General features: G+C 62.2%; 49 protein-coding genes and 1 pseudogene (2 of these 50 cut by a window edge). 27 read left to right on the top strand and 23 right to left on the bottom strand.

Going from position 1 to position 57,671, the window contains the following annotated elements:
• From fetB to EJ576_RS24950, 7 genes are all read left to right on the top strand, one after another.
• On the top strand, positions 1-543 hold the 3' portion of the coding sequence (fetB, locus tag EJ576_RS24980) for an iron export ABC transporter permease subunit FetB (protein ID WP_122726359.1). The gene continues 249 nt to the left of window position 1, outside the view; 543 of the gene's 792 nt are visible here — the last part of the coding sequence; the start codon falls outside the window, past its left edge; it ends in the stop codon at positions 541-543.
• Positions 544-963: 420 nt separating this feature from the next.
• A complete protein-coding gene (locus EJ576_RS24975; protein ID WP_126571381.1) occupies positions 964-1,584 on the top strand; it encodes a glutathione S-transferase family protein in 621 nt (206 codons plus the stop codon).
• A gap of 18 nt (positions 1,585-1,602) precedes the next feature.
• Positions 1,603-2,523, top strand: a complete 921-nt coding sequence (locus tag EJ576_RS24970) for a LysR family transcriptional regulator (RefSeq protein WP_126571380.1) — start codon at positions 1,603-1,605, stop codon at positions 2,521-2,523.
• Positions 2,523-3,407 carry a LysR family transcriptional regulator gene (locus tag EJ576_RS24965; RefSeq protein WP_126571379.1) on the top strand — a complete coding sequence of 295 codons (885 nt, stop codon included), beginning with the start codon at positions 2,523-2,525 and terminating at the stop codon, positions 3,405-3,407. Before EJ576_RS24970 ends, EJ576_RS24965 begins: the two co-directional genes overlap by 1 nt.
• Before the next feature lie 79 nt (positions 3,408-3,486).
• Positions 3,487-4,419 carry a pyridoxamine 5'-phosphate oxidase family protein gene (locus EJ576_RS24960; RefSeq protein WP_126571378.1) on the top strand — a complete coding sequence of 311 codons (933 nt, stop codon included), beginning with the start codon at positions 3,487-3,489 and terminating at the stop codon, positions 4,417-4,419.
• Between the two features lie 348 nt (positions 4,420-4,767).
• Positions 4,768-6,108, top strand: a complete 1,341-nt coding sequence (locus tag EJ576_RS24955; protein ID WP_126571377.1) for a sorbosone dehydrogenase family protein — start codon at positions 4,768-4,770, stop codon at positions 6,106-6,108.
• An 87-nt stretch (positions 6,109-6,195) separates the two neighbouring features.
• Entirely contained in the window at positions 6,196-6,618 is a 423-nt protein-coding gene (locus EJ576_RS24950; RefSeq protein ID WP_126571376.1) for a RidA family protein, read from the top strand.
• Here EJ576_RS24950 and EJ576_RS24945 read toward each other — a convergent pair.
• Positions 6,593-8,080, bottom strand: coding sequence for an aldehyde dehydrogenase family protein (locus EJ576_RS24945; RefSeq protein ID WP_126571375.1), 1,488 nt, complete (start codon positions 8,078-8,080; stop codon positions 6,593-6,595). The genes EJ576_RS24950 and EJ576_RS24945 overlap by 26 nt on opposite strands.
• Positions 8,081-8,316: 236 nt before the next feature.
• On the opposite strand from EJ576_RS24945, the gene EJ576_RS24940 reads away from it, so the two are divergent.
• Positions 8,317-9,486, top strand: a complete 1,170-nt coding sequence (locus EJ576_RS24940; RefSeq protein ID WP_123476108.1) for a p-hydroxyphenylacetate 3-hydroxylase oxygenase component — start codon at positions 8,317-8,319, stop codon at positions 9,484-9,486.
• Between the two features lie 58 nt (positions 9,487-9,544).
• Positions 9,545-10,024: pseudogene (locus tag EJ576_RS24935) on the top strand (flavin reductase family protein); the annotation flags it as partial.
• A gap of 32 nt (positions 10,025-10,056) precedes the next feature.
• On the opposite strand, the gene EJ576_RS24930 reads toward EJ576_RS24935, so the two are convergent.
• Positions 10,057-11,379 (bottom strand): hypothetical protein, encoded by a 1,323-nt coding sequence (locus EJ576_RS24930; protein WP_126571374.1) that lies wholly within the window; start codon positions 11,377-11,379, stop codon positions 10,057-10,059.
• A 216-nt stretch (positions 11,380-11,595) separates the two neighbouring features.
• On the opposite strand from EJ576_RS24930, the gene EJ576_RS24925 reads away from it, so the two are divergent.
• The 3 genes from EJ576_RS24925 (at position 11,596) to feaR (ending at position 14,679) form a co-directional block, all read left to right on the top strand.
• Positions 11,596-13,095, top strand: a complete 1,500-nt coding sequence (locus tag EJ576_RS24925) for an APC family permease (protein ID WP_123476104.1) — start codon at positions 11,596-11,598, stop codon at positions 13,093-13,095.
• Positions 13,058-13,624, top strand: a complete 567-nt coding sequence (locus EJ576_RS24920; RefSeq protein WP_123476102.1) for a DUF3156 family protein — start codon at positions 13,058-13,060, stop codon at positions 13,622-13,624. Before EJ576_RS24925 ends, EJ576_RS24920 begins: the two co-directional genes overlap by 38 nt.
• A 113-nt stretch (positions 13,625-13,737) precedes the next feature.
• Positions 13,738-14,679, top strand: a complete 942-nt coding sequence (gene feaR / locus EJ576_RS24915; RefSeq protein ID WP_028617040.1) for a transcriptional regulator FeaR — start codon at positions 13,738-13,740, stop codon at positions 14,677-14,679.
• Positions 14,680-14,752: 73 nt separating this feature from the next.
• On the opposite strand, the gene EJ576_RS24910 is transcribed toward feaR, so the two are convergent.
• Genes EJ576_RS24910 through EJ576_RS24890 form a run of 5 tightly spaced genes read right to left on the bottom strand, consistent with a single transcriptional unit; the run spans position 14,753 to position 18,821 of the window.
• Positions 14,753-15,505 (bottom strand): SDR family oxidoreductase, encoded by a 753-nt coding sequence (locus EJ576_RS24910; RefSeq protein ID WP_371923956.1) that lies wholly within the window; start codon positions 15,503-15,505, stop codon positions 14,753-14,755.
• On the bottom strand, positions 15,498-16,298 hold the full coding sequence (locus EJ576_RS24905) for an SDR family NAD(P)-dependent oxidoreductase (protein WP_126571372.1): 801 nt from the start codon (positions 16,296-16,298) through the stop codon (positions 15,498-15,500). Before EJ576_RS24905 ends, EJ576_RS24910 begins: the two co-directional genes overlap by 8 nt.
• Positions 16,291-17,112 carry a molybdenum cofactor biosynthesis F family protein gene (locus tag EJ576_RS24900; RefSeq protein ID WP_028617037.1) on the bottom strand — a complete coding sequence of 274 codons (822 nt, stop codon included), beginning with the start codon at positions 17,110-17,112 and terminating at the stop codon, positions 16,291-16,293. Before EJ576_RS24900 ends, EJ576_RS24905 begins: the two co-directional genes overlap by 8 nt.
• 13 nt (positions 17,113-17,125) lie before the next feature.
• Entirely contained in the window at positions 17,126-17,491 is a 366-nt protein-coding gene (locus EJ576_RS24895) for a cupin domain-containing protein (protein WP_028617036.1), read from the bottom strand.
• Positions 17,492-17,522: 31 nt separating this feature from the next.
• Complete coding sequence (locus EJ576_RS24890) at positions 17,523-18,821, bottom strand: FAD-binding oxidoreductase (protein ID WP_126571371.1); 1,299 nt, start codon at positions 18,819-18,821, stop codon at positions 17,523-17,525.
• Positions 18,822-19,027: 206 nt separating this feature from the next.
• Between EJ576_RS24890 and hpaR the strand changes: the two genes are divergently transcribed.
• The gene (hpaR, locus tag EJ576_RS24885; RefSeq protein ID WP_123476094.1) at positions 19,028-19,456 is read left to right on the top strand and encodes a homoprotocatechuate degradation operon regulator HpaR; all 429 of its coding nucleotides are present in this window, start codon (positions 19,028-19,030) and stop codon (positions 19,454-19,456) included.
• Positions 19,457-19,580: 124 nt separating this feature from the next.
• On the opposite strand, the gene hpaI is transcribed toward hpaR, so the two are convergent.
• The 8 genes from hpaI to EJ576_RS24845 form a co-directional block, all read right to left on the bottom strand.
• Complete coding sequence (gene hpaI, locus EJ576_RS24880) at positions 19,581-20,381, bottom strand: 4-hydroxy-2-oxoheptanedioate aldolase (protein WP_126571370.1); 801 nt, start codon at positions 20,379-20,381, stop codon at positions 19,581-19,583.
• A gap of 16 nt (positions 20,382-20,397) precedes the next feature.
• Positions 20,398-21,201 (bottom strand): 2-oxo-hept-4-ene-1,7-dioate hydratase, encoded by an 804-nt coding sequence (gene hpaH, locus EJ576_RS24875; protein ID WP_126571369.1) that lies wholly within the window; start codon positions 21,199-21,201, stop codon positions 20,398-20,400.
• Between the two features lie 11 nt (positions 21,202-21,212).
• Complete coding sequence (locus EJ576_RS24870; RefSeq protein ID WP_126571368.1) at positions 21,213-22,517, bottom strand: MFS transporter; 1,305 nt, start codon at positions 22,515-22,517, stop codon at positions 21,213-21,215.
• 46 nt (positions 22,518-22,563) lie between these two features.
• Complete coding sequence (locus EJ576_RS24865; protein ID WP_028617030.1) at positions 22,564-22,956, bottom strand: 5-carboxymethyl-2-hydroxymuconate Delta-isomerase; 393 nt, start codon at positions 22,954-22,956, stop codon at positions 22,564-22,566.
• A 15-nt stretch (positions 22,957-22,971) separates the two neighbouring features.
• Complete coding sequence (gene hpaD, locus EJ576_RS24860; RefSeq protein ID WP_122727753.1) at positions 22,972-23,829, bottom strand: 3,4-dihydroxyphenylacetate 2,3-dioxygenase; 858 nt, start codon at positions 23,827-23,829, stop codon at positions 22,972-22,974.
• A 154-nt stretch (positions 23,830-23,983) separates the two neighbouring features.
• Positions 23,984-25,444, bottom strand: a complete 1,461-nt coding sequence (hpaE, locus tag EJ576_RS24855) for a 5-carboxymethyl-2-hydroxymuconate semialdehyde dehydrogenase (RefSeq protein ID WP_028617028.1) — start codon at positions 25,442-25,444, stop codon at positions 23,984-23,986.
• A gap of 5 nt (positions 25,445-25,449) precedes the next feature.
• Complete coding sequence (locus EJ576_RS24850) at positions 25,450-26,220, bottom strand: fumarylacetoacetate hydrolase family protein (protein WP_126571367.1); 771 nt, start codon at positions 26,218-26,220, stop codon at positions 25,450-25,452.
• Positions 26,217-26,882, bottom strand: a complete 666-nt coding sequence (locus EJ576_RS24845; RefSeq protein WP_122727758.1) for a fumarylacetoacetate hydrolase family protein — start codon at positions 26,880-26,882, stop codon at positions 26,217-26,219. The genes EJ576_RS24850 and EJ576_RS24845 overlap by 4 nt, the downstream gene beginning before the upstream one ends.
• 127 nt (positions 26,883-27,009) lie before the next feature.
• Between EJ576_RS24845 and hpaA the strand changes: the two genes are divergently transcribed.
• On the top strand, positions 27,010-27,870 hold the full coding sequence (hpaA, locus tag EJ576_RS24840; RefSeq protein ID WP_123476086.1) for a 4-hydroxyphenylacetate catabolism regulatory protein HpaA: 861 nt from the start codon (positions 27,010-27,012) through the stop codon (positions 27,868-27,870).
• Here hpaA and adeC read toward each other — a convergent pair.
• Together adeC and EJ576_RS24830 are read right to left on the bottom strand one after the other, a co-directional pair.
• Positions 27,797-29,248: an AdeC/AdeK/OprM family multidrug efflux complex outer membrane factor gene (gene adeC, locus EJ576_RS24835; protein WP_122727766.1), complete on the bottom strand. Its 1,452-nt coding sequence runs from the start codon at positions 29,246-29,248 to the stop codon at positions 27,797-27,799. The two genes, hpaA and adeC, sit on opposite strands and share 74 nt — an antisense overlap.
• Entirely contained in the window at positions 29,248-30,039 is a 792-nt protein-coding gene (locus EJ576_RS24830) for a helix-turn-helix transcriptional regulator (RefSeq protein WP_123476084.1), read from the bottom strand. The genes adeC and EJ576_RS24830 overlap by 1 nt, the downstream gene beginning before the upstream one ends.
• Positions 30,040-30,529: 490 nt before the next feature.
• On the opposite strand from EJ576_RS24830, the gene EJ576_RS24825 reads away from it, so the two are divergent.
• Positions 30,530-36,739 carry a non-ribosomal peptide synthetase gene (locus tag EJ576_RS24825; protein WP_126571366.1) on the top strand — a complete coding sequence of 2,070 codons (6,210 nt, stop codon included), beginning with the start codon at positions 30,530-30,532 and terminating at the stop codon, positions 36,737-36,739.
• Positions 36,740-37,247: 508 nt separating this feature from the next.
• Here EJ576_RS24825 and EJ576_RS24820 read toward each other — a convergent pair.
• A complete protein-coding gene (locus EJ576_RS24820; RefSeq protein WP_028617021.1) occupies positions 37,248-37,556 on the bottom strand; it encodes a DUF6124 family protein in 309 nt (102 codons plus the stop codon).
• A 560-nt stretch (positions 37,557-38,116) separates the two neighbouring features.
• Between EJ576_RS24820 and EJ576_RS24815 the strand changes: the two genes are divergently transcribed.
• Positions 38,117-39,043 (top strand): ATP-binding cassette domain-containing protein, encoded by a 927-nt coding sequence (locus EJ576_RS24815; RefSeq protein WP_122729333.1) that lies wholly within the window; start codon positions 38,117-38,119, stop codon positions 39,041-39,043.
• Between the two features lie 3 nt (positions 39,044-39,046).
• On the opposite strand, the gene EJ576_RS24810 is transcribed toward EJ576_RS24815, so the two are convergent.
• From EJ576_RS24810 to EJ576_RS24800, 3 genes are all read right to left on the bottom strand, one after another.
• On the bottom strand, positions 39,047-40,567 hold the full coding sequence (locus tag EJ576_RS24810; protein WP_126571365.1) for a glycosyltransferase family 39 protein: 1,521 nt from the start codon (positions 40,565-40,567) through the stop codon (positions 39,047-39,049).
• The gene (gene arnT / locus EJ576_RS24805; protein WP_126571364.1) at positions 40,567-42,222 is read right to left on the bottom strand and encodes a lipid IV(A) 4-amino-4-deoxy-L-arabinosyltransferase; all 1,656 of its coding nucleotides are present in this window, start codon (positions 42,220-42,222) and stop codon (positions 40,567-40,569) included. Before arnT ends, EJ576_RS24810 begins: the two co-directional genes overlap by 1 nt.
• Positions 42,223-42,399: 177 nt before the next feature.
• Complete coding sequence (locus tag EJ576_RS24800; RefSeq protein WP_122729328.1) at positions 42,400-43,074, bottom strand: histidine phosphatase family protein; 675 nt, start codon at positions 43,072-43,074, stop codon at positions 42,400-42,402.
• Positions 43,075-43,348: 274 nt separating this feature from the next.
• Here EJ576_RS24800 and EJ576_RS24795 point away from each other — a divergent pair, with 274 nt between their 5' ends.
• From EJ576_RS24795 to EJ576_RS24770, 6 genes are all read left to right on the top strand, one after another.
• Positions 43,349-44,017 carry an ABC transporter ATP-binding protein gene (locus EJ576_RS24795; protein WP_123476074.1) on the top strand — a complete coding sequence of 223 codons (669 nt, stop codon included), beginning with the start codon at positions 43,349-43,351 and terminating at the stop codon, positions 44,015-44,017.
• A gap of 1 nt (position 44,018) precedes the next feature.
• Positions 44,019-46,481 (top strand): FtsX-like permease family protein, encoded by a 2,463-nt coding sequence (locus tag EJ576_RS24790; protein WP_126571363.1) that lies wholly within the window; start codon positions 44,019-44,021, stop codon positions 46,479-46,481.
• Positions 46,471-47,532 carry a lipocalin-like domain-containing protein gene (locus EJ576_RS24785; RefSeq protein WP_126571362.1) on the top strand — a complete coding sequence of 354 codons (1,062 nt, stop codon included), beginning with the start codon at positions 46,471-46,473 and terminating at the stop codon, positions 47,530-47,532. The genes EJ576_RS24790 and EJ576_RS24785 overlap by 11 nt, the downstream gene beginning before the upstream one ends.
• A gap of 137 nt (positions 47,533-47,669) precedes the next feature.
• Entirely contained in the window at positions 47,670-48,665 is a 996-nt protein-coding gene (locus EJ576_RS24780) for a hypothetical protein (protein WP_126571361.1), read from the top strand.
• Between the two features lie 2 nt (positions 48,666-48,667).
• Positions 48,668-49,048, top strand: a complete 381-nt coding sequence (locus EJ576_RS24775) for a hypothetical protein (protein WP_122729318.1) — start codon at positions 48,668-48,670, stop codon at positions 49,046-49,048.
• Between the two features lie 112 nt (positions 49,049-49,160).
• Positions 49,161-50,603 carry a PPC domain-containing protein gene (locus EJ576_RS24770; protein ID WP_126571360.1) on the top strand — a complete coding sequence of 481 codons (1,443 nt, stop codon included), beginning with the start codon at positions 49,161-49,163 and terminating at the stop codon, positions 50,601-50,603.
• Positions 50,604-50,651: 48 nt separating this feature from the next.
• Here EJ576_RS24770 and EJ576_RS24765 read toward each other — a convergent pair whose 3' ends face one another.
• Positions 50,652-51,752: an SMP-30/gluconolactonase/LRE family protein gene (locus EJ576_RS24765; RefSeq protein WP_122729315.1), complete on the bottom strand. Its 1,101-nt coding sequence runs from the start codon at positions 51,750-51,752 to the stop codon at positions 50,652-50,654.
• Positions 51,749-52,426, bottom strand: a complete 678-nt coding sequence (locus tag EJ576_RS24760; RefSeq protein WP_126571359.1) for a sterol desaturase family protein — start codon at positions 52,424-52,426, stop codon at positions 51,749-51,751. The genes EJ576_RS24765 and EJ576_RS24760 overlap by 4 nt, the downstream gene beginning before the upstream one ends.
• A 317-nt stretch (positions 52,427-52,743) precedes the next feature.
• On the opposite strand from EJ576_RS24760, the gene EJ576_RS24750 reads away from it, so the two are divergent.
• From EJ576_RS24750 to EJ576_RS24730, 5 genes are all read left to right on the top strand, one after another.
• On the top strand, positions 52,744-53,667 hold the full coding sequence (locus tag EJ576_RS24750; RefSeq protein WP_123476060.1) for a substrate-binding domain-containing protein: 924 nt from the start codon (positions 52,744-52,746) through the stop codon (positions 53,665-53,667).
• Positions 53,668-53,730: 63 nt separating this feature from the next.
• Positions 53,731-55,239 (top strand): sugar ABC transporter ATP-binding protein, encoded by a 1,509-nt coding sequence (locus EJ576_RS24745; protein WP_028617009.1) that lies wholly within the window; start codon positions 53,731-53,733, stop codon positions 55,237-55,239.
• Positions 55,205-56,197, top strand: coding sequence for an ABC transporter permease (locus EJ576_RS24740; protein ID WP_122729311.1), 993 nt, complete (start codon positions 55,205-55,207; stop codon positions 56,195-56,197). The genes EJ576_RS24745 and EJ576_RS24740 overlap by 35 nt, the downstream gene beginning before the upstream one ends.
• A gap of 28 nt (positions 56,198-56,225) precedes the next feature.
• Positions 56,226-57,305: an alcohol dehydrogenase catalytic domain-containing protein gene (locus EJ576_RS24735; protein ID WP_126571358.1), complete on the top strand. Its 1,080-nt coding sequence runs from the start codon at positions 56,226-56,228 to the stop codon at positions 57,303-57,305.
• 2 nt (positions 57,306-57,307) lie between these two features.
• Positions 57,308-57,671, top strand: partial view of an FGGY-family carbohydrate kinase gene (locus EJ576_RS24730; protein WP_122729307.1) — the 5' end (the start) only. The gene runs 1,169 nt beyond the window's last position; only the first 364 of its 1,533 coding nucleotides appear in the window; it begins with the start codon at positions 57,308-57,310; its stop codon lies beyond the right edge, outside the window.

The raw sequence follows: 57,671 nt of genomic DNA, 5'->3' as shown, positions 1-57,671 counted from the left end.
CGCGGGCGGCGCACTTACCGGGGGCAGCGTGTGGACAGCATCCTGTCGGTGTGGGGCAGTTCGTGGCTGGTGACGGCGGTGGGCTTGTTTGCGGTGATTCGCATCCACCCGTGGTACGAGCCGCAGTATGCAATTCCGATCCTCGGCATGATCCTGGGTAACACCCTGACCGGCGTGTCCCTGGGGATCGAACGCATGACCCAGGAGCTGACCTCGGGCCGCAACGCCATCGAAATGATCCTGGCCCTCGGCGGCTCGCGCTGGGAAGCGGCGCAGGAAGCCATCCGCCAGGCCGTGCGCGCCGGGATGATCCCGACGTTGAACCAGATGACCGTGGTGGGCATCGTGAGCCTGCCCGGCATGATGACCGGGCAGGTGCTGGCGGGGGAGAGCCCGGTGGATGCGGTGCGGTATCAGATCGTGATCATGTTTCTGATTGCCGCAGCGTCGGCGCTGGGCACGGTAGGCGCGGTGCTGCTCACCTACCGACGGTTGTTTTCCGTGAGCCATCGGTTCTTGCGGGATAGGCTGGAAGAGCGTTGAAGCGCCATGACGAAAATCAACTGTGTGAGCTGTCGAGCCCGGCGAGGCTGCGAAGGCGACGGCACTGCTGGCATTTTTTTTCGCCTGAGGTACCGCTATCGCCGGCAAGCCAGCTCCTACAGGGGATCGGCTGTGTGGGCGGGATTTGAGCCACGACGAAGTTCAACTGTGGGAGCTGTCGAGCCCCGGCGAGGCTGCGAAGGCGACGGCACTGCTGGCATTTTTTTCGCCTGACCCGCCGCTATCGCAGGCAAGCCAGTTCCCACAGGGAACAAGCTCAGATGGCGAGATTTTTGATTGTGTCCCAGTGAGTGATTGTTTCGCCGGATGAAATGCTGGATTGTAAATCCTGGTGATTCCAACGGTCACGGCAGCGGTGGAACATGCGGGGGGTCGATAACCCCTTTTTTGGAGCCTTTCATGATCAAACTCTATGGTTTCCCGTTGTCCGGCCACTCCCATCGGGTCGAGCTGATGCTGTCTCTGTTGGGCCTGCCTACGGACGTTGTGCTGGTGGACCTCAAGCAAGGCGCGCACAAGGCCCCTGAATTTATTGCCACGGTCAACCCGTTCGGCCAGGTGCCGGCCATCGATGACAACGGTGTGGTACTGGCGGACTCGAATGCGATCCTCATCTACCTGGCGAACACCTATGGCAACGGCCAATGGTTGCCGAGCGACCCGGTGGGTCAGGCCCGAGTGCAGCGTTGGCTGTCGACCGCTGCCGGCCAACTGCACGCGGGGCCTGCGGCTGCGCGACTGGCCACAGTCTTTGGTGCCGACGTTGACACCGTCGCCGCCATTGCCCGTTCCCACGCCTTGCTGAAACTGGTGGAAGCGCAACTGAGCCAGAGCCGCTTCCTGGCCGGCGAGCAACCCACCATTGCCGATGTGGCTTTCTACACCTACACCGCTCACGCGCCGGAAGGCAATGTTGCGCTGACCGACTACCCTCATGTGCGCGCCTGGCTCGCCAGCATCGAGGCATTGCCGGGGTTCGTGGGCATGCCGCGCACGGCGGTAGGCTTGCAGTCGCAATAACTTTCTAGAGGCGTGCCGATGGACCGATTTCATGAAATGCAGGTATTCCTGGCCGTGGCCGAGGAGGAGGGCTTTGCCGCTGCCGCGCGCCGCCTGAAAACCTCGCCACCCAGCGTGACCCGCGCCATCGCCGCCATGGAGGAACGCATCGGCACCCAATTGCTGGCGCGTACCACCCGCAGCTTGCACCTCACCGAAGCCGGCCAGCGTTACCTGGAAGATTGCCGGCGCATCCTGGCGGAGCTCGATGAAGCCGAGGAAGCGGCGGCAGGCAGTTATTCCATCCCGTGTGGTCACCTGACAGTGACTGCGCCGGTACTGTTTGGCGAGCTGTATGTGGCACCGGTGCTGGGGGAGTACCTGGACCGGTTCCCCTTGGTGAACATCAACGCCTTACTGGTCGATCGCGTGGTCAACATGACCGACGAAGGTGTGGACGTGGCGGTGCGTATCGGTCACTTGCATGAACCGGGGCAGCAGGCGATCAAGGTCGGCGAAGTTCGCCGGGTGGTCTGCGCATCGCCGGCGTACCTCGAACAGCACGGGCGGCCTACGCATCCGTTGCAGTTGCGTGAGGCCAAGATCGCCACGTCGTCGTCCAGTTCCTTGGTGAGTGGCTGGGAATTTGTGGACGGCGGCCAACCCTTGACTGTGACCATCGAGCCACGTCTGGTGGTCACGGCGAACAATGCGGCCATCAACCTGGCGCGCCTGGGCTGGGGCATGACGCGGGTGTTGTCCTATCAGGTCGCAGCCGCGGTGGCGGCGGGAGAGTTGGAAATTATCCTTGAAGCCTATGAGTCGGCGCCGTTACCGATCCAGGTGGTGTTCCAGAAGAGCGGCCGGGTGCCGGCCAAGATCAACACCTTTGTCGACTTTCTTACCCATCGCCTGGGCCAGGACACCGCCCTGAACCCGGCGATGAAACGGCGCAGCTGATGGAGCGTTATCGCGATATGCAGTTGTTCGCCGCGCTGGCCGGGCAGCCGAGCCTGGCGTCGGCGGCGCGTGACGCACAGGTCTCCGGCCCGACCCTGGTACGCGCGATCGCCCGCCTGGAGGCGCGTTTGCGCGTGCCGTTGCTGGCGCGCAGCACGCGTGGCGTGAGCCTTACCGACGCCGGCAGCGCCTACCTGGCGGACTGCGTACGCCTGCTCGCTGCAGTGGACGCCGCTGAAGCCTCGGCCAAGGGGCTGCATGTGCAGGCCCAGGGCAATCTGCGGGTGTTTTTGCCGTTCCTGTTCAGCCGTTATGTGATGGCGCCGGTCCTGGCCGACTACTTGGACCGCTATCCCGAGGTGAACCTGATTGTCAGCTACCACGACTATTACCCGAACCTGCACGAAGAAGGGCTCGACGTCGCCATCCTCGTCGGTGAACTGCCCGACTCGTCATTGATCGCCCGGCCGCTGGGGCAGGTGCGGCATATTCTCTGCGCCAGCCCCGCCTATCTGGCTGTTCACGGCGAGCCTCAACGCCCGGACGATCTCAAGCAGCACCGGCTGATCGCCAGCGCCGATCAGGTGCATTGGGATTTCCAGGGCTATCAACTCAAGGCCCGTGCCCGTCTGGGCTGCGCCAGGGTACAGGGTGCGATTAATGCGGCGGTGCAGGGCGCGGGGTTGATTCGCTGCCTGAGTTATCCGGTGCACGAACACCTGCTGAGCGGGCAACTGCATCGCGTATTGCCGGATTTTGAACTGCCGCCACTGCCGGTGCAGGTGGTGTACCGCGAAGGTCGCAATGCACCGATGCGCGTGCGCAGCTTTGTCGACCACTGCGTAATGGCGCTGCGCGAACACCCGGCATTTCAGCTGGCGTAATAGTGGATTGCCTGGCGTGGTGATTCTCACGCCGGCTGGCAGGGTGCAGCATCGACACATCCAACCTGAGGTGCTTGCCATGAACCTGATCGAACAATCTCCCTGGCATGCCGGCGAACGGCACATACAAGAGGCGGTGGGCGTGGCCGACCGCATGGCCGTGGTCGGGCCGAAGGTGATCCGCGATCACCTGCCGGAACAGCACCGGGATTTCTATCCCTTGTTGCCTTACCTGATACTGGGTGCGGTGGACGAGCAGGGCATCCCTTGGGCGACGATGATCGAAGGCGCGCCAGGCTTTGCCCACTCGCCGGGCCCGCAGACCCTGCAGATCGACAGCCTGCCGTCCGCGACCGACCCGGCCCGCAACGCTCTGCGTGAGGGGGCAGCTGTCGGCCTGTTGGGCATCGACCTCAACACCCGGCGTCGCAATCGCATGAACGGCCGTGTGGGTGCACTCGATCACGATGGCTTTTCGGTCGACGTGGTACACACCTTCGGCAATTGCCCCAAGTACATCCAACTGCGCCCGGTCGATGGCATTGCCCGTAAACCCGGCACGGCGGTCGAACGCTTCAACGACTTGGACGCTGCCGCCCAAACCCTGATCCGCAACGCCGACACGCTGTTCGTCGCCAGCTACGTCGAGGTGGACGCTCAACGCTCGGTGGACGTTTCTCATAGAGGTGGCAACACGGGTTTTGTGCGGGTCGAAGGCAACGTGCTGACCATCCCCGACTTTGCCGGCAACCTGTTTTTCGCCACCCTGGGCAACCTGCAAGCCAATCCGGTGGCCGGGCTGTTGTTCATCGACTTTGAATCGGGCGATGTGCTGCAAGTGGCCGGGCGTACCACGTTGATCCTCGACGGCCCGGAAGTGGCGCTGTTCGAGGGCGCCCAGCGGTTGTGGACGGTGACGGTGGAACAGGTGGTGCGCCGCCCGGCGGCGTTGGCGTTGCGGTGGCAGTTCGCGGAGTTTTCGCCGTTCAGTCTGGCGATGGGGAGTTGGTAGGCGACGACGCCCAAATGTGGGAGCTGGCTTGCCTGCGATAGCGGAGTGTCAGGTGGCGTTGCTGTGACTGATACACCGCTATCGCGGGCAAGCCCGGCTCCCACGAGGGACTGCGTTGTCTAATGGAATGACGTGTGTGATCAGGCCACCGGGCATTCCCGGTTCGGCGCCTCATCGACCAACAACTGCGCAATCTCGACCATCTGCACCACCGCCGGCTCAGGCCCATAAAAAGGGCCTTCTATGCCATTCGTGCCCCCCGGTTAACAGTTAATTGCGCCACGGCCGGTGGTTACCCGCGCGTTATAGGGCAATACTCCCTCAGGTTTCTGCCCCGAGGTTTCCACCATGAATGTACCGAGCCGCCTTGCGCTCCTGATTGCCGCCGCCGCTGTTCTCAGTGCCTGTGGCGAAGCGTCCAAAATACCGTTCCAAGCCGGAGTCGGGCCTGCGCCGCAACTGCCCGAGCCCAGCACTTCTTTGATCCCTACGCTCAAGGTCTCCAAGGCCGTCGGCTGGTCTGACGGTGTGCAACCCACCGCCCCCCAAGGCTTCACCGTCACGGCCCTGGCCGATAACCTCGATCACCCGCGCTGGGTCTACACCCTGCCCAACGGTGATGTACTGGTCGCTGAAAGTAATCACCCGCCCATGCCCGAAGGCGCCACCGACGGCGGCACGGGTGTGATCGCCTGGGCACGGCGCACGGCGATGGGTGTGGTAATGGGGCGTGTCGGCGCGGATACACCGAGCGCCAATCGCATCACCTTGCTGCGCGATGCCGATCACGATGGGCATGCCGAAGTACGGACCGAGTTCTTGAGCGGCCTGATGTCGCCGTTCGGCATGGCGCTGGTGGGCAACGACTTGTATATCGCCAATGCCGACGCGGTGGTCAAGGTGCCTTACACCCCAGGCCAGACCCATATCGACGCCACTCCGGTGAAGGTCACCGACCTGCCGGCCGGCATCAACCATCATTGGACCAAAAACCTGCTGGCCAACCCCGAAGGCACCCGGCTGTATGTGACGGTGGGGTCCAACAGCAACGTCGGCGAAAACGGCCTCGACGCTGAAGAGGGGCGTGCCGCGATCTGGGAACTGGACGTGGCCAGCGGCGAGAAACGCCTGTTCGCCAGCGGTTTGCGCAACCCCAACGGCCTGGCGTGGAAACCGGGTTCTACCCAACTGTGGACGGTGGTCAACGAACGCGACGAAATCGGCAGCGACTTGGTGCCCGACTACCTCACTTCAGTGCAGGACGGTGCATTCTACGGTTGGCCGTGGAGCTATTACGGCAGCCACGTCGATGTGCGCGTCCAACCGCCACGCCCGGACAAGGTCGCCCAGGCTATCGCGCCGGACTACGCCCTGGGTACGCACGTCGCGCCGCTGGGCCTGACCTTTTCCGATGCGCGCGGCATGCCGGCTACCTTTGCCGATGGGGTGTTTGTCGGTGAGCACGGCTCCTGGAACCGTAACCCGCAAGCGGGCTACAAGGTGGTATTTATCCCGTTCAAGGAGGGCAAGCCGTCGGGTGCACCGGTCGACTTCCTCACCGGTTTTCTCAATGCCGAAGGCGAAGCGCAAGGCCGGCCGGTGGGTGTGACCCTGGACGGGCAGGGTGCATTGCTGGTGGCGGATGATGTGGGGAACACGGTGTGGCGGGTGACACAAAGCAAGCCCTGACCCCGATATGTTGCGGGATGTTGAACCGTCAGATTGAGCAATGCCTTTGGGTTAGCCTTGTTTTCCTACCGACAACAAGGAAGCCTCATGCAACGAAAGGTCATCAATCCCACGACGGTATTCAACTCCCTGCAATACGGCTTCAGCCAGGCCCTTGAGGTGCCACAGGGGCGGCGCATCATGCTGTCCGGCCAGGTGGGGGTGGATGCGGACGAGCGCACGGTCGGCCCAGGCATTGCCGAGCAGACCGCCGCTGCGCTGGACAATATCGACAAGGTGCTGGCCGAAGTCGGCGGTGATCTGTCCCATGTGATCATGCTGCGGCTGTATATCGCCGATTCCGCCCGCGACCAGCAGGAACCCATCGCACAGGCGCTGCGGCAGCGCTTCCCGCACAACCCGCCGCCGTCTTCGTGGATTATCGTCAGCGGGTTGTCGTTGCCGCAGTGGTTGATCGAGATCGAGGCGGAGGCGGTTGTTCCGTTCAGTACCGAATCATCACCGACTTGAGCTCGGTGTAATCCTCGATGAATGCACTGCCAAACTCCCGGCCTACCCCCGAAGAGCGATTCCCACCAAACGGCACCGCTGGTTCGAGCAGCGTGTGCATGTTCACCCACACGGTGCCGGCCTGGATTGCCGGCACCATGCGCAGGGCCTTGCCCAGGTCGTTGGTCCACAGACTGGCGCTGAGGCCGTAGGGGCCGTTGTTCATCAGTGCAAGCAGTTCGTCTTCGTTGTCGTAGGGCAGGAAGGTGGCGATGGGGCCGAAGGTTTCTTCGTTGAGCAGGGTGTCGTTGATGCTGTTGGCCAGGATCACCGTGGGTTCGACGTAGCAGCCGGGACGGTCAAGCAGGGTGCCACCATGGATGATCGTGTTGTTTTCGGCGCGGGCCTGGCTGAAGTAACCGAGCAATTTGAGTTGGTGCTGGTGGTGGGTGACCGGGCCGAATTCGGTGCGCTCATCCAGTGGCGAGCCGATGGTGAGGCGACTGAGGCGCTGGCTGAGCGTGTCCAACACAGCGTCCATTTGCGAACGATGCACGAAGAAACGCTCGGCCGCCGCGCAGATTTGCCCGGAGTGCAAAAAGCCCGCTTCGATGATGCCGTCCACCGCTTTGTCCACGTCCACATCGCGTAGGAAACCGGCGGCATTCTTGCCGCCCAGTTCCAGGGTCGCACGGGTGAGGCCGGCGCCCATGGCGCTGCGGCCGACAGCGATGCCCGTCGGCACGGAGCCGGTGAAGGATACTTTGTGGGTGCCAGGGTGTTCCACCAGGCCTTTGCCGACATGGCCGCCGCCCGTCAATACATTGAGCACGCCAGGTGGCAATCCGGCTTCGACGGCCAGTTCGGCGATGCGCAGAAGGGTCAGCGGCGTGAATTCGCTAGGCTTGATGATGATGCTGCAGCCGGTCACCAGCGCCGAGGCGAGTTTCCAGATGGCGATCATGGTGGAGAAATTCCACGGCACGATGCCCACGACCACGCCCACCGGTTCACGCAGGGTGAACGCGGTGTAGCGCTCGCCATTGAACGAGGGCAGCGACGGGGTAAGGGTCTGGCCGCTGAGCTTGGTCGCCCAGCCCGCGTAGTAACGCAGGAAGTGCGCGGCCTGGTCGACTTCGAACGCGCGGGCAATCTGGATGATCTTGCCGGACTGGCAGGTTTCAATCTGCGCCAGCTCTTCGCGGTTGCGTTCCAGCAAGTCCGCGAGCTTGAGCAGTACGTTGCCGCGTGTCGCGGGTAACGCCTGGGACCACAACTGAAAGCCACGGTTGGCGGAGTCCACCGCTGCGTCGATATCCGCCAGGTCCGCATCGGCCACCTGGGCGATCACGTCACCGGTGGCCGGGTTGGTCACGGCCAGGGTCTGGCTGGAATGGCTGCGCACGTTGACGCCGTCGATAAACAGCCCATGGCGCCGACGCAGAAAGGCTTCGACTTGGGGCAGTAGCGGGATATCACTCATGGCGGGTTCCTGGCAGTTCACAAAGGAAAGCCCGAGGGTAGCCAAGCCTGCGGCCCATGGCTTGACTCTGCCTGCCGCGCGAGATGTCTGTGGCTGCCACGCCTATGAAAAGTACAACCTTGCCTGTGGAACGTGCATTTTCCACCTGCGCGCCCCCATCGATACTGGCCCTGCATCAGGCGCCGTTCCTCAACCCGGAGCGCCCGCCGGACTTCCAATAATAAGCAGGGCCGTCCATGAAAAAGCCAAACCCGCTCCTTGAAGACCTCAAGCCCCTCCTGCCGCTGATTGCCGCGAATGCCACGCGGGCCGAACAGCAGCGTCAGGTGCCGGATGAAAACATCGCCTTGCTCAAAAGCATCGGCCTGCACCGCGCCTTTCAACCCAAGGCCTTTGGCGGGCTGGAACTGTCGCTGCCCGAGTTCGCCGACTGCATCGCCTTGCTCGCCGGCAGTTGCGCCAGCACCGCCTGGGCCATGAGCTTGTTGTGCACCCACAGCCACCAACTGGCGCTGTTTTCGGCGCAGTTGCAGCAGGAGATCTGGGGCGAAAACCCGCACGCCACCGCCAGCAGCAGTATTGCGCCGTTTGGCCGGGTGGTGGAGGGCGAGGGCGGTGTGCACTTCAGCGGTGAAATGGGCTGGAGCAGCGGCTGTGACCATGGCGAGTGGGCGATTGTCGGCTGCCGTCGGCAGAACGCCGAAGGCGGCCAGGATTACTGCTTCGCCGTGCTGCCGCGCAGTGACTACCAGATCCGTGACGATTGGTTCGCCGCCGGCATGAAGGGCAGTGGCACCAAGACCCTGGTCATCGACAACGCCTGGGTGCCCGAGCATCGCATCCAGAAAGCCAAGGATATGATGGAAGGCAAGTCCGCAGGTTTCGGCCTTTACCCCGACAGCCAGATTTTTTACGCGCCGTACCGCCCGTATTTTGCCAGCGGGTTTTCCACCGTCAGCCTCGGTGTGGCCGAGCGCATGCTGGAGGTGTTCCGCGAAAAAACCAAAAACCGCGTGCGTGCCTACACCGGTGCCGTCGTCGGTGCGGCCACGCCCGCCTTGATGCGCCTGGCCGAATCCACCCACCAAGTGGCTGCCGCCCGCGCATTCCTCGAAAAGACCTGGCAGGACCACGCCGAACATAGCGCCGCGCACCGCTACCCGAGCCGCGAAACCCTGGCGTTCTGGCGCACCAACCAGGCCTACGCAACGAAAATGTGCATCGAAGCCGTGGACCGGCTGTTCGCCGCCGCCGGCGGCAATGCCTGGTTCGAACACAACGAAATGCAGCGCCTGTTCCGCGATTCCCACATGACCGGCGCCCATGCCTACACCGACTACGACGTCTGCGCGCAGATCCTCGGCCGTGAGCTGATGGGCCTGGAGCCGGACCCGAGCATGGTGTAGCGCGTTCTTCCCCTCACAACAATCAGGGCGCCCATCCGATGGCGCCCGGGAGTCTTGCATGTCCGACAGCAGCCTTTTCGATCCACGCGCCTTTCGCCGTGCACTGGGCAACTTCGCCACCGGCGTAACCGTGGTCACCGCCGCCACCGCATCCGGGCGCAAGGTGGGCGTGACCGCCAACAGTTTCAACTCGGTATCCCTCGATCCGCCGCTGGTGCTGTGGAGCATCGACAAGCGCTCCAACAGCCACGAGGTATTTGAGGAAGCCAGCCATTTTGCGGTGAACGTACTGGCGGCCGACCAGGTGCACCTGTCCAACAATTTTGCACGCCCGCGTGAGGATCGCTTCGCCCTGATCGAGTACGAACCGGGGGAGGGTGGCTCGCCGGTATTCGCCGATTGCTCGGCGCGGTTCCACTGCGAGAAGTACCAGCAAGTGGACGGCGGCGACCACTGGATCATGATCGGCAAGGTGGTTGCGTTTGATGACTTCGGGCGTGCGCCGCTGTTGTATCACCAAGGCGCTTATGCCGAGGTCCAGGCGCTGCGTCCGTGCGCGCCCGAGACGGTTCAGAACGGTACGGCGACCACCAACTGACTGTAGATGTTGGTGCCGTTGCCACCGACCTGATTGCCGCCGGTCTCGGCATCCTTGTTGGGCTTGTAGAGGCCCAGCAGTGGCGTGATGATCAGGTGCTCATTCACCGCCCACTCGGCGTACAGGTCCAGCTCGCGGCCATCCAGGTTGAGTTGGCCGCGGGTGCTGACGGTGGTGTAGTCGAAGAACAGCGCGCCGAGGGTGAGGTTCTCCAGCGGCTTGACCTTGAGCGCCACGTGTTGCACTGACGTATTGGTGTTGTAGGGGCCCGAGTAGTTGCCCGCCACTTCACCCTGCACCCAGGTGCCGTAGCCCCGGTTGAAACCGGAGAACATCCCGTCCCAATTCTTTGAATAACGCGCGTAGCGGTAGGTCAGGTCGGGTGACCAGGGCAGGTCGCTGAAGGTGTAGCCGGCTTCGGCGTAACCGGCATTCTGCTGGCTGTCGCGGCGGTCCTGGCGGGCCAGTTCAAAGGCAAAGTGCGCGTTGTCGATGCCGGCATTGCCCGCGCCGCGCAGGCTATAGAGGTTCATGCCCTTGCGTTGGCGCTGCACCTCGCTGGCGAAGCGTTCATCCACGTCGATCCCATGAATGTAGGTAAGGCCCAGGGTGCCCGGTGCGGCGCTGTATTCCAGGGTGCCGGCGGCCATTTCGGTCATGGCCTGGGCGGGGTTGTCGGACTTGATCCACATCAGGCTGCCATGCACGCCATCCTTGCCGCCCAGGCGGATCACGGCGGTCTTGTCGAAGGCATGGCGTGCGGCGATGTAGTAGGCGCCGCCACGGTTGAATTCCCCATCGCCCACGCCCTTGCCGAGGTTGGGGCCGTCATCATTGATCAGGAAACCGTCGCCCAGCATGATGATTTGGCGGCCGAACGACAGGTCCACGCCGTCCTTGCCCAACGCTGGGAACAGATCGCCGGAGCGCCAGCCGGCAAAGGCTTCGTCAAACTTGGTGGTGCGCTCCTTGCCCGTGGTCACCCCGGATGCATCGCCATCGCCCCAAGTGCCGGAACTCACCAGGTTGGCCGTGCCATACACGCCGCCAAAGGCGCCCAGGCTCTGGTCCACGCTCAGGCCGTACTTGATAAAGGCCTCGCGCCAGGTGGAACCGCCGCTGCGCCCGTCGTAGTTCTTCGGGCTGTTGAACATCCCATATACGGCGAGGAAGTTGCCGGTGACCCTGGTGTCGGCATCGGCATACAACTCGATGGCCTGGGCCTGGCCCATCAGCAGCGCAATACCCAGGCCGACCGCCTGGCGCAGGCGGCGATTTTTCAGTGTGTGCTCCATTGTTATTGTCCCCATCTTGGTTAAGAGTGAGGGCGCATTAGGGCGAGCGCGGGGGGCGAAGTCTTTTCTCTGCGTGCCAGGGAATTGACCCAGGCCGCCACGCCCTATGCTGTGGCAGGGAGCAACAAAACCGGCGGCAGACAGGGGCAAGACGATCAACTCGAGTGGGGCGCAGAGTGCTGACACATTAAAAAAACCGCTTTCGAGGACCCCATCATGTCGATCAACGACCGACTCACCGCGCACCTCAACCGAGGCACGGTAGGTTTCCCCACCGCCTTGGCCAGCACCATTGGCCTGATCATGGCCAGCCCGGTGATTCTCACCGCCACCATGGGCTTCGGCATTGGCGGCAGTGCGTTTGCCTTGGCGATGCTGATCGCCGTGGTGATGATGCTGGCCCAGGCCACCACCTTCGCCGAGGCCGCCTCGATCCTGCCCACCACCGGCTCGGTGTACGACTACATAAACTGCGGCATGGGGCGGTTTTTCGCGATCACCGGCACCTTGTCGGCCTACCTGATCGTGCATGTGTTCGCCGGCACCGCCGAAACTATCCTGTCCGGGGTCATGGCCCTGGTGAACTTCGAGCACCTCAACACCTTGGCGGAATCGGCCGGTGGTTCGTGGTTGCTGGGCGTCGGTTTCGTGATCGTCTTTGGTGTGCTGAACGCGTTTGGTGTCAGCGCGTTTGGCCGTGCGGAAATCATCCTCACCTTTGGCATGTGGACCACCTTGATGGTGTTCGGCGTGCTGGGCCTGATCGCCGCGCCCGCCGTGCAGTTGGACGGCTGGTTCGGTGAGTCGCTGGTGGGCACCGACCTGATCACCGTGCTGTCGTTGGTGGGCATGGCGATGTTCATGTTTGTCGGCTGCGAATTCGTCACACCGCTGGCGCCAGACCTGCGCCAATCGGCCAAGGTGATGCCGCGCGCCATGATGTTGGGGCTGATGGGTGTGGCCACGTGCATGTTCATCTACGGCGCTGCAATGAAACGCCAAGTAGAAAACGTGGTACTCGATGCCGCCTCCGGCGTGCACCTGCTGGACACACCCATGGCCATCCCCAAATTCGCCGAGCAGGTGATGGGCCAAATCGGCCCACTGTGGCTGGGCATCGGCTTCCTGTTTGCCGGCGCGGCCACCATCAATACCTTGATGGCCGGCGTGCCACGCATTCTCTACGGCATGGCGGTGGATGGGGCGTTGCCCAACGTCTTCACCTACCTGCACCCACGCTTCAAGACGCCGCTGTTGTGCATCCTGGTGGCGATGCTGATTCCTTGCCTGCACGCGCTGTACCTGGGCGGCAACACCGACAACATCATGCACCTGGTGCTGGCGGCGGTGTGCGCGTGGAGCTTTGCCTACCTGCTGGTGACGATCTCGGTGGTGAGCCTGCGCATCCGTCGGCCGGACCTGCCACGGGCGTATCGCTCGCCGTGGTTCCCGCTGCCACAGATCGTGTCGAGCATCGGCATCCTGCTGGGCATGTGGTTCATCACGCCACCGGGCATGAACCCGGCGGACATCTACGTGCCGTTCGGTGTGATGTTGGGCGGCACAGCCGCGTACGCGCTGTTCTGGACCCTGGTGGTGCAGAAGGTCAACCCCTTCAAGCCGGCCTCCGTGGAGGACGTGTTGGCAAAGGAATTCAGTCATCAACCGGAGCTGGCCGATGAGCGTTTTGGCGACTTTGCGGCAAAGACTGTTTGAACTGTTTCGCGCCGAGCGCGCGCCGGCAGGCTATCGACCGGGAGTGACCCTGGCGCACCTGCGGCGCAACCTCGGGTTGGCGACACTTGAAGTGGACGGCGTGGCGTTCGAGATTGTCGAACGCACCGAGTCGCAGTTGTTGATGCACCTGGTGTTGACTGAGTTTGTTCTGCGTGTGCCTGCTGCGACAGGAGGCACAGCGAGCTTCGACGTGCACCATGGCGGCGCGATTCGACGCACTGGCATCCGTGTACGGCGCCGCTCCGGTAACCAGGCCCTGTGCCGTGAAATACAGGCACGATTACTGGCTGACACCCCATTGTTCCAAGCGCTAATGCCACTGGATTTCAAACGCCTGCGCATCGAGCTGCAAGGTCAGCAATGGTGCGTGCGCCTGGAGCACATGGGCGGCAGTGAAGTGGTCAATCGTTTACCGGCCTTTCGACGCTACATCGCCTTGAGTCCTGCGCAACGCAGTCACTTGCTCGCGGCGCTGGTCGGATTGAATCGCGTGTTGTCGAACCTCTGATTGGCATCATTAGTGCTTCTGCAAAGGGCAAACAGGTTGTTGTTGCGCGCATATAGATAACATGTTAACTATTGCGCCAGAACAACAAAAAGAATCCTTTGCGGAGACACCCCATGAGCATCCCACAGCATGCACACGACGGGCTGGACACCTGGAACCGCGACCTACGCGCCGCGTGCGGTTACTTCGACACCGAACTGGCATTCAACCGCTCACTGTTCATCGGCGAGATCAAAGACCTGCCACGCGGCGTCGCGATCCTGCGCACCAATGCCGGGCTGATCAAACGCCCGGCGCACCATGCCGACCACGACAACGACCAGGATTGCTTCCTGGTCAGCCAGCGCAGCGGCTACTCGCAGATCGTACAGAACGGCCAGACCCTGCAACTGGCCCCCGGCGAGATGCTGCTGATGGACTCGGTAGGCTCCATCGAAATCACCCCCTTCGGCCTCATCGAACACGCCTCCCTGTCACTGTCACGCCCGCAGGTATGCAAGCACCTGGGCGGCGACGCACGCGCCTTCGGCAAGATCTCCTCGACCAAGGCCTGCGGGCGCATGCTGCATGTGCTGATGGACCAACTCTGCAAGGACGACACCGAAGACGGCGCAGGTGAAGTGGAGGCGCTGCAAAGCGCTTTCGTGTCGCTGCTGGGCTCGGCCCTGGAGCAGGGCGACGAATGTCGCGAGGGCCTGGCGCTGTTGCAGGGCAACAACCTGCGCAGCTACGTGCAGAAGGTCATCGATGAGTCCCTGAGCCAGCCTGGCCTCAGCCCGATCGGGCTGGCCAATCGGCTGAATATCTCGGTTCGCCACCTGTACCGCTTGTTCGAAGAGCAGGACGACAGCGTCTGCCGCTACATCCAGCGCGCGCGGCTCAAACGCAGTGCGGATGACTTGACCAACCCGTTCCTGCGCAGCGAGTCGATCACCTCGATTGCCTACAAGTGGGGTTTTACCGATTCGGCGCATTTCAGCCGGTCGTTCAAGAAGCAATTCGAGGTGTCGCCCAAGGATTTCCGCTCGAGCCGGATGCAGGCTGTGGGGGCATGAACAGGGTTTCAGAACAAACAAGATCTAATGTGGGAGGGGGCAAGCCCCTCCCACATTTGGACCGAGTCGAGGTTCAGACTTCGGGGAGGGTGGAGCCACCGTCCACCACCAGGGTTTGCCCGGTGATGTAGCTGGCGAGATCGGAGGCCAGGAACAACATGGCTCCGGCGATATCCGCCGCCGCACCCAAACGCCCAAGAGGCACACGGCTGGCGATAGTGTCATTCAGCGCGGCATCACCCAGGTTGCCCATTGCCGGCGTAGCGATCATGCCCGGCTCCACGCCATTGACCCGCACCTTCAACGGCGCCAGTTCCAGCGCGGCATTGCGGATAAACCCGTTGACCCCGGCCTTGGACGCCGCGTAATGGCTGAGGCCCGGATAACCGACGCGGTTGCCGGTCACCGAGGAGGTCACCAGCACGCAGCCCCGGCCCTGTTCGCGAAACGCCGGCAAGGCCGCCTGGGTCAGCCAGAACAGCGCCGACAGGTTGACCGCCAGGGTGCGTTGCAGGATGTCCGGAGTGATGTCTTCAAAGGCCGTCAGCGGAAAATACCCGGCGTTGTGTACCAGGATATCCAGTTGTGGCAACCCTTGAACGCACTCGAACACCGCCTGTGATTCGGCCAGGTCGACGCCTACTGCTTCGACCCGATAGCCCTGCGCGCATAACTCAGTCGCCACGGCCTGAGCCTGTTCCAACTGCCGATCAGCAATCACCACCTGCGCGCCACGCAGGGCAAACGCCTCGACGATGCCTCGGCCAATGCCCTGGGCGCCGCCCGTGACCAGCACCACTTGCCCGCTGAAATCCAGGTCACGCATGGGCATTCTCCAAGTGAGCGAACGCCAGTGTGGGTACATCGACAATGCTTGAACCGCCGTCAGCTACCAACGTCGCCCCGGTAATGATCGACGCATCATCGGAGGCCAGGAAACGACATACCGTGGCGATCTCTTCGGCACTGGCCGCACGGCGCAGCGGCACGTCGGCGCAGACCCGGTCATAGGCTTGCTGCAAGGTGTCGCCATAGGTGTCCATCAACGGCTGCATTTCCGCGTCGGCCATGGGCGTGCGCACCCAGCCGGGACACACCGCATTCACTCGCACACCGTGCGGTCCGTAGTCCCGCGCCAGCGAGCGATTAAGCCCAAGCAGGGCATGTTTGGCCGTGGTGTAGCCGCACACCTCGGGCCCCGCCGCCAAAGAGGCGATGGAGCCGATCAGCACGATAGTCCCCGCGCTTTCCTGCAACAGCGGCAAGCAGGCGCGGGCGCTATAGAACGCGCTGTCCAGGTTGCTGCGCAGGGCGCTTTCCCAGGTGACGGGGCTGGTTTGGGTCGCGCTGCCCAGGCCATGCCCGCCGGCACAGGCCAGCAGCACATCGAGGCGTCCATAGTGCTCGCTGATCTGTTGGATAAACCCGTCCCAGGTCTGCGGGCAGGCGGCATCGCCCACCAGGATCAGGCCGCCAGTGTCCTGCGCGACCTGTTCCAATGGCTCACGGCGCCGCCCGATCAACACCAGGCGTGCACCCTCCTGGGCATACAACCGGGCACACGCGGCGCCGATCCCTGTGCCGGCGCCGGTGATTACCACCGTGCGCGGCTCAGTCATCGGGATACTCCGTACGGTTGAGCACCTGGCAATACGAGCTGATGGGGAAGTTCGACAGCGCATCGAAGGACGCGCCCGCATAACCGAAGATCTTGCCGTCGCTGCGGTGCTGCTGCAGGTCGATCAGCACCAGGCCGAGAGTCGGCACGATCTTCTCCTGCCATACGAACAGGTACAGCTGCTCGGCGATCTTGTAGTAATGGCAGCGGTCGGTGTCGCACAGGCCTTGCTCTACGCCCTTCAAGCATTGCCAGGCGTAGAAGCGCTCGTTGAGGTAGATGTGTTCGTAGACTTCGCTGGGGCTGTAGCGGTACTGGTTACGCAGGCCGACCAGTTCGTCGGTCGGTGCATGCAGGCAGTGGCCGGCCTGCCATGGGCGGTCGAGGCTGCCGTGGAGGAAGTCGACTTCGACCGAGGTCAGCGGTTTACCGGCGAGGGCGCGGTGATAAAGACCTTCGTGGGTCTCGGCCTGGTCCGGCAGGCGCCCGATCACCGCAGTGAATGAGGCGTTCGGCGTGTCCAGTACCAGGCTGATCGACCAGCTGTGCCCGGCCTCATGCTTGATGAAATCCACCAGGTACAGGCCTGGGCGGATCGAAGTGGCGCGGTACGCCGCACTCCCGCTGGAGTGGCCGTCGGCAGCATGCCAGGCCAGGCGCTCCTGCTCGAAGCGGTGTTCGATCTGCCAGCCGTTGGCGAAGTGCAGGGTGAAGGTCTGGCCCGCCAATTCGGCGAGGTTGGGCAGGATGAACGCGTCCGGGGCGAAACCGTCGGCCAGCGCGCCGACGGTGATCCAGTCAGAAGAACTCGTCATGGCAACGCCTCCCTTACACGACGGCAAAGTAGTGTTTGACGAAGCTTTCGCTGAGCACTTCCCACAGCACCGGCGTGCCCTTGGTCACGAACCAGCTATCACCGCTTTTGTAGCGCGTGGTTTGGCCAGTGGACTCGTCGGTGAGCAGCACTTCACCGGTGACCACCGTGGCCTGTTCGGCAAACGGGTAGACCATGCGGAACTTGCCCTGGGTGGTGCCGAAATAGGCGCTGCTGACCGGGTCGGTGGGCGCGCCGAAGGTCATCTTGCCGAAGGCACGCACTTCACCTTCGAGAATCTGCGAACCGAGGTCGGCCACGGTGCCCCAGGGGTCGAGTTCCGACAGCTGGATGTTGTGTTTGAGCGTAGTGAGGGTCATGGCAGTTGCTCCTGATGAGGAAAAAAAGGGGTTAGCGGCGCCCGTTCCAATAACCGGACAGTTGGTGCCAGGATTTGCCCGCCGTCAGCAGCAAGGGCCGGATCGCGTCCTTGCCGAGGATGGTCGGGCGATGAATCGAGCTGACCAGGTCATAGCGCGCCGAGCCTTCGCTCATGCCTTCGGCCAGGACCTTGCAGATGATGTGGCTGGGGGTCACGCCGAAGCCGGAATAGCCCTGCACAAAAAACGCGTTGCTGCGCCCTGGCAAGGTGCCGATCTGTGGGAACAGGTTGGGGCTGCACGCCATCGGGCCGCCCCAGGCCAGGTCGATCTTCACGTCCTTGAGGTAGGGGAAGATCTTCAGCATCAGGTTGCGGTTCCACACCTTGAGGTCGCCGGGAATGTGCTCCACCAGCGGTGTGGCGGCACCGAACAGCAGGCGGTTTTCATTGGTGACGCGGTAGTAGTCGATGACCGGGCGGATGTCGCTGTAGGCCCCGCGAATCGGGCTGATGCGCTGGATCAGTTCCTCGGACAACGGCTCGGTCATCATTTGGAATGCGTAGGTGTTGATGGTCGAGCGGTGCAGCTCCGGCTCCAGCTTGTTGAGAAAACTGTCACAGGCCCACAGCAATTTGCTGGCGCGCACCGAGCCGCGTCCGGTGCGCACGGTGATGCGCTCGCCGTAGCTGACTTCCAACGCCGGGCTGTTCTCGAAAATCCGCACGCCATGGCTGGCCAGCGCGGTGGCTTCGCCCAGCAACAGGTTCAGTGAATGCACGTGCCCGCCGCCCATGTGCAGCAAGGCGCTGCTGTAGGCCTTGGAACCGATGATCTGCTGCACGTCGGAACCGCCGAGAAAGCGGACCTCGTGCTGGCTGTTGATCGACTTGAAGTCCTTTTCCCAGGCGCGCAGGGTTTTTTCCTGGCGGGCGTTGAAGCCCATGTAGCCGTAGCCGTGGCAGAAGTCCGCGTCGATGTTGTACTTGGCGATGCGGCTCTTGATGATGTCGGCGCCCAGGTCGCTGATCTCGAACACCTGGCGCAGGCCGTCTTCGCCGACGTCCTTCTTGATTTTCTCCAGGTCATGGCCGATCCCCGCCATGATCTGCCCGCCATTGCGGCCGGTGCCGCCAAAGCCCAGGTAACGTGCCTCAAGCACGACGATATTGGTGATGCCTTTTTCCGCCAGTTCCAGGGCCGTGTTGATGCCGGAGAAACCGCCGCCGATCACCACCACATCGGCGTCGATGTCCTGTTCCAGGGTCGGGAAGCTGAGGTTGTATTTCTTGGTGGCGGTGTAATACGTGGGGGTTTCGATGTTGATCATGGCGCAGCCTGAAAATGTGAAGGAAGGCTCTAAAGCGGATGCCTCCATTAGGGGCCCTGGCGGGGTGGAAGTCTTGATCCTGCGTGCCCAGGCTTTTGATTCTGCGCGCCATGGGCGGTGCGATAGACAAGTTATAGCGCGCTCCTGGACTGGGAATGCTAGAGTTTCGTTAAATTATTAACTAAATCCGTCGTGACCCTGATCCTATGCTCAAACCTCGCCAGTCCCTGACCTTGACCTTGCTGCAAGCCCGCGAAGCCGCGATGAGTTTCTTCCGCCCGTCCTTGAATGAACACGGCCTGACCGAACAGCAATGGCGGATCATCCGCATCCTTGAACAGTACGGTGAGTTGGAGATCTACCAACTGGCCGAACTGGCCTGCATCCTCAAGCCGAGCATGACCGGCGTGCTGGTGCGCATGGAAGCCGCCGGCATGGTGCACCGGCGCAAAGCCGAGCAGGACCAGCGCCGGGTGCTGGTGACATTGGCCGACAAGGGCAAGGCCAGTTTCGAGTCCATGAGCCAATGCATGGAGGCCAACTACCAGCGTTTGCAGGATCAGTTGGGCGAAGAGAAGTTGCAGACCCTGTTGGGTCTGCTGGATGACTTGAAGAACATCAATATCAAGCGTTGAATCAATACCTGGATCACCGCCGTTCAAAGGTGGGAGCTGGCTTGCCTGCGATGGCAGTGGGTCAGCCAGCTCATTTGTTACTGGACCACCGCCATCGCAGGCAAGCCAGCTCCCACAGGAGATGTCAGTAGACTCCTCCGACGGGGGCGGCGTCGGGAACGCCTTTGAACTTGCCGGCCAGCGCCTGCAATCCGCGCATCAACACCGTGGTGTCCACGCCGACCGCCACAAACGTCGCGCCCAATTCGATATAGCGCCGCGCCAGGTTTTCATCGGCACTCAGAATCCCAGCCGCCTTGCCCGACTTCACGATGCGCCCGATGGCGTCTTCAATCGCCGCCTGGACTTCGGGATGCCCAGGATTGCCGCGATGCCCCATCGACGCACTCAAATCCGCCGGGCCTATAAACACACCGTCTACGCCCTCGACGGCGGCAATCTCATCCAGGTTAGCCAGGCCTTCAAGGTTTTCGATCTGCACCAGCAGGCACATCTGTTCATCCGCCTGGTCGAGGTAGCCAGGGATGCTGTTCCAACGTGAAGCCCGCGCTAGTGCACTGCCCACACCCCGGATCCCTTGGGGTGGATAACGCATCGCGCGCACCAGTTCGCGGGCCTGGGCGGCACTTTCGACCATAGGTACCAGCAGGGTCTGGGCGCCGATATCCAGCAGTTGCTTGATCAATGCGCTGTCTCCGATCACCGGGCGGATCAGCGCCTGGCTGGGGTAGGGTGCCACGGCCTGCAACTGGGCGAGCATGCCTTGCAGGTGGTTGGGCGCATGTTCGCCGTCGATCAGCAGCCAGTCGAAACCGGCATTGGCGGCCAGTTCCGCGCAATAGGCGTCGGCCAGGCCGAGCCACAGGCCGATCTGTACGTCGCCGTTGCGCAGGCGTTGTTTGAAGCGGTTGACGGGCATGTCCATGGCAATCCTCCAGGGTTCAGACGAAGCGGCAGGCTATCGAGCCGAGCAGGTCGTAGTCGACGTGGAAGGTGTCGCCAGGGCGAGCCGCGACCGGGCGCGTAAACGAGCCGCCGAGGATGATCTGCCCCGGCAGCAGGGTCACGTCATACGGTGCCAGTTTGTTCGCCAGCCAGGCCACGCCTTTGGCCGGGTGGTTGAGCACGGCGGCGGAAACGCCGGATTCCTCGATCACGCCGTTGCGGTACAGCACCGCCGGCACTTTGCGCAGGTCGATTTCGGTGGGGCGCACGGCACGGCCGCCCAGCACCACGCCGGCATTCGCGGCGTTGTCGGAGATGGTGTCGAAAACCTTGCGCGTCGCGTTGGTGTACGGGTCGACCTGCTGGATGCGTGCGTCGATGATCTCCAGCGCCGGGATCACCCATTCGGTGGCGTCGAGCACATCGAACACCGTGCAGTTTGGGCCCTTGAGGGGTTTGCCGAGGATAAACGCCAGCTCCACTTCCACCCGCGGCACGATGAAGCGTTCGAAGGGAATGTCGCTGCCTTCGTCGAAGAACATGTCATCGAGCAGGGCGCCGTAGTCCGGTTCGGTGATGTTTGACGAAACCTGCATGGCCCGCGAGGTGAGGCCGATCTTGTGGCCCTTCAGCGTGCGGCCGTCTTGAATCTTCTGCGCGACCCAGGCGCGTTGGATGGCGTAGGCATCCTCAATGGTGATGCCTGGGTAGTCGAGGGAAAACTGGCGCACTTGTTCGCGGCTGCGTTCGGCGCGGTCCAGGTGGGCAGCGGCGGCAAGAATTTGCTGGGAGTCGAGCATGGCAACGGTCCTTAACGGGGATTGACGATGGCGGCGTGGGTGCGCAGCACCAGCAGGCCGCCGAGGGCGATAAATGCAGCGAGTACGTACAGCGCCAGGCTGGCGCTCTGGGTGGCGTCGCGCATCCAGCCGATCAGGTAGGGCGCGAGGAACGCGGCGACGCTGCCGAACGAGCTGATCATGGCGATGCCGGTCGCCTGGGTGGTGTTGGAGAGAAACGCTGGCGGCAGTTGCCAGAACATCGGCAAGGCCGCGCTGGCACCCATGCCAGCGACCACCAACCCGCCCATCACCAGCAGCGGGTTGCCCGGCGCCAGGCCCGCCACGGCGATGCCTACGGCAGCCATCAGCAGCGGCACGCACAGGTGCCAGCGACGTTCGCGGTGGCGATCGGACGAGCGCCCGCAGCCGATCATGAAGAAACACCCGGCCAGGTACGGCACGGCACTCAGCAGGCCGACCTGGCTGTCGCGGCCGATACCGGCGCCGTGGATCAGCGTGGGCATCCAGAACGCCAGGGTGTTCACCGCCAGCATCACCGCGAAATACACCGCCACCAGCAACCACACCTGCGGGTCGCGCAGGATGCCGCCGAACGAGGTGATGGTCTTGCGCTGTTCTTCGCTACGCAGTTGGGTGTGCAGCTGAAGTTTTTGCTCGGCCGTCAACCAGTGCACCGAGTCGAAACCGTCCGGCAACCACTTGAGCACCACCAGCCCCAGCAGCACCACCGGCAGGCCCTCGATCAGGAACATCCACTGCCAGCCGCGCAGGCCGCCTACATCATGGAAATGTTCAAGGATCGCCCCGGACAACGGCCCGCCCAGCACGCCGGCCATGGGCACGGCGATGGCAAACAACGCGGTGACCTGGGCGCGGCGGCGTGCCGGGTACCAGCGGTTGAGAAACACCAGAATGCCTGGGAAAAAGCCGGCCTCGGCGACCCCCAGCAGAAAGCGCAGCACGTAGAAGCCCTTGGCACTTTCTACCCACAGCATGCCGGTGGACAGCAGGCCCCACACCACCATCAGGCTGGCGATCCAGCGCCGGGGGCCGACGCGGTCCAGCGCCATGTTGCTCGGCACGCCAAACAACGCGTAGGCGATAAAGAATAACCCGGCGCCGAAGCCGTACACCGTGTCGCTGAACTGCAGGTCGCTGCTCATCTGCATCTTGGCGAAGCCGATGTTGATGCGGTCCAGATGGGCGAACAGGTAACACACCAGCAACAGCGGCATCAGGCGCCAGGTCACTGAACGATGGGTGCGGTCATGCTCGGCCAGCACGCGGCTGGCAGTCGATTGGGCTGTGCTCATGATGTTGTACTTTTTGTCTGAGAGGCCGTGAGGGGAGCGACGGGATCTACCCCGTCGGATTGTTCAGGAACGCATGCACATTGTTCTGCTTGAAATTCAGCTGCGGGTGCAGCTCGACCATCTCGAACGACAGCGCCAGCAAACGTTGCGCCTGCAGCTCGGCGAAGTGTGTGGTGATCACCGCAAACAACGCCTCGGCTACCGCTTGGCGCGTGGCCAGGTCGCGACCGTGGCCGACCTTGAGGGTCATGTGCACAAAGGCGTAGTCGTGCTTGCCGTCGGCCATGCGCCAGGTGTCCAGGCGCACGCCACGGCTGCGGATACCGCCGAGGGGGAATACGCCACTGTCTCCCAGCACGCGGTGGACCTGTTCAAACAGGCCGGGCAGGTCGGCCTGTTGTTCGATGTTGTCGGTGTACTCGGCGATAAAGTGCGGCATGGGTTTCTCCCAGGTTTACAGCGGGAAAATCGCGTTGATCTGGCCGGTGCCCGAGCTGCCGAACGGCGGCGTAATGATCTCCGCCGCCTTGGCATAGTCCGGCCCACCGAGCAGCCCCAGGAGCATGGCGGTGTCGTGCATCTTGCCTTCGCCGAAGCAGTGTTCGGCGTAGTCCGGCAGCATCGCGCAGAACTCCTTGAAGCGGCCTTGCTTCCACATCTCCACCACATGCAGGTCCATCTGCTTGTCGAACTCGCGGGTCCAGTTGTGGATATTCGCTTCGGCTTGGCGGTCATCCGAGAAGCGGTGGGACAGTGAGCCGGAGGCCAGCACCAGCACCTTGCGGTCGCTCTTCTCGATGGCCCGGCGCACGGCGGCGCCAAAGGCAAAGCTGTCTTCCAGGCGATGCCAGGCGCACCAGGCGGCGATGGAAATGACCTTGAATTTCTTATCCTCCGGCACCCCCATGTGCATGTAGCGCATGGGCACCAGCGTGCCGTATTCCAGCTCCAGGCTCGGGATGTTGTGGGCCATGCTGCGCACGCCGGCCGCGTTGGCCTCGGCGGCGATCAATTCGCCCAGCTCGGGGCAACCGGGGTAGGCGTAGTCCATGTTCTTGATGAAGTGCGGCAGCTCGTTGCTGGTGTAGGTGCCCTGGAACTGCTCGCCGCAGTTGACGTGGTAACCGCTGTTGACCAGCCAGTGCACGTCGAACACTACCGCCGTGTCGGCGCCCAGTTCGCGGGCGCGACGGCCGATTTCCTTATGCCCGGCAATCGCCGCTTCGCGACAGCCGTGATGCTTGCCGGGCAGTTCCGACAGGTACATCGACGGTACGTGGCAGATCTTCGCCGCCAGGACCACTTCGCCCATGATGATTCTCCTGAATAGTTATTGTTGTAAGGCCAGCGAGATCCTTGTGGGAGCCGGGCTTGCCCGCGATGCAGGCGACGCGGTGTCTCAGGTGTACCGAGTCGATTGCATCGCGGGCAAGCCCGGCTCCCACAGGAAAGCAAACATGTGCGAACTACACACCCCAACGCGGGATGTGATGGCTGCCCATGGAAATGCACACGTTCTTGATCTCGGCAAACACTTCAAAGCTGTACTGGCCACCTTCACGCCCGGTGCCGGAGCCCTTGACCCCGCCGAACGGCTGGCGCAGGTCGCGCACGTTCTGGCTGTTGATAAATACCATGCCGGCTTCAATCCCGCGCGCCAGGCGATGGGCCTTGCCGATGTCCTGGGTCCAGATGTAGGAGGCCAGGCCGTACTCGGTGTCGTTGGCCAATTGCAGGGCCTCGGCTTCGTCCTTGAACGGGATCAGGCACACCACCGGGCCGAAGATTTCTTCCTGGGCGATGCGCATCTTGTTGTTCACATCGGCAAATACGGTCGGCTGGATGAACTGGCCTTTGCTTAAATGCGCCGGCAGGTTGGCCGGGCGTTCCAGGCCGCCGGCGAGCAAGGTGGCGCCTTCTTCGAGACCAATCCTGATGTAGCCGGTGACCTTGTCGTAATGCGCCTGGGTGATCATCGAACCGACTTGGGTCTTCGGATCCTGTGGGTCACCGACGATCAGGCGTTTGGCGCGCGCTGCAAATTCGGCGACGAACTGCGGGTACACGCTTTCCTGGATAAAGATCCGGCTGCCGGCGGTGCAGCGCTCGCCGTTCAGGGAGAAGATGGTAAACAGCGCCGCGTCGAGGGCGCGCTCCAGGTCGGCGTCCTCGAAGATCAGCACCGGCGACTTGCCGCCCAGCTCCATGGAGTACTTCTTCAGGCCGGCGGTCTGCATGATCTTCTTGCCGGTGGCGGTGCCGCCGGTAAAGGAAATCGCCCGCACGTCCGGGTGGCGCACCAGCGCATCACCGGCCGTGGCGCCATAGCCCTGGATAACGTTGAGCACGCCGTTGGGGATGCCGGCTTCCACCGCCAGGCGCCCCAGTTCATTGGCGGTCAGCGGCGACAGTTCCGACATCTTCAGTACCGCCGTATTACCCAGTGCCAGGCACGGCGCGGTCTTCCAAGTGGCGGTCATGAACGGCACGTTCCACGGCGACACCAACCCGCACACGCCCACCGGTTGGTAGAGGGTGTAGTTGAGCATTTGGTCGTCCACCGGGTAGCTGTGGCCGTCCATGCGCGTGCAGACTTCGGCGAAGAAGTCGAAGTTGTGCGAAGCCCGTGGGATCAACACGTTCTTGGTCTGGTGGATGGGCAGGCCGGTGTCGAGGGTTTCCAGCTCGGCCAGGTGCGGCACGTTCTGTTCGATCAATTCACCGAGCTTGCGCATCAGGCGTGCGCGCTCCTTGGCCGGAGTATTAGCCCACTTGGGGAAGGCTTCCTTGGCTGCCGCCACGGCCAACGCGACTTCCTCGGCACCGCCGCTGGCAACCTCACCAATCGCCTCGCCGGTGGCCGGGTTGTAGTTGATAAAGGTGTCTTTGCTTTCGACCTCGCGGCCGTTGATCCAGTGTTTGATCATGCTGCTTACGCCTCTTTCCGGGCAGAGAAGAACTCCGCCTCGCTGACAATTCGGTTGACCAGGCGGCCCACGCCTTCGACTTCCACCACCACTTCATCGCCAGGCACCACATCGGCCAGGCCCTCGGGCGTGCCGGTGGCGATCATGTCGCCCGGTTGCAAGGTCATGAAGCTGGACAGGTATTCGATGAGATAGGGGATGTCGAAAATCATGTCGCGGGTGCTGCCCTCCTGGCGCAGTTCACCGTTGATCCAGGTACGCAGGGTCAGGTTGCCTGGGTCGGGCACTTCAGCCACGTCGACGATCCACGGGCCGACCGGGGTGGTGGCGTCGCGGTTTTTCACGCGCAGGTTGGGGCGGTAGTAGTTTTCCAGGTAGTCGCGGATCGCGTAGTCGTTGCACACCGTGTAGCCGGCCAGGTAGTCCAGGGCGTCGGCACGTTTGACGTTGCGCGCGGCCTTGCCGATGACCGCCACCAGCTCGCACTCATAGTGCATGTAGGCGACGTTATCCGGGCGCCAGGTGACCTGGCGGTGGCCGGTGTAGGTGCCGACGGACTTGATGAACGCCAGCGGTTCGGTCGGCGGCGTGAAGGCCAGTTCAGCGGCATGGTCAGCGTAGTTCAAGCCGAGGGCGAACATGTTGCCGGTGGCCGGGGGCAGCCACTCGACCTGATCTTCGGCGAGCAGGCGACCGTCGTTCAGGCGTACGGTATTGTCGGCTTCGACCGTTACGGCGTGGATTTTATCTTCATAGCGGATGCGGGCGTGTTTCATGCTGGGGTCTCCGCCTGGATATGGCTGGTCAGGCGGCCCACGCCACTGATCTCGACTTCAACGGTGTCGCCCGGCACCACATCCACACGGCCTTCGGGCGTGCCGGTGATCAGCACGTCGCCGGGGTACAGGGTCATGAACTCGCTGATCTCTGCGATCAATTGCGGGATGTCCCGCACCCAGTTCGCGGTGGAGTTTTCCTGGCGCAGTTCGCCGTTGACCCACAGCTTGAGGCTCAGTTGGTTGGGGTTGCCCACCTGGTCCCGTGGCACGAACGCCGGCCCCAGCGCGCAGAACCCATCGCGGCATTTGGCTTTGACGGCGGGGCGGTAGTAGCTGTCTTCCGGCAGGCTGAACTCGTTGACCACCGCATAACCGGCCACGTGGGCCATGGCATTGTCCAGGCTGACGCGGCTGGCGCGCTGGCCGATCACCACGCCCAATGCCGGGCCGGGTTGCAGGCGTTCGCCCTGTGGGTGAAGCACCACCGCATCGTGCTGATTGCGCGTATTCGGGGTCTTGATAAACAGCACCGGCTTGGTCGGCGGCTTCTGGTAGGGCGCTTGCTGGAAGGCGGCGAGATGCTGGTCCAGCAGACCCTGGTAGTTCAGCGCAACGCCGAACAGGGTGCCGCTGGCAACATCATGCAGGGTACGGCTCATGCGTTTCTCCTGACGGTGGCGACTGCTGCATAGGCAGTTCGTTAAGTTGTTAACGTTATAATTAATATGTTAACTACCGTCAAGCGTGGCAAAATCCCTGGCATTCAAATAACAACAAGGGGGCAGCGTGCAGCCGATTCCCAATATCAATATCGGGCAGGTCTACGACCAGCGTTACAGCGATGCCGAGGTGCACTACGACAAGCTCGGCAACCTGGCGGGCTTTTTCGGGCGCAACATGCCCGTGCATCGGCATGACCGGTTTTTCCAGGTGCATTACGTGAAAAGCGGCGCGGTGCGGGTGTACTTGGATGACCGTCAGTACCTGGAGTCCGGGCCGATGTTCTTCCTCACGCCGCCCACGGTGCCCCACGCCTTTGTCACCGAGGCGGATGCCGATGGGCATGTGCTGACCGTGCGTCAGCAGTTGGTGTGGGGATTGATCGACGCCGACCCCAGCCTGGCGTCCGGCGCCGCCTGCGTGGCGCTGACGGCGGGTGATCAAGGCCTGGATCGATTGTTCGAAGAGTTGAACGATGAGATCAACGCCGAGCGGGCAGGGCGCGCGGCGGCACTGGATAGCCTGACGCGGCTGATCATGATTCGCCTGCTGCGGCTGTGCGCCCACTCGTTACCCGCGCGCCCGACCCGCCACGAAGACCTGCGCATCTTCCATCGCTTCAACGAGTTGATCGAGGCGCACTACTTGGAACACTGGCCGCTGGCGCGCTATGCCGAGGGGATTGGCGTGACCGAGGCACGCCTGAATGAGGTATGCCGGCGCCTGGCCGACCTGCCGTCCAAGCGCCTGATTCTTGAGCGCGTGATGCAGGAAGCCAAGCGCCTGCTGCTGTTCACCGGCAGTTCCGCCAATGAAATCTGCTACCAGCTCGGCTTCAAGGACCCGGCGTATTTCAGCCGGTTTTTCCTTCGGTATGCGCAGGTGACGCCGGGGGAGTATCGGCTGCGGCAGTCGGGCTTGCGCTGACCTGCCACGCACCGCCCAGCGCCGTGTACAACTTCACCTCGGCCACCAACTGCGCCAGGCGGTCGACGATCAGCGCCTGCTGCGAGCTGAACAGCGTACGTTGCGCATCCAGGAAGGTGAGGTTGCTGTCCACGCCGCTGCGGTAGCGGTGTTCGGCCAGGTTGTAATACTGCTGGTTGGCCGCGACGAAATCCCGTTGTGCCTCCAGCTGGTCGGTATAGGTCTGCCGGGCCGCGAGGCCATCGGCGACTTCCTGGAAGGCGGTCTGGATGGATTTTTCGTACTGCGCCACCGTGATGTCCTTTTGCAGCTTGGCGTAGTCGAGGCTGGCGCGCAGGCTGCCGGCGTTGAAGATCGGCAGGTTGATCTGCGGCTGGAACGTCCAACTGCCGGAGCCGCCCTTGAACAGCCCCGACAGCTCTGTACTGGTGCTGCCCGCATTGGCGGTGAGGCTCACGGAAGGGAAAAACGCAGCGCGTGCGGCGCCGATATTGGCATTGGCGGCGCGCAGTTGGTACTCGGCCTGGAGGATATCCGGACGGCGTTGCAGCAGGTCCGAAGGCAGGCCGGCCGGCACCCTTGCGACTAAGTCATCTGCCAGTGGGCGCGACGGCAGTTGTTCGTCCACCGGGCCACCCACCAATAGAGCCAGGCTGTTGAGGTCCTGGGCGACCTGGCGCTCATAACGGGCCACGCTGGCGCGGGTGCTTTCGACGCTGGTACTGGCTTGCACCACATCCAGTGCCGACGCCTTGCCGGCGGTTTTACTGCGGCTGGTGAGGCGCAGGCTGTGCTCGTTGGCCACCAGCGTTTGTCGGGCCAGGGCCAGTAGTTCCTGGTCGGCGCGCCAGGTCAGGTAGGCATTGGCGACGTTGGCCACCAGGCTCAACTGCGCGCTGCGCCGGGCCTCTTCGGTACCGAGGTAGGTGAGCATCGCCTGTTCGCTGAGACTGCGGATGCGGCCGAACAGATCCAGTTCATAGGCGCTGATGCCCAGGGTCGCGGAATAGCTCGACGTAATGGCTGATTTGCCCGTGCCGGTCACATCCCCCGGCAAACGCCGACGTTGCCCGGCCCCGGTGGCAGAAACGGCCGGAAACAGGTCCGCACGCTGGATGCGGTACTGCGCCTGGAACGCCTCGACGTTCAGCGCCGCCACCCGCAGGTCGCGGTTGTTGACCAAGGCCTCGCCAATCAACCGTTGCAACGCCGGGTCATGAAACAACTGCCGCCAGTCCGACGTGCCGGATTGCGCCAGCGCGTACACCCCTTCCTGGGGATACTGCGCCGGCACGGGCGCCTCAGGCCGGTGATAATCCGGTATCAACGAGCAGCCGCCAAGCAGCCCTGCCATCGCCAATGCGCTCAATTTATTCATCAGGCGCCAACCATCCATTTGGCCAGGCCATGTCGGCCACTCACGCCCAACTTGGCGGCGGCGCGCTTGAGGTAGGTTTCGATGGAGCTGTTCTTCACGCTGAGTTTTTCCGCCATCTGCGGCACGGTGCCACCGGTCAGCAGGCCCAGGCACACCTCTTGTTCGCGTGCCGACAGAGTGATTTCACCGAGGGACAAGCGCTTGTAGAACTCACGCTGCAATTGGGATTGCTCCAGCAAAGTGTGGGCCGGTTCGGCCTCGGGATGGGGCGCCTGGCGCAGGCTCTGGGCGTGGCATTCGATCAGTGGCAGCAGGGTGTCCGACAGGCACTTGAGAAACGACAACTCGGCCAGGGAAAACCCGCGATGGTTAGGTGGGCGATAAAACGAAATCACGCAGCGCCGGTTGCCCTGGCGCGACACCAGGTTGCACTGGTGTGAGGTGCCTCGCGGGAACACGCTCTTGGCCTTGGCCTTCAACTGGACCAACAGCGGGTCCTGCATGCCAAGCATTTCCCGCAGCAACGGGTGGTCGTCCATGGAGTTCAACACCAGTGGCGGGAGGTCCTGGGTCTGGCCGGCGCTGCCAAGCAGCTTGATATCGAGCACGCGGTCGCGCAGCTCGTCGAGGGTCCATTCGCTGAGGTCCACCAGGTGGATCGGCACCCACTTGTCCACCAGGTGCAGCATGTGTGCGGCGAAATCCGTTTGGCCACTACTGGCAATTAACTCGCCCATTTCGGCATAGAAATTCGGGCTTTGCGGGTTGGCAATACTGCTGGTCAAACTCATAGCCATCTCATCCTTGAAATCGAAAACCTTCAACAGTCTCTCTGGGCCACTGCGGGGGCGATCCGTTGCTCACACACCAGAGTCGGTAGTCGAGATTGTATTTAGCCAGGGGATTCGTCCTACGTATGTAGCGGAAACGAGGGACACAACCTGCCATAAAAACCACGTCATTAATTCGACGTTTCTGAGAGGCAATTCCGGCCAAAATAAATCAGAAGAGACTTTTATTTTTATTTAACTATTTGATAAATAACTAAAAATAATTATTTTTAAAAACTATCAATGAATACTTACAGCGGTCAGGTGTAGCCAATTTCCTACACGGCTTTAATCGTTTCAGCAGTGAACCTTCAGCCAAGCTCAATCTATCCATTTGGATGTCCGGGTTTAGGGTGTCAGACAGCCTCGATCCCTCATGCTCCAATCCGGCCTATTCGTCGTAATGGGCCTCCCTGCGCGGCCAGTGCCTGAACCCCATGAGAAGGATCTTATGAAGCATTCCTCCAGCTTCCCCCTCACCGCCGCCCAACAGGACATCTGGCTCGACCAACTGCGCGTGGGCGATTCGCCGCTGTACAACATCGGCGGCTATGTGGATTTTGCCGGCCCCATCGCGCAAGACCTGATGCAGCGCGCCATCGAGTTGCTGGTGCTCAAGCACGATGCGTTACGCACGCAACTGCACACCGACGCCAACGGTTTGCCTCGGCAGACCTTCGCTACCACGTTGCCTGTCGACATGGCCCTGCATGATGTTTCCGGCGAGCCTGATCCAAAGGCCGCCAGCCAGGCGCTGATGCAGGCGCAAATGGCCTGGCCATTCACCCTGCAGGGCGCGCCGCTGTTTCGCTTCTTTCTGGTCAAGCTCGACGACGACCACTACCGCCTCGGCACCCAGGCCCACCACCTGATCCTCGACGGCTGGGGCTTCGGCCAGATGCTGCAATCCCTGGCCCGGCTGTACACCGACCTGCAACAAGCTCGGCAACCGGAGCTCCTTGCGCCGTCCTACATCGACTTTATTGACGCGGATGAGCGCTATCACGCCTCGGCCCGCTATGCCCGCGACCGTGGGTATTGGCTGGGCAAATACCAGGTGCTGCCGGAGCCATTGCTGACGCCGCGCAATAATGCCAAGGCGTCCAGCAATACCCTGGCCCAAGCGTTTCCGGTGGCGCTGCTCAACCGCATGGAACAAGTGGCGAACCGTTACCAGTCCTCGGCATTTCATGTACTGCTGGCGGCGATGTATGTGTATTTCACCCGCACCGCCCAGCGCCCGGAATGGGTGGTGGGGCTGCCGATTCTTAACCGCTCCAATGCGCGTTTTCGTTCCACCGTCGGGCTGTTCACCCAAGTCAGCGCCGTGCGTTTGCAGTTCGATGAGCAGTTGCCGTTCAGCGCTTTAGTCCGTGGGGTTCGCGACCAACTGAAGCAGGACTTCCGCCACCAGCGTTTTCCCCTGAGCGAGATGAACCGTGAGCTGGGCTTGCGCCGCACTGATCGCGGTCAGTTGTTCGACCTGTCGGTGTCCTTCGAACAGGACGATCATGAACTGCGCTACGGCACCACTGAGGCCCGTGCGGTCAAGGTGTCCAACCATCATGAGCCGTTGCCGCTGGCGATCCACCTGCGCAGCAACCGTTACCAGGACACCGCGTGCCTGCATTGCGTCTACAACGAAGCGTACTTCCAGCACGATGAAGTACTCGCCCTGGCGCAGCGCTTTACCTGGCTGCTGGAGCAAGGGTTGGAGGACGTCGCGCTGAAGATCAGTGACTTCTCCCTGGTGACGCCCGCCGAACAGGCCCAGCTGCAACTCTGGAACACCACCGCCCAGACCCACGCGCCCCTGCAAACCCTGCACGGCCGCGTCGAAGCCCAGGCCGCACGCACGCCGGACGCCGTGGCGGCGGTGTACCAAGGCCGGCAGTTGAGCTACGCCCAGCTCAACCAGCAGGCCAATGCGCTGGCCCATCAACTGCTGGAGCGTGGTGTACAGCCGGACGACCGCGTGGTGATCCTGGCGCGGCGCGGGTTGGAGACGCTGGTGGGGTTGCTGGCGACCCTGAAATCCGGCGCCTGCTACGTACCCGTAGACCCGGCCCATCCCGCCGAGCGCCTGAGCTATTTGCTGCAAGACAGCGATCCGGTGGTGGTGCTCACCCAGCACGATCTGCTGCCGCGTTTGCCTGCGCTGGAGGTGCCAGTGATCCAGCTGGATCGCCCGACCTTCCACCTGGGCACCAACCCCCGCGTGCCGGTCAGCGCCGCCCACCTCGCCTATGTGATCTACACCTCAGGCTCCACCGGCCTGCCCAAGGGAGTGATGGTCGAGCATCACACCGTCTCGAACCTGGTGGACTGGCATTGCCAGGCCTTTGACCTCCACGCCGGCAGCCACACCGCCAGTGTCGCCGGCTTCGGGTTTGACGCGATGGCCTGGGAAATCTGGCCTGCGCTGTGCGTGGGCGCCACCGTGCACCTGCCGCCGGCTCATGACGGCGCCGAAGATATCGACGCGCTGCTCAGCTGGTGGCGAGCGCAGCCGCTGCAAGTAGGTTTCCTGCCGACGCCTGTGGCCGAGTACGCTTTCAGCCAAGGCCTGCACCACCCGACCCTGCGCACCCTGCTGATCGGCGGCGACCGTTTGCGGTCTTTTACCCAGGCGCAGTCCTTTGCGGTGATCAACAACTACGGCCCCACCGAAGCCACGGTGGTCGCCACCTCCGGTCCCATGGAAGTGGGCCAGCCGTTGCACATCGGCGCGCCCATCGCCAATGCGACAGTGTATTTGCTGGATGAACAGCAACGCCCGGTGCCCATCGGTGTACCGGGGGAGTTGTACGTCGGTGGCAAAGGTGTCGCACGGGGCTACCTCAACCGTCCCGAGCTCAGTGCCGAACGCTTCCTCGACGACCCGTTTATCGAAGGCCGCATGTACCGCACCGGCGACCTCGCGCGCTGGCTGCCGGAGGGTAACCTTGAATACCTGGGGCGCAACGACGATCAAGTGAAAATCCGTGGCATGCGCATTGAACTGGGCGAAATCGAATCCGCCCTGGCCACTCATCCGCACGTGCAGGAGGCGGTGGTGCAGTCACGCGATGGGCAATTGCTCGCCTGGTTCGTCCCCCGCGAAGCGGTGCAGATCGAAGCCCTGCGCACCCACCTGCAGGCCTCGCTGCCCGATTACATGCTGCCCGCCGCCTACACGCAACTGGACGCGCTGCCCCTGACCGCCAACGGCAAACTCGACCGCAAGGCGTTGCCGGTGCCGACCCAGGATGCCTTCGTCACGCGCCTGTATGAAGCCCCGCACGCCGGGGTGGAATCCCTGTTGGCGCAACTCTGGGCCGAGCTGTTGCAGGTGCAACAGATCGGGCGTCACGACCACTTTTTCGAACTCGGCGGGCATTCGTTGCTGGCCGTGCAATTGGTGCAGCGCATGCGCCAGGTCGGGCTGCGTGCCGATGTGCAGGTGCTGTTCGGCCAGCCGACCCTGGCGGCCTTGGCGGCGGCCAGTGAATACGGCGAGGTGGACGAACCTCACCTGGCCGAACTGGATCCTGCGAGCCTGGCGCGCATCGTCGCGAGCATTCCTGGCGGCGCTGCCAACGTGCAGGACGTCTACCCGCTGGCGCCGTTGCAGGAGGGCTTGCTCTACCACCACATCACCGACGAGCGCGATCCGTACCAGCAACAAGCGCTGTTCAGTTTTGCCCGGCGCGAGCAGTTGGACGCGTTTGCCCAGGCCCTGCAACAGGTGATCAATCGCCACGATATCCTGCGCACCAGCCTGGTATGGGATGCCCTGGAGCAGCCGATGCAAGTGGTGTGGCGCGAGGCGCTGTTACGTGTTGAACCGTTGCGCGAGGGCTATTTACCGCTGGATTTGCGCCAGGCGCCACTCATGGCCCTGGACTATGCCGAAGAACCGCAGCACCAACGCTGGATCGCTCGTCTGCGCTTCCATCACCTGGTCAACGATGCCACGTCCACCACGATCCTGATGCAGGAACTCCGCGCCCATTTGCTCGGCCAGCAGGCACAACTGCCGGTGCCGGTGCCGTATCGCAATGTGGTGACGCAAGCCCGTTCGCCGGCACGTCAGGCAGGGCATGAGGCGTTCTTTCGCGAGCAACTGGGTGATATCGACGAGCCAACACTGGCCTTCGGGCTTCAGGAACGCCAGGCGGACCGGGCGCACACCGGTGAAGCCGAACGCGCACTGAGTGACCGGCTCAATCAGCGCCTGCGTGCCCAGGCGCGCGGGTTGGGCGTGAGCGCGGCCAGCCTGTTCCATCTGGCTTGGGCCCAGGTGCTCAGCCGCGTAGCGGGCCGCGATGACGTGGTGTTCGGCACGGTTTTGCTCGGCCGTTTTCAGGCGGGCGAGGGCGCTGACCGGGCCTTGGGCATGTTCATCAACACCTTGCCGCTGCGAGTGCGCCTGGCCGGGAAAAACGTCGCCGATGCCCTGATCGATACCCACGCTCGGCTCAGCGCCTTGCTCGCCCATGAGCAGGCCTCGCTGGCGTTGGCCCAGCGTTGCAGCAGTGCATCGCCACTCTTCAACAGCCTGCTCAACTACCGCCACACCGACGCCGATCGTGACCTGATCCTGGTGCCGGGCATCGCCTTGCTCAGCAGTGAAGACATCCTCAGTTACCCGCTGATGCTGACCGTGGACGACATCGGCAGCGGCTTTCGGATCAAGGCCAAGGCCCCGCGCCAGGTCGGCGCCGAGCGCTTGTTGGATTACCTCGAAACCGTGCTGGTCAACCTGGCGGACACGCTGGAGCAGGCACCGCAAACGCCACTGTGTGAAATTCAGGTTCTGCCCGCCCGCGAGTTGAACACCTTGCTGGTGGACTTCAACGCCACTGAAACCGCATACCCCGAAACCCTCACCGTGCAGGCGCTGTTCGAAGCCCACGCGCGGCACATTCCCCACGCCGTGGCGGTGCAGGCCGGCGAGCGACAACTGACCTACCGCGAGCTTAACGAGCGCGCCAATCAACTGGCCTTCCACCTGCGCGAACGCGGGGTGCAACCGGATTCCCGCGTGGCGCTGTGCGTCGAGCGCGGGCTGGACCTGGTGGTGGGCTTGCTGGCGATCCTAAAGGCCGGCGGCGCCTATGTGCCGCTGGACCCTGGCTACCCGCGCGAGCGCCTGGCCTACATGCTCCACGACAGCCAACCGGTTGCGTTGCTGGTGCACGCGGCGACCCGCGACTTGCCGGGTGATGTGTCGATCCCGGTGATCGACTTCGACCACTGCGCCTGGAGCCAGGCACCTATCGGCAATCCGTTGGTGCCGGGCTTGAGCGTCGCCAACCTGGCCTACGTGATGTACACCTCGGGCTCCACCGGCACGCCCAAAGGCGTGATGATCGAGCATCGGGGCCTCGGTAACCTGATGCACTGGGGCTCGCAGTTGTGCCCCAACGCCGAGGGCGGCGCCCTGTTGCAACGGGCGCCCTTCAGCTTCGACGGCTCAGTGTGGGAGCTGTTCTGGCCGCTCACCAACGGCATGCGGTTGGTGCTCGCCCGGCCTGATGGTCACCGTGAGCCTGCGTACCTGGCGCAGGTGATTCGCGAGCAGCAGATCAGCGTGATCAAGTTCGTGCCGGCCATGCTCCAGCAGTTTCTTGAACTGGAAGAGTCGGCCCTGTGCACCAGCCTTACTGACGTGCTGTGTGGCGGCGGCGAACTCACCGAAGCCCTGGCCCGTGGCGTGCAGGCGCGCTTGCCCAAGGTGCGCCTGCATAACGTCTACGGACCTACCGAGGCCACGGTAGACAGCAGCGCCTGGACCCTGGAGCCCGACGCGCCGGTGCCTGCGCTGCAACTGCCGATTGGCCGGGCGATCAACAACACGCGTCTGTATGTGCTGGACGAACATGACAGGCCGACGCCCATGGGTGTCAGTGGCCAATTGCATATCGGCGGGGTCGGCGTGGCCCGTGGTTACCTGGGGCTGGAGCAGATGACCGCCGAACGTTTTATCGACAGCCCGTTTGTTGACGGCGACCGGCTGTACCGGACTGGCGACCTGGTGCGTTACCTGCCGGACGGCAACCTTGAGTTCCTTGGGCGTAATGACTTCCAGGTCAAACTGCGCGGCGTGCGCTTGGAGCTGGGGGAAATTGAATCACGGTTGATGGCGCATCCGGCGTTGCGGGAAGTGGCGGTGTTGATTCGGGATGAGCGATTAGTCGCCTATTTCTCTGTGCGTGTGGAGGCGCCGAGCCTGGAAGCCCTGCGCGCGTATGTGCTGGAGCAGTTGCCGGAGTACATGGTGCCGGCGGCGTTTGTGCAGTTGGATGAATTGCCGCTCAATCCCGCGGGAAAACTTGACCGTAAGGCGTTGCCGGAACCGGGGTTGGAGTCGGTGGTGAGTCGGGCTTATGAAGCGCCGGTGGGGGAAGTGGAGATGCTGATGGCTGGGATTTGGGCTGAGGTGTTGAAGCTTGCGCGGGTAGGGCGGCATGACCATTTCTTTGAGTTGGGTGGGCATTCGTTGCTGGCGGTGAACCTGGTGGCGCGGATGCGCAAGGCGGGGTTGGAGGTGGATGCGCGGACGTTGTTCAGTCATCCGACGTTGGCGCAATTGGCGGCGCAGACGGCGACGCAGGTGGAGCGGGTGGAGGTTCCTCAGACGGCCATTCCTCAGCTCAACCGGCGGCGCAGAATCTAAGATTGGTAATGCGGACCCTGTGGGAGCAGGCTTGCCTGCGAAGGCGGCCTGACAGCCGACCTGGATTTTGGATCAGGCGGAGTACATATCCGTTATTTGGGTGATGGCGGGTATTGGTTCCGCCCTTACGGCGGCTCACTTTGCAAAAGCGGCAAAGTAAGCAAAACGCTCTTGCCCCAACACTCGGCACCTCGCCTAGGCTCGGTGTGCCCTCACTCCGGCTTGAATCCGTGGGCCGCCGCGATGGGCCATCCTTGGCCCAGCGCGGCTAACCCGGCGTCCTGCCGGGTTACCCACGGATTCAAGCCTGCGTTCGGCCAGCGTGTTTGACGGGGCGCCTCAGAGCAAGATCAAGAGCGACTCGCTTCGCATCGTGGATACGCTTTTCGTTTTCTGTAGGAGCCGGCTTGGCGGCGAAAAACGTGAGGACGCCGCGTTCATCCAGATACCCCACGTCATCGTTAACGACCATCGCCGGCAAGCCAGCTCCTACATTTTCTGATCGCGTTCAGGCAGGGGTAGGCGACGGTTTCAAGCATGCGATGGAGCGATCCACCGTCGTTTTGGCAATTTCGAGTAAATGCCACACCGCCAGGATCTTGGCCCGCTCGGGGCTGGGCAGCAGCGCGCCGCAATCCAATGCAGTCGCTGAAGCGCTGTCGAGCAAACTGGCGGTGTAGAGCAGGGCGTCTTCGAAGCTGAGGTCTTCGTTGATGGCGTGGAAACCCTGTGAAGGCAGGTAATGGTCAATGGCGCGGTTGAAGGCGGCGCGGTCTTTGGCGGGGTCACAGGGTGGGTCGGGTAGGGCTTTGTTCATGGTGTAGTTCCTTGTGTAAATAGGAGCTAACACCTGTCGCGACTAAACGATGGGTGGTGGCTGTACGCAGGTTAGTCGACCGGCCACAAGGAAATCCGGCGCACCCGAAGGTGCCCTGCGCACAGCCACCATAAAACTACGGTGACTATGCGCCTTGTGTCATTCCGGGCGACTAAACCCGATCACTGAATTGGCAGTGACGGAGCGAAGACTAGCCACCGACCCCAGCAGGCACAAGGCGGCGAGGATTGCCTAGGAAACGTCCTGCAATTAAAAGCGACACGCCTTGCTGGCCCTTTACAAACCATGACCAAATGCCGCCAATCCTACCGCTCACAACTCAACCGCAGCCCCCATGGGATTCAGGGTTGCCCTGCTGAAAGCATTCATCCAACTGCTGACAAGCGCCTTATAACTCAAAAGATTTTGGCTATGCGATTCAGCTATTGGATTGTTCATGAGGTAATGCATTTAATTCGGGACATAACTCATTGTTGTTCGGAATAAATCAGCGCCGTAGAGCGTTGTAATGAGTCATCGTTCCGCCTTAGAGATGAGCCATGAGCAACCCCGTTGCCCCCGAATTCCTGATTCGCCTGCTTGGCCTGTGCAAAACCTTTGGTGCCCAACGGGCGCTGGATCAGGTCAGCCTGGATATTTATCCGGGCGAAGGCGTGGCGTTGCTCGGCGCCACGGGGGCGGGCAAATCGACCCTGGTAAAGATCCTCAGCGGCACCCTGGCGCCGGACGCCGGTGAACTGTGGGTCGATGGCCAGCGCCAACGTTTCACCTCACCGTTGTCGGCGCGCCGGGTCGGCATCGTGGCGGTGCACCAACGTCCCGACGATGGGATCGCCCCCGGCCTGAGTGTGGCCGAGAACCTGCTGCTCGATGAACTGGGTCAACCCGATGCCGACTTCTTGCTCAACCGCAAAAACCTGCTGCAACGTGCCGAAGCCATCTCTGCCGGGCTGGGCCTGGACCTGCCGCTGCAACACCCGGTCGAACGCCTCGGCCAGGCGGACCGCCAACTGCTGGTGCTGGCCCGCGCCTTTGCCCAGAAACCCCGATTCCTGATCCTCGACGAACCCACCGCCGCCCTGTCGGAAACCGACGCCGAACGCCTGCTTGGCCTGATCGATAGCCAGCGCGCACGGGGCGTGGCGATCCTCTACATTTCCCAGCGTCTGTCCGACCTGCAACGGGTCACCAACCGCGCGATTGTGTTGCAGGAAGGACGGCTGACCAGTGACCTCAACACCCGGCACTTGCCAAGTGCCGCGTATACCCTGTTCGGTGATGTGGCCGAGCAGCCGGCAGTGATACCGGACAAGACCCTGCCGGTGCCGTTCCTGGAGCGGTTTACCCGTGCTGGGTTTATCCGCAATCGCGCGGAGGGGCGGGCGGTGCAGGAGCAGGTGGCGGGGTTGACCAGCAGCGTTGCGCCCATCGACGTCCCGACCCCAGGGAAAAACAAATACCGCTGATGCTCAGTGGACCGTGGGAATGAACGCCACGCTCCCATTCTCCCGCCCGTGGAAAATGCGCTCGCCATTATCCGGCTGGGTGCTAATGACCCGATAATCCTTGCCTAGGTAAGCCAGTGGCGCGGGATCGTCCTTGGAGTACTGCGCGACAATGATCGTGCGTTGCGGATCGAAGGCCTTGCCGCTGGTTTTTTCCAGCCAGGCCAGGAATGCCGCGCTATCGCCCTGGCGCGGGAAGTCCTGGGTTTCGGCCACGTAGTAGAACGGCTTGCCGCCGTTTTGCAGGTACATCGGCACTTTGTTGTCCGCCTCCACCAGCACGAGTTGCCATTGCTCCCACGGCGCGCTTTGCGTCGCTTCGGTTCGCACGTCCTCGGCAAAGCGCGTCACGCCGCCATTGCCGTTGCTCCAGGGGTAGACCACGCCGAGTATCAACAGCATCAGCGTTGCGGCAATGGCGAACCCCTTGAACCAACGTGGCGTGCTGTCAGGCCTGGCCAGCAGGCGTTCGCTGACCCACCAGGCGCCGAGCAATTGGGCGAAGGGCACCAGTGGCAGTACGTAGTAGCTGCGGCGGCTGCCGCTGGCGGTAAAGAACACGAACAATAGACCGAGGCCCCATACCAGCCAGCGCACGTTAGGCGGGGTCTGGCGCCAGTGCCGCAGCGCCAGCCACAAACCGAGCAGCCAGCAGGGCACCCAGGGCAAGGTGTAGGCGGGCAGGTAGATCAGGTAGGTGTAGATCGGGCCCATGTGGTCGAAGGGATCGAAGAACCGCACCACGTTTTCGCGGAACACCAGCGCCAGGCCGCTTTCGCCATAGGTGGGCGCGCCGTAGACATGGGACAGCACGAAGGGCACGGCATACACCGCCGCAGCGATCAGCAAGGCACACACCAGGCGCAGGTTGAGGTGGCGCTTGTAGCGATGCTCAGCCAGCAGGTGCGGTAGCAGCACCAGGCCGGGCAACACAAAACCGATCAGCCCTTTGAACAGCGATGTCACGGCCAGCAGCAGGAAGAACACGGTATAGCGACCGAACCGCGTGTCCTCCGGCCCGCGCCAGTACCACCAGACCGCCGCCAGCACGCCACACACCGTCAGCACGTCCGCCGTGGCTACGCGCGCCCAGAACAGGAAGTAGAAGGTGGTGGCGAGCATCCAGCCGGCAATCAGCCCGGTGCCCTTGCGTAGTAGCTGTTCGCCGATCAGGTAGACCAGCCACACGCTCAGCCAGGCGCCGATCACGGACGGCAAGCGCAGTGACCAGGGACCGAGGCCACCCAGCATGTGGGCACTGGCAGTGATCAGCCAGTAGGAGGGCAGGGGTTTGTCGTAATAGGGCGCGCCCTTGAGATAGGGATCGAAATAGTCACCGCTCTGCAGCATCTGCAAGGCGATGTTCGCCCATCGGGTCTCCGGGCCCCACAGGTCGCGCGCGCCCAAACCGGCCAGGAGAAGCAGGGCGGTGACGCCCAGCAACAGCAGCAGGGCGCCGCGTTCGGTCTTCCAGAAAGCTGACATCAAAGCGATTGCGGGTAGATGATCAGTTCGAGGGAGCCCTTGTAGTAGCGTTTGCCACCCGGCGGCAGTTGCCCGGCTTCGCGCATTTCACTGGTGCTGTTGACGCGCATCAGCACGCCGACCGAGCCGTGTTGGCGCTTTTCCTTGAGCCAGGTCTGCACGTCTTCCAACCCCACTTTGCGATGCACTGACCCTGCGTACTGCAAGCCATAACGCAGCTCGCCCTCGGTGTCATATAACGCGACTTCCGGGCGTTTCAGGCGCCAGGCCAAGGCACTGGCATTCCCCAGTTCATTGCTCAGCAGGGCTTGGGTCTGTTGCAGTTCTTCCAAGTGTTCGAGCACAAACTGGTCGGGCATTTCGTTGTCCGCGATCCACTCCGGCATGCTTGCCGGCAGCAGGATCACTAGCAAGCCGATGCCCAGGGCCGGCATCGCCCACAGCGTCAGCGGGCGGAAAGCTTGTAGCAGGTTGGTGAGGATCCACCCCAGCAACACGATAAACGCCAGGGACAGGCTGAACATTTCTGCATGGCTGTTGCTGTACAGCGGTCGGGCGATTTGCAGGTAGATCAGCACGATCATGGCCGCCATGCCGATCACGAAGTTGAGCAGGCCATTCAGGCAGATCGTGCGGGCTTTATGCTGGTTGATCAGGCCGACCAGCGTATGCCCCATCAACAAGGCCAGGGGCAGCAGGCACGGCATGATGTAGGTCGGCAGCTTGCCATTGCTCAGGCTGAAGAAACCCAGCGGCAACAACAGCCACAGGGCCAGGAAGGCGATCGCCGGCTGGCGCTTTTCCTGCCAGGTCTTGCGCAGGGTGCTCGGCAGCAACCCAGCCCAGGGCAGGCAAGCCACCGCGATGATCGGCAGGAAGAACCACCACGGCCGCACGTGCTGTGCATTGTCGGCGCTGAAGCGGCGGATGTGTTCATTCCAGAAAAAGAACCGCCAGAAGTCCGGTTCCTGCAGATGGATCGCCAACGCCCAAGGCAGGCATACCAGCAAACACACCAGCATGGCCAGCGGGCCATAGCGCAGCAGTTCGCCCAGGCGGCGTTGCCAGAGCATGTAAGGCACGGCGATCAACACCGGCAGCGCCAAGGCCAGGAACCCCTTGGTCAGGAAACCCAGGGCGCAGGCCAGGCCCACGACGGCCCAGGCCCACAGACGACCGCGCACTGTGTGGCTGTCGAGGGCAAACCACAGGGCTACCAGGCTCAGGTTGACCCACAGGGTGAATTGCGGATCCAGGTTGGAATAGCCCGCTTGCCCGGCCACCAGGCCGAAGCTCAGGTAGAGCAGGGCGCAGGCGAAGCTTTTGCGCGGGTCATTCCACAGGCGGCGGGCGATCAAGTAGGCCAGCAGCACGCTTAAAGCGGAAGTAAGGGCCGAGGCGATGCGCACACCGAACAGGTTCTGACCGAACACCGCCTGGCCCAAGGCGATCAACCAATAGCCGCCAGCGGGTTTTTCGAAATAGCGGATGCCCATGAAATGCGGCGCTACCCAGTTGCCGCTCTGGAGCATTTCCTGGCTGATCTGGGCGTAGCGGGTTTCGTCCGGGATCCATAAGCCGTGCAGGCCCAGGGGCAACAGGTAAAACGCGACAAAGGCCAGTAATAAGACTGGCAGGGGTTTTAAATGAGTCATGCAAACGTCGCTCCCTGACGTTTAGTTGTAGGGATTTCAAGTAATGAAGTAATAGAAGAGCAAATCACAATGTTCACTGAATGACGGAAAATATTCATGACGTCCTTAGTTAAAGGGCGCAACTAAACATGCCAGAACAGGGCTGTCTTTTTGCTGAACAAACGGACAGGAATATTTCTAGAGTTGTTTCAATGCGGCGGGCCAGTCCGGGCCATTGACGATGCCCAGGATCTTGAACTTACCGTTGGGTAATGTCTGCACAAACAACGCGCTGCCGTATTCGGGGAACGCAGCATGGGGGAAACCCTGGGCTTTTTCGAAGTCGGCGATGCAGCCACTGTGGGTGACGAACACCAGATTGCGTCCAGGGGCCTTATGACTGAGCAATTCTTCGCCCATGGCCGTGCCGCAGACGGCCTGCTGGCCGGAGGTCAACTCGTTTTTGCCGAACATGAAACGCAGGGTCTGCGCAGTGCGAATCGTGGGGCTGGCAAGTACGTCGCTTGTGCCCATGCCCAATGATTTAAAGGCGTTTCCGAGCTCTTCGGCCTGTTGGCTGCCATGAATCGTGAGGCCTTCCACGGGGCCCAGGCAAGGGTTGGTCGAGCGGTCGCAACGCTCTTCATGACGCACCAGCACGATCAGGTCGCCGTCACGCCAGAGGGGCAGCACGTGGGAGGTCAATAGGCGGTTACCGATACCGAGGTCCTTTGGCGATGCGTGCCAAAGCAGGCTGGCGACCAGCAGCAAACACACCACTAACAAGCCCAGCCACAGTCTTCGCAGGCGCCTGATAAAGGCCCATCGCGAGCGCGGTTTGGTCAGGGTAAGGTCAACCACTTTATTCACCATGGTAGTGTTGGCAATGTTGTATTAATTAGGCGCAACGTGTGGGCGAATGCCGGTAATGGAACAAGAGGCTGTCACACGGCGGCTGTCTTTTCGCTGAACATTTTGCATGTAAAAAGTTGTGAAGCTTGACAACTAACGAGTTGCCGACAAGTGACGCTTGACCGGTAATTTAAAGAGGGGTGGGTGGGCAGTCGGTGAAATCGATGTGAAAAATTTGCATGACCGGGATCGGCAGCCGTTATTCTCGATTGCCCCCCCTCAAACGAGTGTCGTCATGCTGCAGGTGCAAGGTGTGTTCAAAAGCTATGCCACCCCCCAGGGACCGTTGGCGGTGTTGGCCGGTGTGGATCTGCACCTGGCCGAGCGCAGCAGCCTGGCGTTGATGGGTGAGTCGGGCAGTGGCAAGAGCACCTTGCTGCACCTGGTGGCCGGGTTGGATCGGGTGGAGGGGGGCAGCATCCAGGTCGGCGAGCGGCGTCTCGATCAACTCAGCGAAGCGCAGCTGGCCCACTGGCGGCGCACGGAGATTGGGCTGGTGTTCCAGCAGTTCAACCTGATCAGCAGTCTGCGGGTCGAGGACAACCTTGCGTTCCAGGCGCGGTTGGCAGGACGGTTTGACCCGCACTGGCAGGCACAGTTGGTGGAGCGCCTGGGCCTGGGTGATTTGCTCAAGCGTTATCCGGAACAGCTTTCCGGCGGCCAGCAGCAGCGGGTCGCGGTGGGGCGCGCATTGGCGTCACGGCCGGGCCTGCTATTGGCCGACGAACCCACCGGCAACCTGGACGAAGCGACCAGCGACGAGGTATTACAACTGCTGCTGGACCTGCTGCGTGACAGCCCCACCAGCTTGTTGATGGTCACCCATAGCCCGCGTATCGCCGCACGCCTGGACCGGCAGGTGGTACTGCAGCGTGGTCGTGTCGTGCCGGCGAGCGCTGTCTGAAATGGCAATTTTTTATTGGACCTTGCGTGCGCTGCTCAGCCATTGGCGGCGCCATCCCGTGCAGTTTTTCAGCGTGCTCACCGGTTTGTGGCTGGCCACCGCGTTGCTGATCGGTGTGCAGGCTCTCAACAGCCAGGCGGGGGACAGCTATGCCCGCGCCAGTCATTTGATCGGCGGCGAGCCCCAGGCCAGTCTTGGCGCGCCGGACGGCGCCAGCTTCCCACAGGACGTATTTGCACAGTTGCGCCGAGCCGGCTGGCCGGTGTCGCCGGTGGTTCAAGGGAGGGTGCAACTCAAGGGGCTGGAGCATGTGCGCCTGCAATTGATGGGCATCGACCCGTTGTCGTTGCCGGGCAGTGGCGCAGTGGCGGGGCAGCGCATGAGCCAGGCGCAGATGCTGGCGTTTTTCGATCCGCCGGGGCGTACCTGGATTGCGCCGCAGACCTTGCAGGACTTGGGGCTGCATGCAGGTCAACAGCCCATCACCCAGAACGGACACGCCCTGCCGCCGCTGCAAGCCCAGGCCGATATGGCCCCCGGATTGTTGCTCACCGATATCGGCTTTGCCCAGCCTGTGCTGGAGATGCCTGATCGCCTGTCGCGGCTGTTAGTGGACAAGGCTTTCGCCGCTGGCCAGCCCACGCCGCCCGCCGGGCTGCAACTCAAGCAGGGCGAGGACAATAACCTTGCGCGTCTCACCGAAAGCTTTCACCTGAATCTCGATGCATTGGGCTTTCTGTCCTTTGTGGTCGGGTTGTTTATCGTGCACGCCGCCATTGGTCTTGCCCTGGAGCAACGGCGCGGGCTGTTGCGCACCTTGCGCGCCTGCGGCGTCAGTGTGCGTCTGTTGATTGTCAGCCTGGGCGTCGAACTCGGCGTGCTTTCGTTGCTGGGTGGCGTGTTGGGCGTGGCCAGCGGCTACCTGCTGGCGAGTCTGTTGCTGCCCGATGTCGCTGCCAGCCTGCGTGGTTTGTATGGTGCCGAGGTGCCGGGTAAATTGAGCCTGAGCCCTTGGTGGTGGGGCGCGGGGTTGGGCCTGAGTTTGCTCGGCGCGTTGCTGGCCGGTGCCAGCAGCCTGTGGCGGGCGGCGCGCTTGCCCTTGTTGGCGCTGGCCAATGCGCAGGCCTGGCATGAGGCCCATGGGCGTTGGTTGCGGCGTCAAGGGTGGGTGGCCGGTACCGCGTTGGTAATCGCTGTGCTGGCGCTGTGGTTCGGTCACAGCCTGGCTGCCGGCTTCGTGCTGATGGCTGCGTTACTGCTCGGCGCGGCCCTGGGGTTGCCGGTGGTGCTCAATGGCCTGCTCAAGGCTGTTCTGGGACGCAGCCGCTCGGTGCTGGGCCAGTGGTTTCTTGCTGATTGCCGTCAGCAATTGCCGGCATTGAGCCTGGCCCTGATGGCGCTGCTGTTGGCCTTGGCCGCGAATATCGGGGCGGGCTCCATGACCTCGGGGTTTCGTCATACCTTCAACAACTGGTTGGAGCAGCGTCTCACCGCCGAGTTGTACCTCAACCCACAAAACCCGGCCCAGGCGCAGCAACTGAGCCGTTGGTTGGCGCAACAACCGCTGGTGCAGACGGTGCTGCCCACCTGGCAGGTTGCGGTGCAATTGCAGGGCTGGCCGGCGGATCTGTTTGGCGTGGTCGACGACCCGACTTATCGCCAGCATTGGCCGCTGTTGGAGGCGTCGAGTGAGCCGTGGGATCAACTGCAGCAAGGCGACACGTTGATGCTCAGCGAGCAACTGGCGCGCAGGCTGGCGGTGAACTTGGGCGATACCTTGAGTATCCCCACGCCTCAAGGCACCTGGACGCCAAAAATAGTGGGGATCTACGCCGATTACGGCAACCCCAAAGGCCATGTGCTAGTCAATTCCAAGCACCTGCTGACCCATTGGCCGACGCTGTCTCCGGCGCGTTTCAACCTGCGTGTGTCACCTTCGGATGTGGCGTTGCTGACCCGTGAGGTGCAGCGCGCCTTTGCCCTGGACGACAGCCGTATCGTCGATCAACAGCAACTCAAGGGCTGGTCGAGCCAGGTGTTCGAACGTACCTTCGCCGCCACTGCTGCCCTGAACAGCCTGACGCTGGGCGTGGCCGGCGTGGCGCTGTTCATCAGCCTGTTGACCCAGAGCCAGAGTCGCCTGGGCCAGCTCGCACCGCTGTGGGCATTGGGCGTCACGCGCCGGCAATTGATGCTGCTCAATCTCGGCCAGACCTGGCTGTTGGCGGTGCTTACCCTGGTCCTGGCCTTGCCGCTCGGCTTGCTGTTGGCTTGGTGCCTGGATGCGGTGATCAATGTGCAGGCTTTCGGTTGGCGCCTGCCGTTGCAGGTGTTCCCGTGGCAACTCGCGCAATTGCTCGGGTTGGCGATGGTTGCGACGTTGCTGGCCTCGGCATGGCCGTTGTGGCAGTTGTATCGCAGCCGTCCGGCGGATCTGTTGAGGACGTTTGCCAATGAAGATTAAGTGCCTGTTGTGGATGTGCTGCTTACTGGCCGCATGTGACAAAGTCCCTGAGCCGCAGGAAAGCTTCGCCGGCCTGGGCAGTGACGCGGCGGACTTTGCCCAAGTGGTGCCCGGCAAAGTGTTCAGTTTTCCTGAGGACCATGGGCCCCATCAGGGCTTTCGTATCGAGTGGTGGTACGTCACCGCCAACCTCAAGGACGCGCAGGGCAATGTCTTCGGCGTGCAGTGGACGTTGTTCCGCAATGCGCTCAAGGCCGGGCCGACCGAGGCGGGCTGGCGTGATTCGACGATCTGGCTTGGCCACGCCGCCGTGACGTCCGCCACTCACCACTACGCCGCCGAACGCTTTGCGCGCGGCGGCGTGGGCCAGGCCGGGGCCCAGGCGCAGCCGTTCAACGCCTGGATCGACGATTGGAATTTTGTCACCCGTCCCGGCGCCGCGAGCAGCTTGGCCGACATGCAACTCAAGGCCAGTGGTGCGCAATTCGCCTATGACCTGCACCTGACGTCCAGTCGCCCACTGGTGTTGCAGGGCGACAACGGCTACAGCCGCAAGTCCGACCAGGGCCAGGCGTCGTACTACTACAGCCAGCCGTTTTTCAGTGCCAGTGGTCGCGTCACTATCGATGGCGAGGTCTATAAAGTCACCGGCCCGGCCTGGCTCGACCGCGAGTGGAGCAGCCAACCGCTGAGCGCCGGCCAGACCGGCTGGGACTGGTTTTCCCTGCACCTGGACCGGGGCGAGCAGTTGATGTTGTTTCGGGTACGGCAAGCCGACGGCTCTGGGTATCTCACGGGCATCTGGATCGACGCGCAAGGCCAGACGCAGACGCTGCACAACGCTGATATCCAACTGGTACCGTTGGAAACCACCACGATTGATGGGCGCAAGATTCCCACGCGCTGGTCGCTGAAAATCCCTGGCAAACAGTTGGATATCATCACCCAAGCCGTCAACCCCAACGCCTGGATGAACCTGAGCATTCCTTACTGGGAAGGGCCGGTACGGTTTGACGGTGGGGTGGGTTACCTGGAAATGACCGGGTATTAAGGCGATTTCTGTAGGCTCTATTTCACCGCTGCGTAGGCAGCTTCCCAAATGTAAAGCAGCCACCCTTGGCTTGTGTCCGGGGCGCAGTCGCTTGCTTATATTCCGACGCCATCTCAATTGCATCCTGGATGTAGGGCATGGCGCAGAGCTTTATCAACGACCGCGCAACGGATTACCAAAGCCTCAAATCCCGATTGATGGGCGGCAGCCTGAGCCGCCCGCGCTCGGATCATTTTGATGTGCTGAATCGGCACCTGCGGCCCGCCTTGGTGGCACCGGGGCAACTGGTGATTGTTCCCGACAGCCACAGCCGGAATTGTTCGGTCGAGGAAGCGTGGTTGATGCGTCATGCCGAAGAAGTCCGTCGTCACCTGGAACTGAATGCGGCGGCCGGTACGGCAATGCTCGGCAACTATGACTTGCTGCAGAGTTTCATGGCCAATGGCTCGATTGGCGTCGGCAGTGCGACCTCGGCCTGGGCGCGGCACTTGGATGAAGTGGCGCAAACGCTGGAGGAAATAGAACGGCTGCATCAGCGGTTGAAAGACGGCGGGTTGGACAGGGCGGCGTTTATCCAGCGGCGCCAAGCGTTGTTCCGGGGTTTGGAGGTGCAACTGCAGGGGGCTGCGCGGTTTGGTACGGGCTTGCAGGGCAATGCGTCGTTGAAGAAGGTGTTGGGGATTTCGACGAGGAGTTATCTGCATAAGGGTGAGATTGCGGGGTATGCGACACGGATGCGAGCGATGGCGCAGATGTCGAAGTGGTTGGGGAGCGGGACGTATGTGGGGTTGGCGTTGGATGCGGGTGTGGCAGGGTTGGAGATCAAGGAGGCGTGTGTGACGGGGAGGGAGGCGCGGTGTCGAAGGGCGAAGTATGTGGAGACGGGGAGGTTGGTGGGGTCAGTGACGGGGGCCGCAGTAGGGGGAAAGTATGGTGCCAAACTCGCGATTCGAGGCTGTCGCATGTTTTTGGGTATTGCGATGAAGGGACGCGGTGAGCTTGCGTGCGCAATTATTGGCGGCGCTGCGGGTGGGCAGGCCGTAGGTAATGTTCTTGGTCATGAAGGTGTCTTATTGGGTGGAGAGATCCAAGAGGCCAACGGAGATATGATCTTTGTGCCGGAGGGAGCTTAACCGTGTCGTTTTTTCTTGTCTTCACCATAGTGCATTTTGCCGGAGCGTTTGTCGTTTTGGGGCTCGGTTTTTTCGCCGAATATACAAAGCTCGACGAGGTGGAGAGTTACTTCCGCGAAAACGAAATGGTCTGCGGCAATAAGCGATTTTGGAGCCGAAACAGGTGGATCGACAGGCAATATCGCATGATGCTGATTGCGGAGTTACTTTCAGATTCAAAGCGCCATCTCAAGGCAGGGGTGGTGAGTGAAGCCGAACTGGCATCTGTTCCTTTATCGCTTAAACGCTGGGTGGTTTGGCCCTATTACCTTGGGTTCGTTTGGTTGATTGCAACAGCTGTGTGGGTCTTCTGGCGCTGGTGGTACGACATCCCGATTCCATAGGAATGATTTTTTCATAAAAAATACTGTACATCCATCCAGTCATATTCTACATTCCATCCCAGGTGACCGGATGTCACCTGACCTTCAGTTTTTAACTATGGATGGATAAAAAATGAAATCGAAAAAAGCCTTTATGCTGGGCGCGGCCGTGGCGGCCTCCTGCTTCGTTTCGGCCTTTGCCCTGGCCGAGCAATACCCTCAGAAACTCAATGCCGAAGCGGTCAGACAGGCCGTGGACAAAGCCCTGAAATCCGGCGGCAAGCTGGACGCGGCGAAGGTCCCGGACAGCCTCAAGCAAAAGCTGAAAGCAGCCAAGACCGGTCAGTCCAAGGCTGTCACGCAGTCCCTTAAATCCGCGCCTTTCAACACCGTGGTCGGTGAGTTGAAAAAGCCCGGCCAGGCCGAGCTGAAGAGCGCTGCCGTTGCGGCCTTCGTCCCGCTGTTCCCCACCCTGGATATCAACACGCTCTACACCATCTCGGGTGTGGCTCAAGGTGAAGAGTTCGCTTATCACTTCAACCTGCCAGAAAACGCGCGGGTCCAGGTGCAACTGGTCAACCAGAGCGCGGGCTCCGACATGTCGCTGACCCTGTTCCAGGACGACGGCCAGGGCAACCTGAGCGTGGTGGGTTCCTCGGATGCCGCAGGCAATGCCGACGAGTACCTCAACGGCGTGCTGCCGGCCGGTGATTACTACTGGTACATGGTCGCCAAGGTCGCCAGCAGCTCGCAATTCAGCTTTGGCGTGGCGGTGGATACCAACGTCGATGCCTATGAGCCCAATGACACGCCGCAAACCGCCTTTGTGCTGCCGGACTCGATGAACAAGGTGACCGGCAACCTCGACAACGCCAACGATGTCGATTACTTCGACTTCAAGGCGGTGCGTGGCCAAAGCGTGAGCATGTACCTGGCCGGTGACGCGAACGGCAGCCGCAACCAATGGATTTTCGATCGTTTTGACGGCGTCAATTGGGTCACCATCCCTGCCGGCTCGACCTCGACCTACCCGAGTGTCACGCCGGGCACCACGGTGAAGGTGCGTGTGCGGGCCAATCCGGCCGTGGTTCAGGATTCGACCAAACAATACCAGTTGAGCCTGGGCTCTACGCCGCGCCTGAACACGTCTGATGTGAAGGGTGACAATATCGTGCGTGTACCGGCGTCGATTTTCTGGATGGCGACCCAGGCGGGACGTACGGTGAACTGGACCACCAATTGGTCCGACTCCACGGGCGCACCGCTGCTGGGCGTCACGCCGGTTCTGCGTATCGACAAACGCTTTGACGGTGCCGAGTTCCACTGGACCGACTTCAAGGCCACCACCAACAGTGCGGGCACATCCCAGGCCAGTTCCGGTATCGGCGACTGCTTCGGCGAGAACCGTGTGCAGTATCCGGACAGCAGTACGGGCGTCACCTACACTTGGGACACCACTTTCAACTTTGGCGGCTGGCGTATCGAGCTGGACGAGTTCCCTGGCGTGGGCGTGGGTGGCGAGAACGTGCCTTACGTGACCTTCGGGCACATCTGCACCCAGAACATCGTTCACTGATTCAACGGTGTGAGTGAGAAGGGGCAGCCTGACGAGGCTGCCCCTTTTTTATTCGCCCGCCAATGCCAGGTCCAGCGGTAGCCGCGCCATGCTCGTGCCTTTCAACGAGCCCAGGTACAACCAGTTTCCATATTCCCGTGCGGTGGTGATCGGCGAGTAGTTCCCCGGGCTGCCGTCCTGCAGGTTGGCGATGACCTTACCTTCGGTATCCAAGCCCAGTACGAAGGCTTTGCGTTCGATAGGCTTGGGCACCACCATCAGTGCCCGCACCATCACCTTGCGCAGCAATGGGTAGCCGGCAAAGCTGTCAAGCAACGGATTGCGTGGCGAATACAGCGCTACCCAGAAACGGTCCTGACCGTTGAAGCTAAGGTTGTCCGGCAGGCCGGGCAGGTTGTCGATAAACAGGTCATGGGTACCGGCGCGCTCGCCCTTGAGCCAGTAACGGCTGATGCGGTAGGCGCCGGTTTCATTCACCAGCACGAAGTTTTCATCCGGGCCCAAGGCCACGCCATTGGCGAATTGCAGTTGGTCCAGCAGCACGTCGGTGCTGCCGTTGCTGAAGTCATAGCGCAGCAGCCGACCGTCGCCGCCATGTTCGATCACCGCTTCGCCGTCCTGCCCGTAGCCCCAGCGACTCGACGCATCGCTGAAGTAGGCATAACGCCCGCTCGCGTCCACGGTGACGTCATCGGTGAAACCGAAGGGCAGGCCGTTGGCACTGGTGCTCAACGTAGTGAGTTGGTGTTTTGCATCCAGGGCGAGCAAGCCCTTGATCCCGTCGGCAATGATCAGGCGCCCATCCGGGTGCAGCGCCAGGCCCAGGGGCCTTCCGCCGGTATTGGCCAATACTTCCAGGCTGCGGCTGTCGGGCGAGGTGCGGATGATGCGCCCGTCATGCAAGCCGCTGATCAAAAAACCCTGGGCATCCAGCAGCAAGGCCTCGGGCCCGGCGATGTCCTGGGCGCCGATTTTCTGCACGCCCTTGAGGCGCTGGTTCTCGGTGTAAAGGCCGCTCTTCACCGACGGCGCCGTGGGTGGCGTCCAGTTTACGGGTTGCACTTTGGTCGGCATCAACAGCAGAAAGGCGACCACCGTCAGAAGCAGTAGAAACAGCAGATGACGCAGTTTTTTGGGACGGGTACTCATGACGATTCCTGGTTGTCGTTGATGCTCGGTTCCCAATGCAGGGTGCCGAGCAGGTAATCCATCAGGGGAAGGACGATGTTGAAGTTGCGCCCCTGCATCAGTTCGCGGCGGTGATGCAGGGCGTGCAAATGGTGCATCTGGCGGATCCACGGCAAGCGCGCCACCGGGTGGCTGGCGGGCAGGTGCTCGCAGGCGTGAAACACTTCGTAAAGTAAATACCCGAGGATCATGCACCCCGCGAACAGGCCGGCGACATTGAGGCTCAATTGTTTGAGCAACCACCAGGCAGGCAGGGTGATTGCCAAGCTGTGCAGCACGATCAGCCAGGCCGGGAACAGGATGACGCGCCAGTCACGGGGGCTGTCGTAGGTCATGTGGCCGGGGGTGAAGAAACTGTGATGATCGCCGGTGTGGCGTGCGTAGAACAGCCGGGCCAAGGCGTGCTTGTGGTGGCCGAGGTGACGGTGCACGAGGTAGATGCAGAGGTTGAAGAACACCAGGGTCAGCGGCACGGTCAGCCATTGCACGGCGCTGATCTGATGCGTGGATGACCAGGCAAGGGCGATGCACACGATGCCGTAGCCGAACACGAAACTGGCGTGCAGCCAAGGGTTGTAGTGGGGCGCGACAGTGGCGCGGTAACGGGCGCGAAAGGTCTCGGTGGGGTGGTCCATGGCGGGTTGCTCGGTGTTTTTTTGTTGGAAAGTGAGCTTAGTTGGCGCCAGGGAATGTGCGAGTTTTCGAAGGCAACGCCAATCAAGTGTGGGAGCTGGCTTGCCTGCGATGCAGACGCCTCGGTCTTTCAGTCAGACCAAGGTGATGCCATCGCAGGCAAGCCAGCTCCCACATTTAACCGAGTTCTCTATTGAGTGTTATCCCACCCCGACCGACCAGTGGGGGCTTGCACACGCCTGTTTTCCTTGTTAGTTTCTCGCAAAATGTTAACGATAACATTTGCTCTAACAATAAAAACAAAACAGAGAATCACGCCATGAAAATGCTCCCGAAAACCCTGTGTTTATTGGCTGTAAGCATCACCCTCGGCACTGTCTCCCCAGCATTCGCCGAAGCTGCCAAGCCGATCCGCATCGGCGCGTCCTTCCAGGAAATCAACAATCCCTATTTCGTCACCATGAAAAACGCCCTGGAAGAAGCCGGGGCGACCATCGGCGCGAAACTGATCATTACCGACGCCCGTCACGACGTGTCCAAGCAAGTCAGTGACGTCGAAGACATGCTGCAAAAAGGCATCGACATCCTGCTGATCAACCCTACGGATTCGGTCGGCGTGCAATCGGCGGTCAAGTCTGCCCACGCCGCCGGTGTTGTGGTCGTCGCGGTAGACGCCCAAGCCGACGGCCCGCTGGATTCCTTCGTCGGCTCGAAGAACTTTGACGCTGGCTTCCAGGCCTGTGAATACCTGGCCAAGAACATCGGCGACAAAGGCAATATCGCGATCCTCGACGGCATCGCCGTGGTGCCGATCCTGGAGCGTGTGCGCGGTTGCAAAGAGGCCGTGGCCAAGCACCCCGATATCAAGATCGTCAGCATCCAGAACGGCAAGCAGGAACGTGACCAGGCGCTGACCGTCACCGAAAACATGCTGCAGGCCCAGCCCACCCTCAAGGGCATTTTCAGTGTGAATGACAACGGGTCCCTCGGCGCGCTCTCGGCCATCGAAGCCAGCGGGTTGGACGTGAAGCTGGTCAGCGTCGACGGCGCGCCGGAAGCGATCAAGGCGATCCAGAAGCCCGGTAGCAAGTTCATCGCCACCTCAGCGCAGTACCCGCGCGACCAGATCCGCCTGGCCCTGGGCATTGCCCTGGCCAAGAAGTGGGGCTCGCAGGTGCCGGCCACCATCCCGGTGGATATCACCCTGATCGACCAGGCCAAGGCCAAGGATTTCAGCTGGTAAATCGCCCAGGCCCCACGCCTACCGTGGGGCCCAGGTCATCCTTCTGAATACGAGGTCGGCGGTATGAGCAGTCTTCTTAAGTTGGAAAACATCTGTAAGCGGTACCCGGGCGTACAGGCCCTCAAGTCCATCAACCTGCAAGTCGAGCGCGGTGAGATTCATGCCTTGCTCGGCGAAAATGGCGCGGGCAAATCGACGCTGATGAAGATCCTCGGCGGCGTCGAGCATCAAGACGAAGGCCAGATCCTGATCGATGGCCAGGCGCAGCAGTTCGCGACCTATCGCGACGCAATCGCCGCCGGCATCGGCATCGTGTTCCAGGAGTTCAGCCTGATTCCCTACCTCACTGCCGTGGAAAACATCTTCCTCGGCCATGAGCTGAGTAACCGTTTCGGCCTGTTGCGCAAGCGCGAAATGGTCGAGGCCAGCGAGGCGTTGTTCAAGCGCCTCGGCGTGACCATCGACCTGCAATGTGCGGTCAAGCACCTGAGCGTGGCCGAGCAGCAGTTTGTCGAAATCGCCAAGGCCCTGGCCCTGGATGCGCGCCTGCTGGTGTTGGATGAACCGACTGCCACGCTGACACCGAGCGAGGCTGAGCTGCTGTTCGACATCATGCGCGAACTCAAGCGCCAGGGTGTGGCGGTGATTTTCATCTCCCATCACCTGGAGGAGATTTTCCAGGTGTGCGACCGCATCAGCGTGTTGCGCGACGGCGGCAATGTGGGCGTTACCGATGTGGCTGACAGTGATATCGACCGGCTGGTCGAGATGATGGTCGGGCGCCGCCTGGAATGCAGTTTTCCACCCAAACCGAACACCGAGCGTGGCCCGCTGTTGCTGGAGGTCAAGGACATCCAACTGGTGCGCAACGGCCCGCACAACAGCTTCCAGCTGCACAAGGGCGAGATCCTCGGCTTTGCCGGCCTGGTCGGTTCCGGTCGTACCGAACTGGCCCTGGGCATGATGGGCGCGCTGCCGTCGGTGAGCAAAGACGTGTGGCTGCGCGGTGAGAAAATCACCCTCGACGACCCGGCCCAGGCCCTGGCCCACGGCATCGGCCTGCTCCCGGAAAGCCGCAAGAGCGAAGGGCTGATCACCGACTTCAGCATTCGCGAAAACATCTCGCTGAACAACCTGCCCAAATACCAGAACGCCTCGGGCCTGATCGACAAGAACCGCGAATGCGCCAGCGTCGAAGGCCTGATGAAGCAACTGTCGATCAAGGCCCCCAGCAGTGAAAGCCGGGTGTTCAACCTCAGCGGCGGCAACCAGCAAAAGGTGGTGATCGCCCGTTGGATCAACCATCACTGCGACGTGCTGGTGTTCGACGAACCCACCCGTGGCATCGATGTGGGGGCCAAGGCGCAGATCTACGCGCTGATGCGCAGCCTCACCGAACAAGGCTACGCAATCATCATGATTTCCTCCGAATTGCCGGAAGTTATCGGCATGTGCGACCGCGTCGCCGTGTTCCACAAGGGCGCCATCGTCAAGGTACTCGAAGCATCTGCCGTCAATCCTCAAGAGGTCATGCGCCATGCAACAGGGGGCTCAAGTGAATACGTCCATTAGTACCGGCGACAGCAGCCGGTTGCGCCTGAACCTGGCGCGGCTGGTGCGCTCGCCGGCATTTTATCCCTTCGTCGGGCTGGTGGTGGTGACCCTGGTGATGATCCTCGCCAGCGACACCTTCCTCACCGCCAGCAACCTGTCGAACATCGCCCGCCAGGTGTCGATCAACGCGATCATCGCGGTGGGCATGACCTGCGTGATCCTCACCGGCGGCATCGATCTGTCGGTAGGGCCGGTGATGGCCTTGTCCGGCACGCTCACAGCCGGGTTGATGGTCGCAGGCCTGCCGCCCGGCCTGGCGATTGGCGCGGGCATGTTGATCGGCGTGGCCTTTGGCATCGGCAACGGCTTGTTCGTCGCCTACCTGCACATGCCGCCGATCATCGTGACCCTGGCGACCATGGGCATCGCCCGTGGCCTGGGCCTGATGTACACCGATGGCTACCCGATTTCCGGGTTGCCGGATTGGTTTGCGTTTTTCGGCCGCGAAAGCCTGTTTGGTATCCAGGTGCCGATCCTGATCATGCTGCTCACCTACCTGGCGGCCTACGTGCTGCTGCAACACACGCGCATCGGCCGCTACATCTACGCCATCGGCGGCAATGAAGAAGCGGTGCGGTTGTCCGGCGTGCGTGCGGCGCGTTTCAAGTTGCTGGTGTACGGCATCAGCGGCCTTACGGCGGCGATTGCCGGGCTGGTATTGACCTCGCGCCTGATGAGCGGCCAGCCGAACGCCGGCGTGTCGTTCGAACTGGACGCGATTGCCGCCGTGGTACTCGGCGGTGCCTCGATTGCCGGCGGGCGCGGGGTGATCGTTGGCACCTTACTCGGCGCCATGTTGCTCGGCGTGTTGAACAACGGCCTGAACATGCTGGGCGTGTCGCCCTATGTCCAGAGCGTGATCAAGGGCGCAATCATTTTGCTGGCGATTTTTATCAGCCGTCAGCGCCACAAATAAACTCCTCACAAGCACAGGACCCGACACCATGGACAAGCACACCGAAATGCAAGCCGTTGTCTGCCACGGCCCCAAAGACTACCGCCTGGAACGCATCGGCAAACCCCAGGCACGCGCCAATGAACTGGTGATCCGTATCGCTGCCTGTGGCATCTGCGCCAGTGACTGCAAGTGCCACTCGGGCGCAGCGATGTTCTGGGGCGGCGACAACCCGTGGGTGAAGGCGCCGGTCGTACCGGGGCACGAATTTTTTGGCTATGTGGTGGAAGTGGGCGAGGGCGCCGAAGAGCACTTCGACGTCGCGGTGGGCGACAAGGTGATCGCCGAACAGATCGTGCCGTGCGGCAAGTGCCGTTTCTGCAAGTCGGGCAAGTACTGGATGTGCGAAGTGCACAACATCTTCGGCTTCCAGCGTGAAGTGGCCGAAGGCGGCATGGCCCAGTATATGCGCATTCCCAAGACCGCCATCGTGCACAAGATCCCCGAGTCGGTGTCGCTGGAAGACTCGGCGCTGGTGGAACCGATGGCCTGTTCGATCCATACCGTCAACCGTGGCGATGTCCAGCTCGACGACGTGGTGGTGATCGCCGGTGCCGGCACCCTCGGGTTGTGCATGGTCCAGGTCGCTGCGTTGAAAACCCCGAAGAAACTGGTGGTGATCGACATGGTCGACGAGCGCCTGGAACTGGCGAAAAAATTCGGCGCCGATGTGGTGATCAACCCGTCGCGCGATAACGCCCGCGCGATTATCAACGGCCTGACCGACAACTACGGCTGCGACGTCTACATCGAAACCACAGGCGTGCCGGCCGGCGTGACCCAGGGCCTGGACCTGATCCGCAAGCTCGGGCGTTTTGTCGAGTTCAGCGTGTTCGGTGCCGAGACCAGCGTCGACTGGTCGATCATCGGTGACCGCAAGGAGCTGGACGTACGCGGCGCTCATCTCGGGCCGTATTGCTACCCGATCGCCATCGACCTGTTCGAGCGTGGCCTGGTCACGTCCAAGGGCATCGTTACCCATGACTTCCCGCTGGACGACTTTGCCGAAGCCTTCGCGTTGGCCAACTCGACCCAGTCGATCAAGGTGCTGTTGAAGCCGGTGGCCTGAAAATGAACTACGTGATGGGTGTTGATATAGGAACCCAGAGCACCAAGGCGCTGCTGGTGGATGGTCAAGGTACGATCATCGCCCAGCACAGCCAGGGGTATCGTGTGGATACCCCGAAAGTGCGCTGGGCCGAGCAATGGCCGCAGGTCTGGCTGGACGCCGTCGAGGCTTGCGTTGCGCAGTGTATGGCCAAGGCCGGCGTGGCGGCGCAGCAGATCAAGGCGTTGTGTATCAGCAGCCTGTACGGCGGCTCGGGGATTGCGGTGGATGCACAAATCACGCCGCTGCACCCGTGCCTGATCTGGATGGACCGCCGTGCTGGCGAGCAGGTGGCCTGGGTGCGCGAGCAGGTGGACCTGCAGCGGC

This window comes from Pseudomonas sp. C 49-2 (assembly GCF_003970195.1).
Classification (GTDB): Bacteria; Pseudomonadota; Gammaproteobacteria; order Pseudomonadales; family Pseudomonadaceae; genus Aquipseudomonas; species Aquipseudomonas canadensis.
Note: the sequence above shows the minus strand (reverse complement) of the source record. Positions and strands in the feature narration are given on the sequence as shown.

Coding starts and splice junctions, on each gene's coding strand:
- EJ576_RS24785 (WP_126571362.1), top strand. CDS start 46,471: ATGAAGATTAAGTGCCTGTTGTGGATGTGCTGCTTACTGGCCGCATGT.
- EJ576_RS24825 (WP_126571366.1), top strand. CDS start 30,530: ATGAAGCATTCCTCCAGCTTCCCCCTCACCGCCGCCCAACAGGACATC.
- EJ576_RS24940 (WP_123476108.1), top strand. CDS start 8,317: ATGAAAAAGCCAAACCCGCTCCTTGAAGACCTCAAGCCCCTCCTGCCG.
- hpaR (WP_123476094.1), top strand. CDS start 19,028: ATGCTCAAACCTCGCCAGTCCCTGACCTTGACCTTGCTGCAAGCCCGC.
- EJ576_RS24920 (WP_123476102.1), top strand. CDS start 13,058: ATGAGCGTTTTGGCGACTTTGCGGCAAAGACTGTTTGAACTGTTTCGC.
- EJ576_RS24910 (WP_371923956.1), bottom strand. CDS start 15,505: ATGCGTGACCTGGATTTCAGCGGGCAAGTGGTGCTGGTCACGGGCGGC.
- EJ576_RS24810 (WP_126571365.1), bottom strand. CDS start 40,567: ATGTCAGCTTTCTGGAAGACCGAACGCGGCGCCCTGCTGCTGTTGCTG.
- EJ576_RS24950 (WP_126571376.1), top strand. CDS start 6,196: ATGCAACGAAAGGTCATCAATCCCACGACGGTATTCAACTCCCTGCAA.
- EJ576_RS24845 (WP_122727758.1), bottom strand. CDS start 26,882: ATGAGCCGTACCCTGCATGATGTTGCCAGCGGCACCCTGTTCGGCGTT.
- EJ576_RS24965 (WP_126571379.1), top strand. CDS start 2,523: ATGGAGCGTTATCGCGATATGCAGTTGTTCGCCGCGCTGGCCGGGCAG.
- EJ576_RS24740 (WP_122729311.1), top strand. CDS start 55,205: ATGCAACAGGGGGCTCAAGTGAATACGTCCATTAGTACCGGCGACAGC.
- EJ576_RS24960 (WP_126571378.1), top strand. CDS start 3,487: ATGAACCTGATCGAACAATCTCCCTGGCATGCCGGCGAACGGCACATA.
- EJ576_RS24955 (WP_126571377.1), top strand. CDS start 4,768: ATGAATGTACCGAGCCGCCTTGCGCTCCTGATTGCCGCCGCCGCTGTT.
- feaR (WP_028617040.1), top strand. CDS start 13,738: ATGAGCATCCCACAGCATGCACACGACGGGCTGGACACCTGGAACCGC.
- EJ576_RS24790 (WP_126571363.1), top strand. CDS start 44,019: ATGGCAATTTTTTATTGGACCTTGCGTGCGCTGCTCAGCCATTGGCGG.
- hpaD (WP_122727753.1), bottom strand. CDS start 23,829: ATGGGCGAAGTGGTCCTGGCGGCGAAGATCTGCCACGTACCGTCGATG.
- EJ576_RS24925 (WP_123476104.1), top strand. CDS start 11,596: ATGTCGATCAACGACCGACTCACCGCGCACCTCAACCGAGGCACGGTA.
- EJ576_RS24900 (WP_028617037.1), bottom strand. CDS start 17,112: ATGACGAGTTCTTCTGACTGGATCACCGTCGGCGCGCTGGCCGACGGT.
- EJ576_RS24765 (WP_122729315.1), bottom strand. CDS start 51,752: ATGAGTACCCGTCCCAAAAAACTGCGTCATCTGCTGTTTCTACTGCTT.
- EJ576_RS24795 (WP_123476074.1), top strand. CDS start 43,349: ATGCTGCAGGTGCAAGGTGTGTTCAAAAGCTATGCCACCCCCCAGGGA.
- EJ576_RS24800 (WP_122729328.1), bottom strand. CDS start 43,074: ATGGTGAATAAAGTGGTTGACCTTACCCTGACCAAACCGCGCTCGCGA.
- EJ576_RS24745 (WP_028617009.1), top strand. CDS start 53,731: ATGAGCAGTCTTCTTAAGTTGGAAAACATCTGTAAGCGGTACCCGGGC.
- EJ576_RS24930 (WP_126571374.1), bottom strand. CDS start 11,379: ATGGAGCACACACTGAAAAATCGCCGCCTGCGCCAGGCGGTCGGCCTG.
- hpaI (WP_126571370.1), bottom strand. CDS start 20,381: ATGGACATGCCCGTCAACCGCTTCAAACAACGCCTGCGCAACGGCGAC.
- adeC (WP_122727766.1), bottom strand. CDS start 29,248: ATGAATAAATTGAGCGCATTGGCGATGGCAGGGCTGCTTGGCGGCTGC.
- EJ576_RS24870 (WP_126571368.1), bottom strand. CDS start 22,517: ATGAGCACAGCCCAATCGACTGCCAGCCGCGTGCTGGCCGAGCATGAC.
- EJ576_RS24760 (WP_126571359.1), bottom strand. CDS start 52,426: ATGGACCACCCCACCGAGACCTTTCGCGCCCGTTACCGCGCCACTGTC.
- EJ576_RS24770 (WP_126571360.1), top strand. CDS start 49,161: ATGAAATCGAAAAAAGCCTTTATGCTGGGCGCGGCCGTGGCGGCCTCC.
- EJ576_RS24830 (WP_123476084.1), bottom strand. CDS start 30,039: ATGAGTTTGACCAGCAGTATTGCCAACCCGCAAAGCCCGAATTTCTAT.
- EJ576_RS24780 (WP_126571361.1), top strand. CDS start 47,670: ATGGCGCAGAGCTTTATCAACGACCGCGCAACGGATTACCAAAGCCTC.
- EJ576_RS24850 (WP_126571367.1), bottom strand. CDS start 26,220: ATGAAACACGCCCGCATCCGCTATGAAGATAAAATCCACGCCGTAACG.
- EJ576_RS24820 (WP_028617021.1), bottom strand. CDS start 37,556: ATGAACAAAGCCCTACCCGACCCACCCTGTGACCCCGCCAAAGACCGC.
- EJ576_RS24895 (WP_028617036.1), bottom strand. CDS start 17,491: ATGACCCTCACTACGCTCAAACACAACATCCAGCTGTCGGAACTCGAC.
- EJ576_RS24905 (WP_126571372.1), bottom strand. CDS start 16,298: ATGACTGAGCCGCGCACGGTGGTAATCACCGGCGCCGGCACAGGGATC.
- EJ576_RS24865 (WP_028617030.1), bottom strand. CDS start 22,956: ATGCCGCACTTTATCGCCGAGTACACCGACAACATCGAACAACAGGCC.
- EJ576_RS24945 (WP_126571375.1), bottom strand. CDS start 8,080: ATGAGTGATATCCCGCTACTGCCCCAAGTCGAAGCCTTTCTGCGTCGG.
- arnT (WP_126571364.1), bottom strand. CDS start 42,222: ATGACTCATTTAAAACCCCTGCCAGTCTTATTACTGGCCTTTGTCGCG.
- hpaE (WP_028617028.1), bottom strand. CDS start 25,444: ATGATCAAACACTGGATCAACGGCCGCGAGGTCGAAAGCAAAGACACC.
- EJ576_RS24750 (WP_123476060.1), top strand. CDS start 52,744: ATGAAAATGCTCCCGAAAACCCTGTGTTTATTGGCTGTAAGCATCACC.
- EJ576_RS24815 (WP_122729333.1), top strand. CDS start 38,117: ATGAGCAACCCCGTTGCCCCCGAATTCCTGATTCGCCTGCTTGGCCTG.
- EJ576_RS24975 (WP_126571381.1), top strand. CDS start 964: ATGATCAAACTCTATGGTTTCCCGTTGTCCGGCCACTCCCATCGGGTC.
- hpaH (WP_126571369.1), bottom strand. CDS start 21,201: ATGCTCGACTCCCAGCAAATTCTTGCCGCCGCTGCCCACCTGGACCGC.
- EJ576_RS24890 (WP_126571371.1), bottom strand. CDS start 18,821: ATGATCAACATCGAAACCCCCACGTATTACACCGCCACCAAGAAATAC.
- EJ576_RS24970 (WP_126571380.1), top strand. CDS start 1,603: ATGGACCGATTTCATGAAATGCAGGTATTCCTGGCCGTGGCCGAGGAG.
- EJ576_RS24735 (WP_126571358.1), top strand. CDS start 56,226: ATGGACAAGCACACCGAAATGCAAGCCGTTGTCTGCCACGGCCCCAAA.